We start from the raw sequence: 56,004 nt of genomic DNA on the forward strand, positions 1-56,004 counted from the left end.
GGCGTGGTCTCCTTCCAGCGCTCCAACGCTGGAATCAGCCGGGTTCAGCACCCCGGAGACTACGCCAACCCAATTCCAACCAATCCCGCGACGGCACCTCACGAAGGCGCTCCGCTCGTCATTCACGATGTGACGATTCCGGCGGCCGCCGACAAGGACGGCAAGACGAAGTCCGCCTATGTCACCGATGTGATGTATCTGCACACGCCGTTTCCGAATGTCGTCTATGCGCTCGATCTGCGAGATCCGGATCATAAGGTGCTGTGGAAATATGCGCCGCAGCAGGACGCCTCCGTCGTTCCGGTGATGTGCTGCGACACGGTCAATCGCGGCCTCGCCTATGGCGACGGCAAGATTTTCCTCGCGCAGGCCGACACGACTCTCGTCGCGCTCGACGCGGCGACGGGCGCGTCTTCCGGCGAGGGCAAGGACAGACCGATCTGGTCCGTCAAATTCGGCGATCCGTCGAAGGGCGAGACCTCCACGGCGGCGCCGCATGTGTTCAAGGACAAGGTGCTCATCGGCAACGCCGGCGGCGAATATGGCGTGCGCGGCCATATCAGCGCTTATGACGTCAAGACCGGCGCGCTGCTGTGGCGCGGCTATTCGACCGGGCCGGACGAGGAGACGTTGATCGATCCCGAGAAGACGACCCATCTCGGCAGGCCAGTTGGCAAGGATTCTGGAACCAACACTTGGCGAGGCGATCAGTGGAAGCTGGGCGGCGGCACGACATGGGGCTGGTACAGCTATGATCCAGAGCTCGATCTCGTCTATTACGGCTCCGGCAATCCTTCGACATGGAATCCGATTCAGCGTCCCGGCGATAATCGCTGGTCGATGACGCTCTGGGCGCGCGATCTCGACACGGGCAAGGCGAGATGGGTCTATCAGACGACGCCGCACGACCAATGGGATTATGACGCGGTCAATGAGATCGTGCTCGTCGATCAGGAGATCGGCGGCAAGAAGACGAAGACCGCCGTTCATTTCGATCGCAACGGCTTCGCCTACACGCTCGATCGCACCAATGGCGAATTGCTCGTCGCCGAGAAATTCGATCCGGCGGTCAATTGGGCCAAGAAGATCGACCTCGACAAGAAGTCGAAGACCTATGGCCGTCCGATCCTCGACGAGCGCTTCTCGACCGAGGCGCATGGCGAGGACGAGACGACGCGCGGCGCCTGTCCGACGACTCTCGGCTCGAAGGACGAGCAGCCGGCGAGCTATGATCCGAACTCCGGCCTCTTCCTCGTGCCGACGAACCATGTCTGCATGGATTTCGAGCCGTTCCGCGTCAGCTATTCCGCCGGCCAGCCCTATGTCGGCGCGACGGTGGAAATGTTCCCCGCCGATCGCGACAAGGGCGAGACGCATACGGGCAATTTCATCGCCTGGGACGCGAAGACCGGCAAGATCGTCTGGGCGAACAAGGAGCAATTCTCCGTGTGGTCGGGCGCCGTCTCGACCGATGGCGGCGTGACCTTCTACGGAACGCTGGAAGGCTATCTCAAGGCGGTCGACACAAAGACCGGCAAGGAGCTGTTCCGGCGCAAGACGCCCTCCGGCATCATCGGCAATGTCATCACCTATGAGGTCGGCGGCAAGCAATATGTCGCCGTGCTCTCGGGCGTCGGCGGCTGGGCCGGCATCGGCCTCGCGGCCGGCCTCACCAAAAGCAGCGACGGTCTCGGCGCAGTCGGCAATTATCGCAGCCTGTCGAATTACACCGCGCTCGGCGGCGTGCTCACCGTCTTCGCTCTGCCGGACTGACCGGCGTGCGCCCGGCGGCGCTCAGTCGCCGGGCGTCCCGCTCTGCTCTTCCTTCTTGCGCCGGCTCGCCTTCTTCGGCTCGCGCCGCGGGCCTTCCACCAGCCGCACCACTACGCCCCAGAGCGTGCGAACATCCTGCTCGGTCATGTTCATGCGGTGGAACATGTTGCGCAGATTGCGCGACATCACCGGCTTCTTCGTCTCGGGACGGAAGAATTGCCGCTCGTCGAGATGCTTCTCCAGATAGTCGAAGAAAGCGAGCGTCATTTCGCGGCTCGCCGGCGGCGAGCGCTCGACGACGTCGAAGGGCAGCGTCTCGCCATGAGCGAAGCGGAACCATTCATAGCCGGTGAGCAGCACAGCTTGCGCCAGATTGAGCGAAGCATAGGCGGGATTGACCGGAAAGGTCAGGATCGAATCGGCGAGCGCGACATCGTCATTGTCGAGCCCCGTGCGCTCCGGCCCGAACATCACGCCATGACGCTCGCCCGCGGCGAGACGCACGACTGTATCGGACATTGCGGTCGCGGGCGTCACCACGGGCTTCACCTGGCCGCGCCCGCGCGCCGTCGCCGCATAGACGAAGGTAAGATCGGCGATCGCCTCGCGCACAGTCTCATAGAGCTTGGCGGAATCGAGCAGATGCGCGGCGCCGGCGGCGGCGGCGTAGGAGGCCTCGCGATAGACGGGATCGCGCGTCGGCCAGCCCTCGCGTGGCGCGACGAGGCGCAGATCGGAGAGGCCGAAATTGGCCATGGCGCGCGCGCACATGCCGATATTGACGGCGAGCTGCGGCCGCACGAGCACGATGGTCGGCCCGCCTTCGAGCTTTGGCTTGGTGTGGTCGGTTCCGGCGCCGGTCATGGAGAACCGTCGCTCGAATCGAGGGTCGCTGCGAGATCGCGACGTGAATGAAGAATGTTCACGATTTCCAGACGCTCATCGGTGCAACGGAAGAAGATGATGTAGTCGCGGAACAAATAGCCGCGCAGTCCGGGCGAAAGCTCCTCGCGCGGACGCCCGAGAAGAATGGGCGACGCGGCCAGCTTTGCGCATTGCGCGCGAAATCGATCGGCGACGGCCAATCCTGCGTCGAGATCGCCGGAGGTCTCCCCGATGAAATCGGCTATGTCTTTCAGATCTCGATTGGCGGCGAGGCGATAGACCAGCTTGCGCATTCAGGCGCTTCGCGCCCTTCGCGCCTCGACATGGGCGCGCAACTCGGCGGCGACCTGCTCGTCGGTCAATTCGCCCGCTTCGGCGAGCGACGCCTCTATCGTCTCGCGCAGCGCCTTCAGCTTCGCCTCGCGCTCCTCCACGAGACGCAGGCCCTCGCGCATCACCTCGGTCGCCGAGGCGTAGCGGCCTTGCTTGACCAGGGAGTCGATGAACTCTTCCCAATGCTTGCCGACGGATACGTTCATGGCGAGCCTCCTCGGCGGATTATAGCACGATATGCGCATAACGTGCTATTGCGGGCGCCGTCGGCTTTTCTCTCGGCGCGAGCGCGCCGTAGGCGTCGGCGCCTGAACATGCGGCAGCAGTCGATCAAAATCGCCGTCACGAGAAGCGCAAACCGCTTCGCCTTGCAGATTTGCCCATGGCGCCTGCTTTGCCTCGCGCGTTACGCGCGCTATAAGGCCGGCGGCTCACGCGGGAGAGGCATTTTATGAGCAAGATCAAGGTCGCGAATCCAGTCGTCGAGCTCGACGGCGACGAGATGACCCGGATCATCTGGGCCTATATCAAAGACAAGCTCATCCATCCCTATCTCGATCTCGATCTGCTCTATTACGATCTCTCGATCCAGAACCGCGACGCCACCAATGATCAGGTGACGATCGACGCGGCCGAGGCGATCAAGACGCATGGCGTCGGCGTCAAATGCGCCACCATCACGCCGGACGAAGCCCGCGTGCAGGAATTCGGCCTGAAGGAAATGTGGAAGTCGCCCAATGGCACGATCCGCAATATTCTGGGCGGCGTCATCTTCCGCGAGCCGATCATCTGCAAGAACGTCCCTCGCCTCGTGCCCGGCTGGACGCAGCCGATCGTCATCGGCCGCCACGCCTTCGGCGATCAATATCGCGCCGTCGATTTCCGCACGCCCGGCAAGGGCCGCCTCACGATCAAATTCGAGGGCGACGACGGGACGGTGATCGAAAAGGAAGTGTTCCGCTTCCCCGGCGCCGGCGTCGCCATGGCGATGTACAATCTCGACGAGTCGATCCGCGAATTCGCGCGCGCCTCGATGAATTTTGCGCTGAACCGCAAATTCCCGCTCTATCTCTCGACCAAGAACACGATTTTGAAAGCCTATGACGGGCGCTTCAAGGATTTGTTCCAGGAAGTGTTCGACGCCGAGTTCAAAGCGCAATTCCAGGCGCAGGGTCTCACCTATGAGCATCGCCTCATCGACGATATGGTCGCCTCGGCGCTCAAATGGTCCGGCGGCTATGTGTGGGCCTGCAAGAATTACGACGGCGACGTGCAGTCGGACACGGTGGCGCAGGGCTTCGGCTCGCTCGGCCTGATGACCAGCGTGCTGATGACGCCGGATGGCAAGACCGTCGAGGCGGAGGCCGCGCATGGCACGGTGACGCGCCATTATCGCGAGCATCAGAAGGGCCATGCGACCTCGACCAATTCCATCGCCTCCATCTTCGCCTGGACGCGGGCGCTCGCGCATCGCGCCAAGCTCGACGGCAATGAGGCGCTGGCGCGCTTCGCTCTGACGCTGGAAGAGGTCTGCGTCTCCACAGTGGAGCAGGGCTTCATGACCAAGGATCTGGCGCTGCTCGTCGGCCATAATCAGAAATGGCTGTCGACCACCGGCTTCCTGGACAAGATCGATTCCAACCTCGCAGCCGCGCTTTCGCTCGGAAAATGAGGGATCGACGAAGTGATTGTGCTACCCGAGCGGCGCGGCTATATAGACGCCGCGTTCAGGCTTAGGGAGGATTCGCGGCAATGGCGGTGGATCTAGACGCGAGCTACAGACCGTCCGAGCAAGAAGATTTCATGAACGATCGGCAGCGCGAGTATTTTCGGCGCAAGCTGCTCGCGTGGAAGGACGAGATACTGCAGGAGAGCCGCGACACGCTCGCCACTCTGCAGAGCGAGAACGAGAACCATCCCGACCTCGCCGATCGCGCTTCGTCGGAGACCGATCGGGCGATCGAGTTGCGCGCCCGCGACCGGCAGCGCAAGCTCATTTCCAAGATCGACGCTGCTTTGTCGCGGCTCGAGGACGGCACCTATGGCTATTGCGAAGAGACCGGCGAGCCGATTTCGCTGAAGCGGCTCGACGCGAGGCCGATCGCCACTCTGTCGATCGAGGCGCAGGAGCGGCACGAGCGCCGCGAGCGCGTCTACCGGGACGATTGAACGGGCGTCTTCGATCTTTCGAAATATCCGAACAGGAATGAAAAAAACAGCGCCCGCGGAGAATTCCGCGGGCGCTGTTTTTGTCGGCTCAGGGTTTCGATTCCGGACGGCCGAGCAGTCGCGCCATTTCCGCCTCGAGCGAGTCGAGCGGATCGACGGGCGGAGCCGGCGGCGGCTCTTCCGGCGGCGGAGGAGGGGGCGGCGGCTCGACGACGACCTCCTGCGGCGGAAGCTCGGGAGCGGGCGGCGGCGGTTCCGGCGCGGGCGGCGGCGGCTCGACGGCCGGCGGCGGCGCCGGCGGCTTGGCGGCGCGCGACAGGAAGGGCGGCGGGGCCGGACGCGGCGGCCGCGGCGTGGGGGTGAAGGGCGGCCGCTGCGGCGTGAAGCGCGGCGTTCCCGCGCGCGCGGGCGCCTCGGGAGCGGCTGGCGGCGCCGGCGGCTTGGACGGCGGCGGGCCGAATAAATCCGGCGGCAGCGGCGCGAGGCCGGGCGCCTGAGGCGGCGCGGCCGGCTCAGGCTTCGGCGCCTCGCTCTCTATCGAAGGAGCGGAGGGGCCGAGCGGCGGCAGGACGGGCGCGGGCGCCTGAGGCGCGGCCGGGCCGAGCGGCCAGCCCGGGCCGGCGGCCTCTTTCTCGCGCGGGCGCGGCTCGCGCGCCTCGACGCGGCTGATCGAGGCCTCGACCAGAAGATCATTGGGCCCGCCGATGAGCAGAAGATGCTCGACATTGTCCCGCCGCACGATGACCAGCTGGCGGTCGCCGTCGACGTCGAAAGTATCGACGATATCGAGGCGGCGCGGCCGGTTGCGCGGCCCAGGAGCCTTGATGCGTCGTCCGAACAGGAGCCGGTAGATGTAGACGAGCAGCAGCGCCGCGAACAGGAACGCGACAATTGCGGCGAGTATCGGCAGGAGCTGCGACTGTGTGATGCTGGACGGCATGAATCGATTTTTCTTTCGTCGTGACGCGGCGCGAGAATGCAGTCTATCGGCGTTGGACGCAAGCGCGCCTCAAAGGTTAAACAATGGTTAATAGGGCAAGCTTCGTGATTCGCGCTTGCGGAAAATGCGCAAGGACATTGCCATCGGCTCCGGCCGGGGCCATTGTTCCGCGTGATTCTGCCTGCGCCGTGGCGCTTTGCCCGGCGCAGGAGCACAGCCGAGACGATACCCGTGACCGACAGGACGGCGCCGCCCGCTTACGACCGCACCGAACGCCCCGGAAACGTCGGCCTGGTTCTGGCTCTCGCCATCGCCCTCGTCGGCGCGATCGTCGTCGCCTCTCTGCTGCCGGCGCCGGCGGCGCCCAAATTCGCGGTCGGCCTCTTGGCGCTGCTCGCCGTCGCGGGGGTTTTCTGCGCCTTCGCCTATGCCGTTGGTTTTTTACGCTTTCCTGGCCGCTCCACGCATCTCGACATCGCCCGACGGATCGCCGATTCCTTCTCCGAGGGACTGCTCGTCACCGAGGGCGACACACAGATCGTCTACGCCAATGATGCCTATCTCGAGCTCTGCGGATCGCGCGATCCAGCCGGGCTGCTGACGGTCGAGCGACTGTTCTCGGGCCCGGCGGAAGTGTCCGAGGCGATCTATCGCCTCGCCCAGGCCTCGCGCGCCGGGCGCGCCCATGCCGAGGATGTGCGCCTCGTTCCGCCGCTCACGGGCGACGCCGAGGTCGGCTGGTATCGCATTCGTGTGCGTCCCCTCGGGCGCGACGGCGCGCGCCACACGAATCTGTGGACAGTCGTCGACGCCACCGCCGACCGCCAGCGCCAGGAGAATGTCTTTCAGGAGCTCCAGCACGCGATCGACTTTCTCGATCACGCGCCGGCGGGCTTTTTCTCGGCCGGCCCGGACGGGGCGATCTCCTATATGAACAAGACGCTGGCGGGCTGGCTCGGCTACGACCTCACCCAGGTCGGCTCGGGCGGCGTCTCGCTCGCCGATATCGTCGCCAATAATGGCTCGACTCTGCTCACCGCCATCACCGGCGGCTCGGGCGAGGTGCGCACCGCGCAGATCGACCTCGATCTGAAGCGCCGCAACGGCCGCTCTTTGCCGGTGCGGCTGCTGCATCGCGTCGCCTTCGGCCAGGACGGCGCGCCGGGCGCCTCGCGGACCTTGGTGCTCAATCGCACCGCCGGCGAGGAGCCGGAGGAGGATCTGCGCGCCGCCGAAGTGCGTTTCGCGCGTTTCTTCAATTCGACGCCCATGGCGATCGCCGCCGTCGATCCCGACGGCAAGGTCACGCGCTCCAACGCCGCCTTCGCCAAGCTGCTGCCGCAGGCGCTGAAGGGCGCAGCCGCCTGGCCCGTGTTGGCCAGCGTCGTCGAGCGCGACCGCGCCGCGCTGAAAGAGGCCATGGCCGCGGCTCTCGACAATCGCGGCGACGTGCCGCCCATCGACGCCGCCCTCGAGGAGGAGGACGGATTGCCGACGCGCTCGGCGCGCTTCTTCGTCGCCCCGTCCGAGGACGCCGGCAAGAAGGGCGCGACCATCTATGCGCTCGACACCACCGAGCATCGCAAGCTGCAGGAGGGCTTCGCCCAATCGCAGAAAATGCAGGCGGTCGGCCAGCTCGCCGGCGGCGTGGCGCATGATTTCAACAACATGCTCACCGCCATCATCGGCTATTCGGACCTGCTGCTCGCCAATCACCGGCCGACCGATCCGTCTTTCCAGGACATTATTCAGATCAAGCAGACGGCCAATCGCGCCGCCGGGCTCACGCGCCAGCTGCTCGCCTTCTCGCGCCGGCAGACATTGCGTCCGCAGGTGCTGCAGCTCGGCGACGTTCTCACGGAGCTGCAGCTGCTGCTGCGCCGGCTCGTCGGCGAGAAGGTCGAGGTCGATCTGAAGCACGGCCGCGACCTCTGGTTCGTGAAGGCCGACATCAATCAATTCGAGCAGGTCATCATCAATCTGGTGGTGAACGCCCGCGACGCGATGCCCGAATCGGGCGGGCGCATCCAGCTGCGCACGCGCAATATCGCTTCGGGCGAATGCGCCGGCTTCGGCGAAGCCTCGCTCACACCGGCCGAATATGTGCTGATCGAGGTCGAGGACAATGGCTCCGGCATTGCGCCGGATGTGATGGCCAAGATTTTCGAGCCCTTCTTCACCACTAAGGAGGTGGGCAAGGGCACGGGCCTCGGCCTTTCCATGGTGTTCGGCATCGTCAAGCAATCGGGCGGCTTTGTCTTCCCGGCCAGCGAGGTCGGGCGCGGCACGGTTTTCCGCATCTTCCTGCCTCGCCATGTGCCGGAGGTCGGCGAGGTTACGGCGAAGCCGGAGGCCGCCAAGCCGGCCGCCGATTACACGGGGCAGGGGACCATATTGCTGGTCGAGGACGAGGACGCCGTCCGCGCCTTCGCGGCGCAGGCGCTGGGCTCGCGCGGCTATAATGTGATGGAGGCCGCCTCAGGCCTCGAGGCGCTGGAAGTGGTGGAGCGCGAGGGCCAGCGCATCGACCTCATCGTCTCCGACGTGGTGATGCCGGAGATGGACGGCCCGGCCATGTTTGCCGAATTGCGTAAGCGCGGCGTCACGGCGAAGGTGGTGTTCGTCTCGGGCTATGCCGAGGAGGCTTTCGCCAAGAATCTGCCCGAAGGCGATTTCGGCTTTTTGCCCAAGCCTTTCAGCCTGAAGCAGCTGATCGAGACCGTGAAGGCGAGCTTAGAGTGAAGGCGCGACTGCGCGACGGATGGGCGGCCGCGGTTGCCAAAGAGCCCTCATCCGACCTCGCTTCGCGAGGCCACCTTCTCCCGCAAGCAGGAGAAGGAGCGCACAGAGGTTACGCGTAGCCGAAAATCGCCTATATCCGCGCTATGACCCGCACGGCGCTCTATACCGGTTCCTTCGATCCCATCACCATCGGCCATTTGGATGTGATCCGGGCCGGGGCGAGCCTTTGCGACCGCCTCGTCATCGCCATAGGCGCGCATCCGGGCAAGACGCCGCTGATCCCGCTCGCGCAGCGCGTCACGCTCATCGAGACGGTCTGCGCCGGGCTCGCGGAGGCCGTTTCCTGCCGTTTCGAGGTGGTCTCCTTCGCCGGCCTCGCCGTGGAGGCGGCGCGCGACCATGGCGCCGGGCTGATCCTGCGCGGATTGCGCGACGGCTCCGATTTCGACTATGAAATGCAGATGGCGGGGATGAATCTCGCCATGGCGCCGGAGATCCGAACCATTTTTCACCCTTCGTCTCCGGCCGTCCGGCACATCACCGCGACGCTCGTGCGGCAGATCGCCTCGCTCGGAGGCGATGTCTCGGCCTTCGTTCCGCCAGAGGCGGCGGAGGCGTTGCGCCGCGCGCTCTCCGGACGCTGACAAAACAACGCAAAGGGAGGCTCGATTGCCTATCGATCGCCGCAGCTTCACGCTCGCCGCTCTCGCCGCCGCCGCTTCCGCCAGCGCCGTCCGCGCCGAGGATGCGCCCGAGCATACGCTCTATCTCGACACCAAGGACGGCCGCATCGTCATCAAGCTGCGCGCCGACATAGCGCCCAAGCATACGGCGCAGATCGAGACATTGGCCAAGCGCCATTTCTACGATGGAATCGTGTTCCACCGCGTCATCGACGGCTTCATGGCGCAGACCGGCGATCCGACCGGCACGGGCATGGGCAAATCCGACCTGCCGAATATTCCGGCCGAATTCTCCAAGGAGAAATTCGTGCGCGGCACTCTGGGCATGGCGCGCAGCCAGAATCCGGACTCGGCCAATTCGCAATTCTTCATTTGCCTCGCGCCGGCGCGCTATCTCGAAGAGCAATATACGGTGATCGGCGAGGTCGTCTCCGGCATGGACGTCGTCGACAAGATCAAGAAGGGCGACAAGGCCGACAATGGCAAGGTAACGAACCCCGACAAGATCATCAAGCTGCGCCTCGCCGGCGACAATAGCTGATCGCGCCTTCTCGCGCTGCGATCCGAGCGCCGCGGCCCTCGGATCGCTTCGCCGGGCGAAATGTAAAACCGACAGGAGTGGACATGTCCGAAGCCGAAAATCTGAAGCTCGAGACGACGCAGGGCGACGTTTTGATCAAGCTCCGCCCCGATCTCGCGCCCAACCATGTGGCGCATATCAAGAAGCTCGTCTCCGAAGGCTTCTACGATGGAATCGTCTTCCATCGCGTCATCGACGGATTCATGGCGCAGACCGGCTGTCCGCACGGCACCGGCACCGGCGGCTCGAAATATCCGGACCTGAAGCAGGAGTTCAACGCCGAGCCGCATGTGCGCGGCACCTGCTCCATGGCGCGCGCGCAGAACCCCGATTCCGCCAATTCGCAATTCTTCATCTGCTTCGACGACGCCCGCTTCCTCGACAAGAAATATACCGTGTGGGGCCAGGTGATCTCCGGCATGGAGAATGTCGATAAGATCAAGCGCGGCGAGCCGGTCAAGGATCCGGACAAGATCGTCAAGGCCTCGCTGGTCTGATTTTCCGTCGCGTATGAAAGTTCGCGCTCCCTTCTCCCGCTCGCGGGAGAAGGTGGCCCGGCGAAGCCGGGTCGGATGAGGGCTCTCGCTATCGCCCTCGTCGAACAAATTTCGAGGCGGCGCCGATCGAGCGGCGTCGCCCTCATCCGACCCTCGCTGACGCGAGGGCCACCTTCTCCCACGAGTGGGAGAAGGAGTCGCGCACGCAGGCTTCGCAAAAAACACCCATGCGCGTCGATCTCTTCGATTTCGAGCTTCCGCGAGACCGGATCGCGCTGCGTCCCGCCGAGCCGCGCGATAGCGCGCGTCTGCTCGTCTCGCCGCCGGACGGCGACTTTCTCGACCGCTCCATTCGCGACCTGCCGGACTTCCTTGCGCCCGGCGATGCGCTCGTCGTCAATGACACGCGCGTCATTCACGCGCGCCTCTCCGGCTTTCGCGCGCGCGGCGAAACGCGCGCCCATATAGAGGCGACGCTCATAGAACGTGTCGCGGCCAATCGCTGGCGCGCGCTGGTCAAGCCGGCGAAGAAGCTCGCCATCGGCGAGACCGTGCGCTTCGGCGCGGATGGCGTGCTGGCGGCGACGGCGCTCGAGAAGGGCGAGAGTGGCGAGATATTGCTCGGCTTCTCGCTCGCGGGCGCCGCCTTGGACGAAGCCGTGGAGGCCGCCGGCGTCATGCCGCTTCCGCCCTATATCGCCGGCCAACGCGCCGCCGACGCGCGCGACGAGACCGACTATCAAACCCTGTTCGCCGCCAACGCCGGCGCCGTCGCCGCGCCGACGGCAGGGCTGCATTTCACGCCACGCCTCGTCGAAGAGCTGCAGGCGAAAGGCGTATCGCTGCATCGCGTGACGTTGCATGTCGGCGCCGGGACGTTTCTTCCGGTTAAGGTCGAGGACACTGCAGAGCACAAGATGCATTCTGAATGGGGCGCGCTCGACGCCGCGACGGCGCAAGCGCTGAACGAGACGCGCGCGCGGGGAGGGCGCGTCGTCGCCGTGGGCACCACTGCGCTGCGCGTGCTGGAGAGCGCGGCGCGCGAGGACGGAACGCTCGCGGAATTTGCGAGCGAGACGGCGATCTTCATCACGCCCGGCTATCGCTTCCGCGCTGTCGATGTGCTGCTCACCAATTTCCATCTGCCGCGCTCGACGCTTTTCATGCTCGTCTGCGCCTTCGCCGGGCTCGAGCGCATGAAGGCGGCCTATGCGCATGCGATCGCCTTCGGCTATCGCTTCTATTCCTACGGCGACGCTTGCCTGCTGTTGCGTAAATGAGTGAGCCGGCTTTTCTCGATGTGCGCGTGCTGGCGCTCTGGCGCGACGATCGCACCGAATGTCCGCTGACGCTCGATCTGCGCATAGACGCCCACAGCCGCCGCGTGATCTCGCATTGGGAGACCTTCGGCGCCTGCGATCTTTCCGGCGGCAAATGCCGGCCTTTCGTGCTGCGGCGCGACGGCGCTCTGGATTTCGGAATGTGCGCGGCGGAAGCGTGGCGCACCGATCTGCGCAGCGTCGCGATCAAGGTCGGCGAGCGCTTCACCGTGCATTGGAACGAGCACGATTTCGGTGTTTATGAGATCGTCAAAGTGGCGTCTCTCGGCGCCAAGAGCTGAGTGAGAGAGACGCATGACCGAGCAATTTTCTTTTCGGCTACTCGCGAAAGACGGCGCGGCGCGGCGCGGCCTCGTCTCGACGCCGCGCGGCGACATACGCACGCCGGCCTTCATGCCCGTGGGCACGGCGGCGACGGTCAAGGCGATGTTTCCTCAGGATGTGCGCGCGACCGGCGCCGATATCGTGCTCGGCAATGTCTATCATCTAATGCTGCGCCCCGGCGCGGAGCGCGTCGCCGCGCTCGGCGGGCTGCATAAATTCATGAATTGGCCGCATCCGATCCTCACCGATTCCGGCGGCTTTCAAGTGATGTCGCTGTCGAAGCTGCGCAAGCTGAACGAGGAGGGCGTCGCCTTCCAATCCCATATCGACGGTTCGCGCCATATGCTGACGCCCGAGCGCTCGATGGAGATTCAGCGTCTGCTCGATTCCGACATTCACATGCAATTCGACGAATGCGTGCGCCTGCCCTGCACAGATGCGGAGGCCGAGCGCGCCATGCGTCTGTCGCTGCGCTGGGCGGAGCGCTCGCGCAAGGCTTTCGGCGACGCCAAAGGCAAGGCGCTCTTCGGCATAGTGCAGGGCGGCGCCTCGGAGCCGCTGCGCATAGAGAGCGCGAAGGCGCTGGCTGGCATGGATTTCCACGGTCTCGCCATAGGCGGCCTCGCGGTCGGCGAGCCACAGGATGTGATGCTGGCGATGCTCGACATTGTTATCCCGCATCTGCCCGAGGAGAAGCCGCGTTATCTGATGGGCGTCGGCACGCCGGACGATATCGTGCAATCCGTGCTGCGCGGCGTCGATATGTTCGATTGCGTGATGCCGACGCGCGCCGGGCGCCATGGCCTCGCCTATACGCGCTTCGGCCGCGTGAATCTCCGTAATGCGCGTCATGCCGACGACGCCGCGCCGCTCGATGAAGGCGCCGCCTGCGCCTCTGCGCGCGATTATTCCCGCGCTTATCTGCATCATCTGGTGAAGGCGCAAGAAATCCTCGGCATGATGCTGCTGACGGAAATCAATGTCGCTTATTATCAGGAGCTGATGGCCGGGCTGCGCGAAGCGATAGAGCAGGGACGCCTCGCCGATTTCATCGCAGAGACGAAGGAAGGCTGGGCGCGCGGAGAAGCCAAGGCGCTATAGTCGGCATGAACAAGGGTGATTCATGCCCCAAGCGCTCGCTCGCAATCTCGCCTGCTCGGCCGATACTCTCGAAGCAGAGCTGCTCGCCTTCGACGCTTTCGGCGCGCCGACGCGGCGGATAGAGGAGGAGGGCCTCCTCTATCTCGTCAATGAATTCTGGACCTCGGCGCAAAGGCAGGCGCATTCGCTGCACGAGATCAGCTACCGCGCCTGCTTCAAGCCGCAGCTGCCGGGCTTTTTCATCTCGCGTCTCACCTCGCCGGGCGAGGCTGTGCTCGATCCCTTCATGGGCCGCGGCACCACGCCGCTCGAGGCCGCGCTGCAAGGGCGCCGACCTATGGGCGCGGATATCAATCCGCTCTCCATTCTGCTGACGCGCCCGCGCCTGTCGCCGCCGCCGCTCGCGGGCATAGAGAAACGCCTCGCCGAAATCCCTTGGGAGAAAGGCGAGATCGAGCGGGACGATCTGCTCGTCTTCTATCATCCCGAGACTTTGCGCCGCCTCTGCGCGCTGCGCCGGCATCTGCTCGAGCGCGACACGGATGGGGTCGACGATTGGATTCGCATGGTCGCGATCAATCGCTTGACCGGACACTCGCCTGGCTTTTTCTCGGTCTATTCGCTGCCGCCGAACCAGGCGGTTTCCATCGAGGCGCAGGCCAAGATCAACGCCAAGCGCAAGCAGACGCCGCCCTTGCGCGATGTGGCGGCGCTCATCCTGCGCAAATCGCGCGCGTTGCTCGCCGATGGCGCGCCGCCGCTGCATCCGCCCGCCGTGCTCGCCACCGGCGAAGCCTGGCGCGCGCCCTATGCCGGCGACGCGGAAGTGCGGCTCGTCGTCACCTCGCCGCCCTTTCTGGATGTCGTGCAATATGCGAGCGACAATTGGCTGCGCAATTGGTTCGCCGGCGTCGATGCGGATGCGGTGCGTATCTCCGCGCATCGCAGCGAGGCGGAATGGGAACGAATGGTGCGCGCCTGCCTCGCGGAATTCGCGCGCATCGTCGCGCCCGGCGGGCATGTCGCCTTCGAGGTCGGAGAGGTGCGCGGCGGCAAGGTGCTGCTCGAGCGGCTCGTCTGGCGCGCCGCCGAGGGGCTACCCTTCGAGCGGCTGTTCGTGCTGGTGAACAGCCAGAGTTTCACCAAGACCAGCAATTGCTGGGGGGTCGGCAACAACGCCAAAGGCACGAACACGAACCGCGTGGTGACGTTGCGACGGATTTAGCGCCTCAGCCGACCAGCGCGAATGCCGGATGATAATCGACAACGCCGGTCGGGATCGGCGACGCCAGGGGAAGCGCCGAGAACAGCTCCGGCGGCCCGCCGATGAAGCGAAGGCCGGCATGGATATCGAATCCGAAGCGGCCGTAATATTTCGGATCGCCGAAGACGACACAGCCCGCAGCATTCGCTGCGCGCAGGCGTGAGAGCGCAACGCCGATCAGAGCCGCGCCAATTCCTCGCCGTTGACGCTCGGGCAGGACGGCGATCGGACCGAGGCCGAACCAGCCGAGCGAGGCTCCGTCGATCGAGACAGGCGACACGGCGAGATGGCCGACAATGTCGTCATCTTCCGCCACGAGCGACAGCGTCAGGGCGTCGGCCGCGCGAAGCGCGTCGACGAGTTCGCCTTCCCGCCCATTGCTGAATGGATGACCTTCGAAGGCGGCGGCGACGACCTTTCGAATCGCGATGCGATCCGCTCCGCTCTCGTCCCGGATAAGCATGTCTCTATGCCTTTGATTGGGCCGATCTCTACGGTAAGACTGACGTCACGCCGCGCCACCGTCAACACTTGGGCCGCCCCATGACCTCCAAAGCCACCCGCGACATTGTCGCCGCCGCCGCCGCCGGCGCCTGCGTCGCTTGCGCCGCCGCTGCCGCATCGCTTCCGCCAGGATTCGTGCGGCTCGCCGATCTCGCGCCGCAGATCGTGCAGGATATGCGCTACGCCGGCTCGGACAATTTCACCGGCCGCCCCGTGCCCGGCTACAAGGCCGCGCAATGCTGGCTGCGCGAGGATGCGGCCAAGGCGCTCATCGCCGTGCAGGCGGAAGCCAAGGCGCAAGGTTTCGAGCTCATCCTCTATGATTGCTATCGTCCGCGCCGCGCCGTCGCCGCCTTCATCGATTGGGCGAAGAGCCCGGACGAAAGCATGAAGGCGCAATATTATCCGCATGAGACCAAGCGCGACCTGTTCGCGCGCGGCTATATCGCCGAGAAATCCTCGCATTCGACCGGGCTCGCCGTCGATCTCGGCGTGCTGGGCTGGGATTTCGGCACGCCTTTCGATTTCTTCGACGAGCGCTCGTGGACAGCCAATAGGGATGTGAGCGCCGAGGCGCAGGAGCATCGGCGCCGCCTCGAGACGCTGATGCGCCGCCACGGCTTCCACAATCTGCCGACCGAATGGTGGCATTTCGCTTTCGCCGGCGCGGGCGAGGCGCCGAGCTATGACGTCGAGATCGAATAGTCAGCCGTCCTTGTCGAGACGCCGGCGCAAATAGTCGAGCATACCGGCGGCGAGCTCGACTTCCGGCGTGAAGACGCGGCCGATCTGCTCGCTCTCGAGCAGATCGGCTTCCGCCGCGTCGCGGGCGCGCAGCGCGACGCTTACAGCGGGATTGACGCGTCGCGCCGCCGAGATCATCCGCTGGAGGTCGCAGCTGTCGGTGGTCGTCGCGACGATCAGCGCGCTCGCTTGCGCGATATGCGCCTGCGCCAGCGAAGCCGGCTCGGAGGCGTCGCCGCAGACGGCGGCGATATCTTGCGCGCGCAGCGACTCCACCAGCTCGCGATTTTGCTCGATCACCACGAAGGGCGTTCGCCATTCGAGCAGCTTCTCGCCGATCCGGCGGCCGACGCGCCCATAGCCGACCAGAACGATCTGGCCAGTCAGCCGCGCATCGTCGACGCTCGCCGGCAATTCCGCGAGCGGGTCCAATGAGCGCGCCTTTTGTCCGAGCCGCGCGCGGATCGGCTCGATCGCGACGAAAACCAGCGAATTGAGCGCGATGGAGACCAGCGCGCCGGCGAGGATCAGATTGCGGCCGTCCGGCGAGATGAGGCCGAGCGAGACGCCGAGCCCGGCCAGAATGAAGGAGAATTCGCCGATCTGCGCGAGGCTGGCGCCGACGGTCAGCGCCGTGTCCAGCGGATAGCGCAGCGCGAGGGTGAGGCCGACGGCGGCCAGCGTCTTGCCGATCATTACGATGCCGACGACGGCGAGCACGTGCCAGGGTTCCTCGACGAAGGCGCGTGGATCGAAGGCCATGCCGACCGAGACGAAGAACAGGACGGAGAAAGCGTCGCGCAGCGGCAGGGATTCGTCGGCGGCGCGATGGCTGAACTCGGATTCGCGCAACATCATGCCGGCGAAAAAGGCGCCCAGCGCGAAGGAGACGTCGAAGAGCTTGGCCGAGCCATAGGCGACGCCGATCGCCGTGGCGACGACACAGAGCGTGAACAACTCGCGCGAGCCGACGCCCGCCACCCAGAACAAGAGGCGCGGGAACAGCCAGCGCCCGACCACCAGCATGAGAATGACGAAGGCCGCCACTTTGGCGAGCGTCAGGCCGACGATCGGCCATAGATTCGTCTCGCCCGCCATGGCGTCGGGATCGCCGCCGCCGAGCAGGCCGGCGGCCGGCGGCAGCAGCACCAGCAGCAGCACGGTCGCCAAATCCTCGACGACGAGCCAGCCGATGGCGATGCGGCCATTGATCGTGTCCATCTCGCCGCGCTCCTCCAACGCGCGCAGCAGCACCACGGTGCTGGCGCAGGAGAGCGAAAGGCCGAAGATCAGCGCCGCGCCGAAATGCCAGCCCCAATAGGTGGCGACGCCGACGCCCAGCGCCGTGGCGATGGCCATCTGCACCACCGCTCCCGGCGCGGCGATGCGACGGACGGAAAGGAGATCGTCGATCGAAAGATGCAGGCCGACGCCGAACATCAGCAGAATAATGCCGATCTCGGCGAGCTGATCGGCAAGGGCGACATCGGCCACGAAGCCGGGCGTCGCGGGGCCGATCAATATTCCGGCGAAGAGATAGCCGACGAGCGGGGAGAGCCGCAGCTTTGCGGCGATGAGCCCCATGAAGAGCGCGAGGCCGAGCGCGGCGGCGAGAGTCGTGACGAGATCGACTCCGTGTTGCATCTTCCCTCCTGGAACACGAGACCCTCGAATAGAGCAATTCGAGCGCCGGAGCGATCGGAGGAGGGCGCGGCTCAGTCCGCGCTGGGCAGGCGTCGGATGGTGAATTCGATACGGCCGTCCTCGAGCTCTCGCCAGAACTCGATCTCGGTCATATAGGCGGCTTTGGGGTAGAGGTCGAACCATTCGCGCGCTTTGGCGCGGGCCTCGCCACGCTCGAGCGTGAAGGTCTCGCGTCGCCAGCCGTCGCTGCGCGCGCTTTTGACATAGCGGGCGCGATCGGCGAGCCGACGCGCGACGTCTCTCGGCTGTCTCGTCTCGACGCCCATACGCAACTCCTGCGGCCCCGACAGGAGGGATGATAGCGCGCTCGACGCCGAAAAGAAAAGCCGTACGCAAAGCGACGCCGAGTATTTTCCGCCTTCGGCGCGGCCTCGCGCGTCGCAGCGGGGAGGCTCTGGCCGCAGCGATGCTCCGCCCCAGATGTTCGGAAGGAGCCGCTCCAGCGGAGCAAGACGCGGAAATATGTCACAAAATCGCCAGCCGCATATTTTGAACGCGGCCTCCAGCCTGCTCGGCATCTGCTTCGTGCTGATCACCGGCCTCAAAATCAGCGGCGCGAGCGGCGGCACTCTGCTGGACGAGGTCGCCATGGTCTCGGCTGTCGGCTTCGTCGGCGCCTGCCTCTTTTCTTTCGCCTCCATGCTGCAACTGCCCGCGCCGATCAATTACGAGCTGATCGCCGATCTTCTCTTCGTCCTTTCCATGCTCTGCCTGTTCGCGGCGGTGCTGATGTTCGGGCGCAGCCTATTGTGATTTTGGGGGTAGAGCCTCGCGCGTCGCCTCTTCGACGAGCCGCGTCACCGTCGCCGGATCGCGCGGAAAGCCGGCGCGTATCCATTTCGCCTGCAATTCCTTCAGCACAGCGCCGAGCGCGCGGCCGGGCGAGAGACCGCGCGCCATCAGATCGGCGGCCTTGACCGGAAAATCCGGCGCCGACGCCTCGGCCAGGAAGCGCGCGGCGCGCAGCCAGAATTCCGCATTGGGCGCGGCGGAGCTTTCCGCATGGGCCAGCGTCAGAGCGTCGCGGGCGCTCTGACGGCCATGCTCGAAGAGAAGCCGCGTCAGCTCCAGTTCGGACGGCGGCGAGGCGGCGCCGTGCAGTCCCTCGAGCAGTCGCGTCGCATGAGCCAATCGGCGGTGCTCGGCGTTGGAGAGCCGCAGCCGCTCGCGCAGACGATCGGCGTCCTCGGGAATGAGCGCAGCCAGCGCGCCGAGGCGCAGCAGCGGATCGACCGCATGGGCGAGCGTCGCCTCGACCGCGGCCAGCCGTGCGAGCCGCGCTGGAAAAGTGGCGCCGACGACGACTTCCAGCACGCCGGCTTGCGAGATTTCGCGCGCCACCTCCACCGCGCGGCGCGCCGCGAGAAGCTTCAGCGTTTCGGCGCGAATGCGCTCGCCGGAGAGCTTGGCGAGGCTCGCCCGCGCGATTATCGCCGCATGAAGCCCGGCGGCGTCGAGCGCCCCCTCGCCGAAAGCCGCGTGAAAGCGAAAGAAGCGCAGGACGCGCAAATGATCCTCGGCGATGCGGACGGCAGGATCGCCGATGAAGCGCACGCGCCGCGCCTCGAGATCGGCGAGCCCGCCGGCGTAATCATGGAGCTTTCCATCCTGCGAGAGGGAAAGAGCGTTGATGGTGAAGTCGCGCCGCAGCGCATCGGTCTCGAAATCGTCGCCGAAGCGCACTTTGGCGTGACGGCCGTAGGTCTCGACATCCTCGCGCAGCGTCGTTACCTCGAAAGGCGTTCCTTCGACGACCACAGTGATCGTGCCATGCTCGACGCCGGTCGGCACGCTTTTGAGCCCGGCCGCCTCCGCCGCCTTCGTCACGGCCTCGGGCAGAGCCGTGGTGGCGAGGTCGATCTCGTGCGGCGCGCGGCCGAGCAGGGAGTCGCGCACGGCGCCGCCGACGATGCGCGTCTCGCCGCCGGTCGCGCGCAGCGCCTCGAGCAGGCGGATGATTTTCGGATTGTCGAGCAGGCGGATCGGCAAATCACTGAAAGCGGCCGGGCGCGAGCCGGCCGTCCTCTATATGCGCCGGGACATAGGTTCCCTCGTTGCGCGGCGACAGCAGAGCCAGAAAAACAAATCCGGCGATCGCGATGGCGAGGCCGGCGATGGCCAGCGACGAGACGACGCCGCGTGTCCACAGCGCCGCCACGAAGGGCCAGCGCCGACGCGCCAACAGATAGAGCGCATAGGCGACGAAGGGCGTGACGAAGAGCAACGCCGGCTGAACGATGACCCGCCACATGGGGACGCCTCTCGGTAGATCGGCGGCCGGAGCCGGCGAAGACGTTCGAAGGAATGACGATCTCCGGAATCGCTCGCCGGACTTCCTCGAAACTATAGCACAGGCCACCGCCGGCCTCCTCGGGAGCGGCAGCCGCGCAAAGGGCGCGCATATCGACCGCCGAGCTCCCGTCGCGCGAGCTTCAAAAAGCCACTTTTTGCCGCCGACCCCGTCTGTCCGGCCGAGCCGAGACCGGGGCCGAAATTAAACATTCTTTAACGTCGACAAGCGTCCTTTCCGGCTTATCCTAGGGGGAAACTGCGACGCGGCCGTCGTCGCCGATCGCAGGGCAGTCATCGAAGGACAGTCAATGACCGAGCAAGATCTGGCGAGCGCTCCCGCCGCCGCCGAGCGTGTCCTCGACGAGATCGGCCGCGCCCGCGCCGCCGTTTCCACCGTGATCTTCGGCCAGGAGGAGGCGGTCGAGCAGGCGCTCGTCACTCTGCTCGCCGGCGGCCATGGCCTGCTCGTCGGCGTGCCCGGACTCGCCAAGACCAAGCTCGTCGAGACATTGGGCCGCGTGCTCGGCCTCGACGAGCGGCGCGTGCAATTCACGCCGGACCTGCTGCCGGCCGATATTCTCGGCTCCGAGGTGCTCGAGGAGACCGCCGACAAAAAGCGCGTCTTCCGCTTCGTCAAAGGCCCGATCTTCGCGCAATTGCTGATGGCGGACGAGATCAACCGCGCCTCGCCGCGCACGCAATCGGCGCTGCTGCAGGCGATGCAGGAATATCATGTCAGCGTCGCCGGAGAGCGTCACGATCTGCCGCGGCCCTTCCATGTTCTGGCGACGCAAAATCCGTTGGAGCAGGAGGGAACCTATCCTCTGCCGGAGGCGCAGCTCGATCGCTTTCTTCTCCAGATCGACGTCGATTATCCCGACCGCGCCAGCGAGCGGCGCATATTGCTGGAGACCACCGGCGACCGCGTGACCGTGGCGCGCAAGACTCTTTCCGCCGACGAGCTGATCGCCGCCCAGAGGCTGGTGCGGCAATTGCCGGTCGGCGACAGGATCGTCGACGCGATTCTCGATCTGGTGCGCGCCGCGCGGCCGGGGGAGGGCGATCCGGAGATCGCGCCCCATGTCGCCTGGGGGCCGGGCCCACGCGCGGCGCAGGCCCTGATGCTCGCCACCCGCGCGCGCGCGCTGCTCTCCGGGCGGCTGTCGCCCTCGCTGGACGATGTCGCCGCGCTCGCCGCGCCGGCGCTGCGTCATCGCATGGCCTTGACCTTCGCTGCGCGCGCGCAGGGCAAGACCGTCGCCGGCCTCGTCGACAAGCTCGTCTCGAGGATCGGCTGAGGTGGCGGGACCGGCGGTTTCCACCGAGGCTTTCGATATTTCCGAACGGCTCGCGCGCGCCCGCGGCGTGGACGCCGCCGAGCTCGCCGGCCGGCTGCCGGATATCGTCATCCGCGCGCGGGAGGTGGCGGCGACGGTCGTTCATGGCGCGCATGGCCGCCGCCGCGCCGGGACCGGCGAGAATTTCTGGCAGTTCCGGCCCTTCGGCGCCGGCGAGGCCGCGCATCGCATCGACTGGCGCCGCTCGGCGCGCGATGATCGGCTCTTCGTGCGCGAACGGGAATGGGAGGCCGCCCATTCCTATTTTCTGTGGATGGATTGCTCGCCCTCCATGGGTTTCGTCTCTTTGCTGGCGTTGGAGCCCAAGCTCGACCGCGCGCTGACGCTCGGCCTCGCGCTCGCCGACGTGCTCATGCGCGGCGGCGAAAGGATCGGGCTTCTCGGCCTCACGCATCCCATGTCGACGCGCGACATTATCGAGCGCCTCGCTCAGGCGCTCGTCTCGGCCGGTGCGTCGGCGCGCGGCGAATTGCCGGAGGGCGCGGCGCTCCCCGGCGGCGCCAAGGCGCTGCTGATCTCCGATTTTCTCTGCGATCCGCAGGCGCTCGCCGAGCGTCTGGCGGCGCTCGCGGGAAATGGCGCTGCGGGCGCGCTGCTGATGATCGCCGATCCGGTGGAGGAGACGTTTCCCTTCGAAGGCGAGACGATCTTTCTCGACACGGACAGCCGCGCGCAGCTGCGCGCCGGCCGCGCCCAATCCTGGCGCGAAGCCTATGTCGAGCGTCTGGCCCGGCATAGGGACGAGATCGCCAAAGCCGCCGCCGATGTCGGCTTCTCGCTGCATATCCATCGCACCGACCGTCCTGCGGCGGAGGCGGCATTGTCCCTGAGCTTTGCGCTCGCCTCGGGATTGGAGCGCGTCTGATGGGACTCACCTTCGCCGCGCCGCTCGCGCTCCTCGGGCTGCTCGCTCTGCCCGCCATTTATTTTCTGCTGCGGGTGACGCCGCCGCGCCCGCGCGAGATCGTGTTCCCGCCGATCCGCCTGCTCTTCGATCTGTTGCGCCGCGAGGAGACGCCCTCGCGCACGCCCTGGTGGTTATTGGCGCTGCGCCTCGCGCTCGCCGGCCTCGCCGTTCTGGCCATGGCCGGCCCGGCGTTGACGCCGGCGGCGACCGCTTCTTTTTCCGGCGCGCCGCTGCTGATCGCGATCGACGATGGCTGGCCGGCGGCGCCGGATTTCGAGGCCCGCATCGAGACGGCGCGCGCGCTCGTCGCCGACGCCGCGCGTTCCGGCGCGACTATCGCTCTTTTGCCCATGTCGCAGGCCGAGACCGCGCCGACGCGAGAGGATGGCGGCAAGATCGACGAGCGCCTGCGCGCGCTCGCGCCGCAACCTTTCGTCCCGGATCGCGCCGCCGCCGCCGCGCGGCTCGGCGAATTCGCGGCCACAAATCCGCACGGGCGCATTATCTGGATCGCCGATGGATTGGAGCAGGGCGGCGCGAGCCAATTCGCCAAAGCGCTGAGTTCGGCGTCCGCCGCCGGCGCGAAAGTCGAGACATTGACCAGCGATCATGTGCCCCGCGCGCTTCTCGCGCCGCAGAACACGGCCGCCGGCCTCGAGGTGGAAATCATACGCGCCGCCGCGGGCGCGCCCGCGTCCGGGGCGGTCTCCGCCTTCGACCAGCAGGGACGCGCGCTGGCGCAAGCGCGTTTCGATTTTTCGGGAGACAAAGCGAAAGCGCGCTTCGATCTGCCGATCGAATTGCGCAATGAGGCGGCGCTGCTGCGTCTCGACGGCGAGGCTTCGGCCGGCGCCGTGGCGCTGCTCGACGGGCGCTCCAAGGTTCGCCGTGTCGCCGTGCTGAGCGGCGTGAGCGCCGATCTCGCGCAGCCTTTGCTGGAGCCGCAATTTTATCTGCAAAAAGCCTTCGCGCCTTTCGCCGAGGTGCGCGAGCCGCGGCCGGGCGCCGCCGATCCGCTGCCCCAGCTCATCGCCGAGCAGCCCAATATCGTCGCCCTCGCCGATATCGGCGCGCTGCCGCGCGACGCGCATGAGGCGCTGATCCATTTCGTCGAGGAGGGCGGTGTGCTGCTGCGCTTCGCCGGTGCGCGCCTCGCCAACGCCGGCGACGATCTCACGCCCGTGCGCTTGCGCCGCAACGGCCGCGTGCTCGGCGGCGCCATGTCCTGGGACACGCCGAAAAAGCTCGCGCCCTTCGATCCTTCGAGTCCCTTCTATGGGCTCGCGGTTCCCGACGAGGTGACGGTGACGCGTCAGGTTCTCGCCGAGCCGGAGCCGGGCCTGCCGGCCAAGACCTGGGCGGCGCTCACCGACGGCACGCCGCTCGTCACCGCCGAGCGGCGGGGTAAAGGGCTCATCGTACTGTTCCATGTGAGCGCCGACGCCGCCTGGTCCAATCTGCCGATCTCGGGTCTTTTCATCGACATGCTGCACCGAATCGCCGCCGAGAGCGGCGAGGCCGCCGCCCGCCGCGCCGAGGATGGCCCGCGCAGCGACGCGCCGGCTCTGGCGCCGCTCGCCATTCTGGACGGACGCGGCCGTCTCGGCGCGCCGCCGCCCACCGCCCGGCCGATCGGCGCCGATTATGACGGCGGCGCCAATCGCGAGCATCCGCCGGGCTTCTATGGCGTCGCCGATGCGCCCATCGCCGTGCAGCCGCTGCGCGCGGGCGATGATCTGCACGCTTTCGATTTTTCGGGGCAGGGGCTCGCCGTCTCCGCTCTGCGCGCCGGCGCGCCGATCGATCTGCGTCCTTGGCTGCTCTGCCTCGTCTTCCTCGCGCTGCTCGCCGATTGGCTGATCCTGCTCGCAATGTCCGGCGCATTGCGCCGCGCCGCGCCGATCGCTCTCGGCGCTTTTTGCGCGCTGGCCGTTCTGAGCGCCGCGCCGCAGGGCGCCCGCGCCAAGGATGCGCCCTCGGCCTCGGCCGCTTCGCCGCGCGACCGCGAGGCGGCGCTGACGACGCGGCTCGCCTATGTGGTCTCCGGCGACGCCCGCGTCGACGAGGCCAGCAAGCTCGGCCTCGGGGCTCTGTCGCGCGCGCTCAATCAGCGCACCTCCTTCGCGCCCGGAGCGCCGGTCGGCGTCGATCCGGCGCGCGACGAATTGGCCTTTTATCCGATGCTCTATTGGCCGATCGTCGCTTCCGCGCCGCTGCCTGCGGCGCAAGCGATCGCCAAGGTCGATCTCTATCTCAAGCAGGGCGGCACCATCGTCTTCGACACGCGCGACGCGCTCACCGCGCATGAGGGCGGGCCGCCGACGCCGGAGACGCAATGGCTGCGCGATCTGACGCGCAATCTCGACATTCCGCCGCTCGAAGTGACGCCGCGCGATCACGTCATCACCAAGACGTTTTATCTGCTCGACAATTTCTACGGCCGCACGATCAATGGCAAGACCTGGGTAGAGGCGCTGCCGCCCGAGAGCAAGGACGATCCGGCGCGCCCCGTGCGTGCGACCGACAGCGTCTCGTCCGTCGTCATCACCTCCAATGATCTCGCCGGCGCCTGGGCGGCGGATCGCAACGGCCAGCCGCTCTACACGTTGACGCCGGGCGGCGCGCGCCAGCGTGAGCTCGCCATACGCGGCGGCGTCAATCTCGTGATGTATACGCTGACCGGCAATTACAAATCCGATCAGGTCCATGTTCACGACCTATTGGAGCGGCTCGGCCAATGAGCGAGCTTTCCCTCGCCTTCACGCCGCTGCTGCCCTGGCCGGCGCTCGCCGCTCTGAGCGTCGCCGCGATTGTCGTCGCGCTCTTGTCGCTGCGCGCGGGCGGGCGCGGCGCGCCTCTGCGGCTCGCGACATTGGCGCTGGTGCTGCTCGCGCTCACCGATCCGTCGCTGCTGCGCGAGCAGCGCGAGCCTTTGAAGACGATCGTTCCCATCGTGCTCGACCGCAGCGAGAGCCAGAGCTTCGGCGAGCGCATGGCGCAAACCGAGGCGGCAAAGGCCGCGCTCGAGCCGGCGCTGCAGAAGCTCGGCGACATAGAGCCGCGCTTCATCGACGCCGCGCGTCCCGGCGCAGAGGCCGACGGCACAAGATTGTTCCAGGCTCTGGAAGAAGGGCTGAAGGACGTTCCGCGCGAGCGCATCGGCGCCGCCATCATGGTGACGGACGGAATCGTTCACGACATACCGGCGAGCGCCGCCGCGCTCGGCTTCAAGGCTCCGCTGCATGTGCTCGTCACCGGCCATGAGGGCGAGCGCGACCGTAGGCTCGAACTCATCGAGGCGCCGCGCTTCGGCATTGTCGGCAAGGATCAGACGATCCGCGCGCGCGTCGTCGACAGCAATCTCGGCGGCAAGGAGCCGGTCGTCATCGCGACGCGCCGCGACGGCGAGGCGCTGGAGCCGATCGTCGCCCGCGCTGGCGAGATCGTCGATATTCCGGTGCGCGTGGCGCATGGCGGCGCCAATGTCGTCGAGCTGGAGGCGCCGACGCTGCCGGGCGAGTTGACCGCGGTCAACAACAAGGCCGTCGTCACGATCGAGGGCGTGCGCGACAAGCTGAAAGTTCTGCTCGTCTCCGGCGAGCCCAATCCCGGCGAGCGCAGCTGGCGCAATCTCTTGCGCTCGGACGCCAATGTCGATCTCGTGCATTTCACCATTCTGCGGCCGCCGGAGAAGCTCGACGGCACGCCGCCGCACGAGCTCTCGCTGATCGCCTTTCCGACAGCCGATCTCTTCGGCCGCAAGATCAACGAATTCGATCTCATCATCTTCGATCGCTATTCGAACCAGACGATCCTTCCCTCGGTCTATTTCGACAATATCCTGCGCTATGTCGACAATGGCGGCGCCTTTCTGGTCGCGACCGGGCCGGATTTCGCGACCGTGCAAGGGCTCTATTACTCGCCGCTGGAGAGCATTATTCCGGCGCGGCCGGACGGCTCGCTCTATGAGCGCGCCTTTCGCGCAAAGGTGAGCAAGGAGGGCGAGAAGCACCCGGTCACGCGCGGGCTCGCGGGCGCGAAGAATCCGCCGTCCTGGGGCGAGTGGTTCCGCCAGGTCGATACGGAAGTGGTGAAGGGCAATCCGATCCTCACCGGCGCCAATGACAAGCCGCTGCTCGTGCTCTCGCGCGAGGGCAAGGGGCGCGTCGCCGCGCTGCTCACCGATCAATTGTGGCTGTGGGCGCGCGGCTATCAGACCGGCGGCCCGCATATCGATCTGATGCGCCGCCTCGCCCATTGGCTGATGAAGGAGCCCGACCTCGAGGAGGAGGCGCTGCGCGCCAGCGCCCATGGCCACGATATAGAGATCGAGCGCCAGAGCCTCGAGGAGAATGTCGCGCCGGTGACGATGACGACGCCCTCGGGCGCGATCTCGCAGATCACGCTCGCGCCCGGCGAGCCCGGCCTGTCGCGCGCGCATCATCTGGCGAAGGAGATGGGGCTCTATCGTTTTCAGAGCGGCGAGCTGACGGCGCTCGTCAATGTCGGCCCGGAGAATCCGCGCGAGCTTCGCGAGGTGGTTTCCACTCCCGAGAAGCTGCGGCCTCTCGCCGAGGCGAGCGGCGGCACAGTGCGACGTCTGTCGAAAGACAGGGGCGGCGGCGCGGTCATTCTCCCCCGCATCGTCGAGATGCGGGAAGCCTCGGTCTTCGGCGGCGCGGATTACATCGGAGTCAAGCGCACAGGCGCGAGCGCGCTGATCGGCGTCGAGACGGCGCCGCTGGCGATCGGCCTATGGGGTCTCGTGGCGCTGCTCGGCGTGATCGTGCTGGCCTGGGCCTGGGAAGGCCGCCGCTGACGGGGAGCATGGGAGCGGACGCAAAAACGCCCCGCCTGTTCATCCGATGTCGGGGCGTCGATTGCGGCCGGCCGAGACTTCGGTCGATCGGTCTGCTCGAGGAAATAGGCGCTGATTTTGCCGATGCAAGAGAGGCGGATTCTTCTGCGTCCCCTCAGCAATCGCCGAAGCGTCGCGTCTCCGGGAACCTCGCCAGAAACGCCCGCAGCACCACGAGCTGATCGGCCGCGCGGTGCTTCAGTCCGAGGTCCAGAAAACCGTCGAGATCGGCGACGATGAGATTGCGCACGGCGGACGGACCACGTCCGAGGCCGAGCAGATAGGAGGCGAGCAGCGCGTCATGCTGGGCCGAAGGCCGCACGCCGGACATCACCTCGTTGGACGTCGGCGCGGCATCGAAAGCTCTGCGTTGCGCATACATGAAACCGTTCCCCTCGAGCTCGCCGCTCCGCGACATTCCGTCGCGTCTCTCCCCGTCAGTAAGCGCTTTCGCCGATAGGGGAAATCGGGGGGAATTACGTATTTCGGCCGTTCGAATTCATGGGGTTTGCGCCGCCGCGCGCAACCGCGCGAAACCAAGGCTCAGATCTTCTTTCAGATCGTCCAAATCCTCGAGCCCGATCGAGAGCCGTATCGCCGGGCCGCCGGGCGTCCACTGCGTCGCCGTGCGATAGGAGGCGCAGTCGAAGGGCAGAGCGAGACTCTCGAAGCCGCCCCAGGAATAGCCGAGGCCGAACAGCTCCAGCCCATCCAGCATGGCGGCGACGGCCTCCGGCGGAACCGGCTTCAAAATGAAGGAGAACAGGCCTGTCGAGCCGAGAAAATCGCGCTTCCACAATGCATGATCGGGATGGCTCTCGAGCGCTGGGTGAATGACATGCGCGACCTCTTCGCGCGCCTCCAGCCAGCGCGCCATTTCGAGCCCGGCGCGTTCGGCCTCGCGCAGGCGCAATTCCATCGTCCGCATCCCGCGCAGAGCGAGAAAGACATCTTCCGGGCCGGGGCAGATGGCGAAGGCGTCGTAAGCGGCGCGCAGGCGCCGCGCCCATTTGTCATTGGCCGAGACGAGGCCGAGCAGAAGATCGGAATGGCCGCCGAGATATTTGGTGCCGGCCTCGATCGAAAGATCGACGCCGCGTTCATGCGGCGGAAAAAAGAGCGGCGTCGCCCATGTGTTGTCGAGGATGACGCAGGCGCCTTTCGCATGGGCGATCTCGGCGAGGGCGGGGATATCCTGCACCTCCAGCGTCTGCGAGCCCGGGGATTCGGTCAATATGGCCGTCGTGTTCGGCCGCATCAGAGCGGCGATATCGGCGCCGATGCGCGGATCGTAATAGCTCGTCTCGACGCCGAGGCGCTTCAGCACGCTGTCGCAGAACATGCGCGCCGGCAGATAGCAGGAGTCGGTGACGAGCAGATGGTCGCCGGACTTCAGCGCCGTCAGCAGAGCGATGGCGATCGCCGCGAGGCCGGAGGGGACGGCGACAGCCTCCGCCGCGCCGGCGATATCGATCCAAGCCTCCTCCAGCGCGCGAATCGTCGGCGTGCCCTTGGTGGCGTAAGTATAGGCGCCGCGATTGGCGAGGAGCGACGCCGTGTCGGGAAACAGCACGGTGGAGCCGCGATAGATCGGCGTGTTGACGAAGCCGAATTGTTCGGAGGGCGCGCGCCCCGCATGGGCGAGGCGGGTGCGGCTTTTCTTTTTTCGCCCAGATTGTCCTCTAGTCTCGCTCATGTCTCGCCCATCGGTTCGTCGAACGGATTTGCGGCGGCCGACCGCGCGCCGCAGTATAGGCTGCTCGCGCAGGACATGGGCGATAGAGAAGGATTTGTCCAATGATCGTCCGCCGCACACGCCGCGACCCGAGGAGCCGATGATCTTTCCGTTCCGCTTCCTCGTCATCGCCTCATCTCTGCTTCTCGCCGCCGCTGCGCAGGCCTCGACGCTCGAGCAGGCGCAAAAGCGCGGCTTTCTGATCTGCGGCGCGAGCAATGGCCTGCCGGGCTTCGCGCATCAGGACGAGGCCGGCCGCTGGAGCGGCTTCGACGTCGATTTCTGCCGCGCGCTCGCCGCCGCCATTTTCGACGATCCGGAAAAAATGCGCTTCGTGACGCTCTCCGCCAAGGATCGCGTGAAGGCGCTGCAATCGGGCGTCGTCGATCTCCTGGCGCGCGGCGCCGCTTGGACGCTGGCGCGCGACGCCGGGCAGGGGCTCTCTTATGCGGCGATCAGCTTTTTCGACGGACAGGGATTTCTCGCGCGCAAAAAATCCGTCGCCGCGCTGCGCGATCTCGGCGGCCTCTCCGTCTGCGTGCAGCAGGGCACGCCCTTCGAGCTCGATCTCGTCGATTTTCATCGCGAGGGCGTGAAGCCGATCGAGCCCAAGCTCTTTCCGACATTCGAGGAGGCGGCCAAGGCCTATTCCGAGGCCAAATGCGAGGCGCTGACCGCCGATCTCTCGACGCTCGCCGCCAAGCGGCAAGAGCTGGCCGCGCCGGCCGAACATGCGATTCTGCCCGAGCTCATCGACAAGGAGCCGCTCGGCCCCATCGTGCGGCAGAGCGACGACCAATGGTTCGACATCGTGCGCTGGACGCATTTCGCCATGGTCGATGCGGAAGAGCTGGGCGTGACCTCCGCCAACGCCGACGAGCAGCTGAAATCGGCCGATCCGCGCGTGCGGCGCCTGCTCGGCGTCGACGGCGGCCGCGTGGATGGGCTGGGGCTCGAGGCCGATTGGGTCTATCGCATCGTCAAGCACGTCGGCAATTACGGCGAGGCCTTCGAGCGCAATCTCGGCGCCGGCTCGCCCATCGGCCTGGAGCGAAGGCTCAATGCGCTGTGGACCAAGGGCGGGCTGATGTATGCGCCGCCGGTGCGGTGAGCGGGGATATGGAGCCGGGATTCTTCGATCCTCGCGCGAGCGCGGCGGCGCAATGGGCGTCATTGGCGCGCTTCGCCATCGCCGAGGCGCGCCTCGCGCGCTGGGCGTCGCAGCGGCCATTGCGGCGCCTGACGTACGAGTTTTTACGCTTCGGCGTGAAGCAGGCATGGTCGTGCCTGTTCGGTTTTCTGATGGTTGGGCTGCTGATCGCGACGCATTTCTTCTATCCGCGCGAATTTTTCCTCGCGCGCTATGATTTTCTCTTCCTCGCCGCGCTCGCCATCCAGGCGCTGCTGCTCGCGACTCGTTTCGAGAGCCTGCAGGAAGCCAAGGTGATTCTGCTGTTTCATCTCGTCGGCACGGCGATGGAGGTCTTCAAAACCGCGGTCGGCTCCTGGATCTACCCCGATCCGGCCTTTTTCCGCATCGGCGGCGTTCCGCTCTTCACCGGCTTCATGTATGCGGCGATCGGCAGCTATATGATGCGCGCCTGGGTGGCGTTCGATTTCCGCTTCATCCGCCATCCGCCGATTTGGATGGTCGCCGCGCTCGCCGCGGCGATCTACGCCAATTTCTTCCTGCACCATTACCTGTGGGATTTGCGGATCGCGCTGTTCGCGGCGACGGCGGCGCTGTTCGCACGCACCTGGATCTATTACCGCGTGCATCATAGCTGGCGGTCGATGCCGCTGCTGCTGGCGGCGTTGCTCGCCGCGAGCTTCATCTTTCTCGCCGAGAATGTCGGAACCTTTACCCGTACCTGGCTCTATCCGAGCCAGCTCGCGGTCTGGGCGCCGGTCGGCGCGGCCAAGCTCGGCTCATGGTTCTTGTTGCAGATCGTGAGCTATGCGCTGGTCATCGCGGTCAAGCAGCCGCGCGAGCCGGACGCCGAGCCGCTGGAGCTTTCACGCGAGCGTCATCGCCGCCGCTTGGCGGATCATTCCGCGCCGGTGAGCTGAGCCTTTTGCGCGCGCTCCCACCAGGCGAAGAGCGCATCGAGATCGTGCGCGAGGAATTCCGCCAGCGGGCCGGCGAATTGGCGCCACTCTTCGACGTAATGCGGCGACACTGCCGTCACCACCGGAACCTTCGCCATCATGGACGCGCGGAAAGCGTCGGCGAGGCCGCCGCGCGAGGCCTCCTGCTTACTGAATTTGCTGATGACGACGAGATCGACGCCCTCGGCGACGCGCCGCTCTATCGATGCGCAGGCGAGCGCCAATTCGCTCGAGTCGAGATTGCAGGCGACCGAGCCGGCCCCCAAATCCTGCGAGATCGCATAGAGCGCGCCATCGGCGACGTCACGCAGCACGATGCGGCTGCGGCCGGTCGCTTCGTCGAGGATGCGCGCCTGAGTGACGCCGGCGACGCGCGCTCCGCTCTCGGCGAGACGCTGCGCGAAATCGGCGATCAGCGCCTGCGCCTGAGCGCTCGGCTCGCCGGGAAGGGCGGCGATCGGCGCCGTTGCAGGCAAGGAAGCGTAAAGGGTCATCTCATGTCTCTCACGTCGCGATTTCGGTCGAAAGACGTGGCGGACTCGCCTATCCTCGCATGGTCGATAGGCGGCCGGCCTTGCTCGGCGAGGCTCGCGCCTCTTGTCATTCCGGGGCGGCGACCGATCTGATATAAACGGTCAGGGACGCGACGTGAACAGCCGTGAGCGATGAACGAGGCAATGCGCCGCTTTCTCCCTCTGCGCGGGCGCAGGCGGTGGAAGCGTTCATTCGGGAGGCGCGGCGCGTCGGCGCAGCGGCCGAGCGGGGCCGGCTGATCTTCGCGCTCGACGCCACCATGAGCCGTCAGCCGACATGGGATCTCGCGCAATCGCTGCAGGGCCGCATGTTCGAGGAGACGGCGGCGCTCGGCGGGCTCGATGTGCAGCTCGTGTATTTTCGTGGCTTCGGCGAATGCCGCGCGTCGAACTTCGTCGGCGGCGGGCAGGGGCTCGCGGCGCTGATGGCGAAAATCTCCTGTCGCGGCGGCCGCACGCAGATCGCCAAAGTGTTTCGTCATACGCTCGAGGAAACGAGCGCGCGCCGCATCGGCGCTCTCGTTTTCGTCGGCGATGCGATGGAGGAGAATGTCGACGAACTCTGCGAGCTCGCCGGCCGGCTCGGCCTTCTCGGCGTCAATGCCTTCATGTTCCATGAGGGCGTCGATGCGCAGGCCGGGGACGCTTTTCGCGAGATCGCGCGGCTGAGCGGCGGCGCCTATGCCGCTTTCGACGCCTCGGCGCCGCGCCGCCTCGCCGAACTTTTGTCGGCCGCCGCGGCTTATGCGGCCGGCGGACTGGCCGAGCTCGAACGGCGCGCTACAAAAGGCGAGGACGCTGCGCGTCTTCTTCTGTCACAGATGGGGTGAGGAGCCCGCTTCATGCCGGTTCTGATCGGATTTCTCGCATTGATCCTCGCGCTCTACGGCTTGCGCATGTTCACGCGCGCTTCGCCCGCGGCCATGGCCCGCACGATACGCAAGGGCGGCGGCGCGGCGACGATCGCGCTCGGCCTGTTCTTCATTTTGCGCGGGCGCATAGACATCGGCCTGCTGCTGGCCTCGGCCGGCATGTGGCTCTTCGGCGCCTTCTCGCGCGGGGTCAAGCGCTTCGGCCACGCGAGCGCCGGCGGCGGCGTGTCGCGCGTGCGCTCCGCCATGATCGAGATGGAGCTCGACCATGCGAGCGGCTCCATCCGCGGCACGATCCTCGCCGGCAAGGACGAGGGCAAAAGGCTCGACGCGCTGACGCGATCGGCGGTGATGGAGCTCTACCGCCATTGCCGCAACGTCGACCCGGAAGGCGCGCGTCTCCTAGAGGTGTATATGGACCGCCGGTTTGCCGGCTGGCGTCAGACAGGAGACGGTCGACGCGACGCGGGGGGCGCCGATGCGGGCGGCGTCGGACCAGGCCGCCGCGGCGGCACGATTTCGGAAGATGAGGCCTATGAAATTCTGGGCCTCAAAAAGGGAGCGGCGCGCCAGGACATTGCGCGGGCGCACCGCGATCTGATGAAGAAGCTTCATCCGGACCATGGCGGGACGACCGATCTCGCGGCCCGGGTCAACGAAGCCAAAGATGTCCTCATGCGTCGTCATCATCATTGAAGCTCGACCTTGTTCGCTCGACGCTCGTCGCTCTTTTTGAAAAATAGGTCGGTGAATCAATTTTTCGTCGTGAAACAGGAGAAACCGGAGCGCTTCAGCGCGCGACAGGCGGTCTCCGCGCTCTTCTCCTCGAGCCCGGCGAAACGGGCGCGATAGAGCGTTTCCCGGCCCTTCTGCACTTTTTCGGTGAAGGCCTTGGCGGTGGCCGGCACGCCTTTGGCGCGGGCGCGGGAGAGCAGCTGCTGGGCCTTTTCCGCATCGTCGGTGGCGCCGATCTGAATCATCCAGCCGGAATGATTCGGCCGCGCCTGCTCGGCCTTGGACGGCTCGCCGCGATCGCTACGGGCGACGAGCGTGCGATCCGTATCCGTCATGCGGGCGGGCAGCGCATTCGGCGTCGTAACGGCGGCCAGCTTGGTCGCATGTCCGGCTTTGGCGGCGGTGGAGCCGTCCGTCGTCGCGCGGGCTCCGTCGCGACGCGCGGGCTCCGGCTGGCGGCGGCCGGCGTGCACGGGAGCGGGTTCTGCGGCCTTATGTCCGCCGGCGACGAAGGCCGGACGAATTTTGTCGGCGCGCTCGGGCGTCGGAACCGCGAGAAGCGGCGGCGCCGAGGCGAGCGCCATAACGCGCGGCGCAAGAGCAGGAGCAGCAGCAGGAGCCGGCGCAGCGGGGGCCGTAACGGCTGCGGCGACGATGGGCGTCTCTTCTTTCTCCTCTTCGGCTCTGGCGATCGGAGCCGGAGCGGGCTCGCCTTCCGAGATGGCGCGCGCGGTGCGGACCGCGGCGCCGTCGCCGATATGCTCGGCGATGAGCCCGGCCATGACGCGGTCGCGGGCGGCGGCGGTGCGGCCGCCCATGACGACGGCGACGATATGATGGCCGTCGCGCCGCACCGAGGTCAAGAGATTGAAGCCGGAGGCGTGGGTATAGCCGGTCTTGATGCCGTCGACGCCGCGAATCTGCCCGAGCAGATGATTGTGATTGCGATGCGACTGGCCGCGCCAGACGAAGGCGTGGGTGGAGAAATAGCGATAATAGCGGGGGAAGCGGTCCTGGATCGCGCGGCCGAGCACGGAGAGATCATGCGCCGTGGTGATCTGCTCGTCATTGGGCAGGCCCGAGGCGTTGGCGTAATGGGTGCGGCTCATGCCGAGCTGATGCGCCTTTCGGGTCATCATATCGGCGAAGGTCTCTTCGTCGCCGGCGATGTTCTCGGCGATGGCTGCGGCGATATCGTTCGCCGATTTGGTGACGACGGCCTTGATGGCGCTGTCGACGTCGATGGTCTGGCCGGGCGCGAGGCCGAGCTTGGTCGGCGCCTGCGCCGCTGCGTGGGAAGAGATGACGAGCGGCGAATCGAGCCGCAGCCGGCCCTTCTCGAGTTGCTCGAACAAAAGATAGAGCGTCATCACCTTGGTGACGGAGGCGGGGTGGCGCAGCTCGTGCTCGTTGCGCGCATAGAGCGTGCGGCCGCTATTGGCGTCGACGACGATCGCCGCGAAGGCCGGACCGCCGCCGCTTGCGGTCGAAGCGCCGCGCCGCGCCGCATGGGACAGATGGGCGCCGCCGCGCCGATGATGCGCGGCATGGTGAATGAAGCTGTGACGCGCGTGATAGGCCCGGCCGGAATGGTGATGGCGCCTCGCCTCGGCGGGGGCGGCGAATAGCGCTGACAAGGCCGCGATCGCCGCGACCAACGCCACCACCCATTTCCAACGCTCGAGCCCATCGGCGACGCCACGCTTCGTCATCTATCCAGATCCCGTTCACTTGCCCCGTCATGCGCTCACGGCGGTCCGGTCCACACGGGCGTTGCCGAAAAGCCACATGATTACAATCTTACCGATGCGAGGTTACCCCCTGGTTAAGGCGAAAGCCGTTCGGGATTGTGGTTTTGCATCGCAACATTGTTATTGACTTCGATTGTGCAATGCATATAAGTTGATCTTGTCAACTGAGCGCAAGGAGTCCGCCAAGGGGCGAAGGCCGGAAAGCGCTCGATACGAGGACGAAACCGATGGTTGCCACTTTCGAAAGCGTTCAGCAGCTGGGCAAGGAGCAATTCGAAGCGGCGTCCGCGGCCGCGGCAGCCCTCACCAAGGGCTGGCAGACCATTGCGGCGGAGACGACCGATTATTCGAAGAAATCCTTCGAAAAGAGCCGCCTCCTCGCGGAAAAGCTGATCGGCGTCAAGAAGATCGACGAAGCCCTCCAGTTGCAGTCGGATTACGCCAAGGGCGCGTACGAGGACTTCATCGCCGAGGCGACCAAGCTCGGCGAGCTCTATTCCAGCCTCGCCAAGGAAGCGTTCAAGCCGGTCGAAGCGGCGGCGACGAAAGTCTATTCCGCGGGCGAGTGATCGCCGGCGAGACACGTCCTCGACAAGAGTCTCGGAAAAGCCGGGCGGAGCTTCCTCCGCCCGGCTTTTCGTTTATCGCCTCTGCGGCGCCGCAGTAAAATCACCTAGCCTGTGCGTAAAATCCAGGAGACGCGACGCGTGCGTTGCGAATCCCCGCGCTGCGGCGCGATAAGATCGCCGGAGGCGCATGAGGCGTCGCAGGAGGCGGTCCAATGAGCGCGATCGACGATGTCGGCTTCGTTCATCTACATGTTCACACCGCTTTCTCGCTGCGCGAAGGCGCGCTGACCCTCACCCGCGTCATCGATCTGGCCCAGAAGGACCAGATGCCGGCGCTCGCCGTCACCGATACGGATAATCTCTTCGGCGCGCTGGAGTTTTCCGAAAAGGCCGCCAAGGTCGGCGTGCAGCCGATTCCAGCCGTTCAGCTCACTGTCGATTTCGGCGACGGGACGCAGAGCGCCCTCGGCGCCGCCGATGGGCGCGGCCATATCGTCTTGATCGCGCAATCGGAGCAGGGCTATTCCAATCTGATGCGGCTCGCCTCGCGCGCCTATCTCGAGCCGGCGCAGGGGGAGGCCTCCCATGTCTCGCTGACGAGCCTCGCCGAAAGCTGCGAGGGGCTGATCGCCCTCACCGGCGGCTCGGAGGGCGGGATCGACACGCTCTTCGCCAAGGGCCGGGCGGAGCAGGCGCTGGCGCGTCTCGAGGCGCTGCTGCCGCTCTTCGACGGCCGGCTCTATGTCGAGATTCAGCGCCACGGCCTCGATCAGCAGCGGCGCGTCGAGCCGCAATTGCTCGATCTCGCCTATCGGCGCGGCCTGCCTCTGGTCGCCACCAACGAGCCCTTTTTCGCCACGGCGGCAGATTTCGAGGCGCATGACGCGCTGCTCTGCATCGCCGAGGGCACTGTGACCAGCGTCGCTGAGCGACGGCGGCTCTCGCCGCAGCATTATTTCAAGACGCGCAAGGAGATGCGCGAACTCTTCGCCGATCTCCGCGAGGCGACGGATTCGACGGTCGAGATCGCGCGGCGGGTCGCCTTTCGTCCGCTGACGCGCAAGCCCATCATGCCGCGCTTCATGCTGGACGGGGAAGGGGGCGGGGAATCCCTCGAGGATATAGAAGCGCGCGAATTGCGCCGGCAGGCGAAGGAAGGCCTCGAGGCGCGCCTCCTCGTGCAGCCGCCCGCGCCGGGGCAGACGCGCGAGACCTATGACGCGCGCCTCGAATTCGAGCTCGACACGATCGAGAAAATGCGTTTTCCGGGCTACTTCCTGATCGTCTCGGATTTCATCAAATATGCGAAATCACAAGGGATTCCGGTCGGGCCGGGGCGCGGCTCGGGCGCGGGATCGCTGGTCGCCTATGCGCTGACCATCACCGATCTCGATCCTCTGCGCTTCGGCCTCTTCTTCGAGCGCTTCCTCAATCCCGAACGCATGTCGATGCCGGATTTCGACATCGACTTCTGCCAGACGCGACGCGGCGAGGTCATCGATTATGTCCGCGAGCGCTATGGCGCCGAGAAAGTGGCGCAGATCATCACCTTCGGCTCGTTTTTGGCCCGAGGCGTGCTGCGCAGCGTCGGCCGCGTGCTGGAAATGCCGCTGGGGCAGGTCGACAAGCTCGCCAAGCTGGTGCCGCAGAACCCCGCCAAGCCGGTGACTTTGGCCGAGGCCGTCGCCGGCGAGCAGAAATTGCGCGAGGCGATCGACGAGGACGGAAAAGTCGCCCGCCTGTTCAAAATAGCGGCGTCGCTCGAAGGGCTCTATTCCAACGCCTCTACTCACGCCGCCGGCGTCGTCATCGGCGACAGGCCGCTGGATGCGCTGGTGCCGCTCTATCGCGATCCGAAATCCGATATGCCGGCCACCCAGTTCAATATGAAATGGGTGGAGCCGGCCGGCCTCATCAAATTCGACTTCCTCGGCCTCAAGACACTGACCGTGCTGGCGACCGCCGTCGATCTGGTGCGCCGGCGCGCGCCGGATTTCGATCTCGCAGGCATCCCGCTCGACGACGCCGAGACTTACGAAATGCTCGGCCGCGGCGAGACGGTGGGCGTGTTCCAGCTGGAAAGCGCGGGCATGCGCAAGGCGCTGGTCGAGATGCACGCCGACCATTTCGAGGACATCATCGCTCTCGTCGCCCTCTACCGGCCGGGTCCTATGGCCAATATCCCGACCTATTGCGCGGTAAAGCTCGGCGATGAGGAGCCGGATTACATCCACCCCAAGATCGAGCACATCTTAAAGGAGACGTTCGGCGTCATCATCTACCAAGAGCAGGTGATGCAGATCGCTCAGGTCCTCTCCGGCTATTCGCTGGGCGAGGCCGATCTGCTCCGCCGCGCCATGGGCAAGAAGATCAAGGCCGAAATGGACGCCCAGCGCGAGCGCTTCGTCACCGGCGCGGTGGAGCGCGGCCTCACGGCGCAAAAGGCCAGCGATATCTTCGACCTGCTGGCGAAATTCGCCGATTACGGCTTCAACAAGAGCCATGCGGCGGCTTATGCGCTGATCGCCTATCAGACCGCCTGGTTCAAGGCGCATTATCCGGTGGAGTTTTTGGCCGCCTCCATGACGTTGGACAAGGGCAACACCGACAAGCTCGCCGAATTCCGCAATGAGGCGCGACGGCTCGGCATTGCGGTGGAGCCGCCTTCCATCCGCCGCTCGGGCGTCGATTTCGACGTCGCGCCGGGCGTCGACGGCAATCTCGCCATTCGCTACGCGCTCTCCGCCGTGAAGGGCGTCGGCGAGGGGCAGGCGGCGTCCATTGTGCGCACGCGCGGCGCCGCGCCTTTCCGCAATCTCTCGGAGTTCGCGCGACGGATCAATCCGCGTGAGGTCAATAAGAAGGTGCTGGAGAATCTCGCCTGCTGCGGCGCCTTCGACGAACTGGACGCCGACCGCGCCCGCGTCGTCGGCGCGATCGAGACTGTACTCGCCTGCGCCAATCGCTGCGCCGAAGATCGGCAGGCCGGGCAGAATGCGCTGTTCGGCGGCGCGGAGGCGGAGGAGGAGCTGGTCCTGCCCAAGAGCCAGCCCTGGACGGCGTCGGAAAAGCTGAAGCGCGAATTCGACGCCGCCGGTTTCTTCCTCTCCGGCCATCCGCTCGACGCCTATGCGAGCGTGCTCGGCCGGCTGCGGCTGACGCGCTGGGCGGAGTTCATCATCGCGGTGAAGCGCGGCGCCAGCGCCGGTCGGCTCGCGGCGGTGGTTCTCGACCGCGCCGAGCGGCGCACCAAATCGGGCTCCAAAATGGGCGTGGTCCAGCTCTCGGACGACAGCGGGCAGTATGAGGCGATCCTGTTTCAGGAAGGGCTCAACCAGTATCGCGACCTTTTGGAAAAGGGCGCGACCGTGCTGGTGACGCTCTCCGCCGCGCTCGAGGGCGAGGATGTGCGGGCGCGCATCACCGAGGTTCAGCCGCTCGCGGCCGCCGCCGCCAAGGCGCAAAAAGGGCTGCGCATCTTCCTTCAGGACGCCGCGCCGCTCGATGCGCTGAAGTCGCGGCTGGCGACGCGCGGCGAGGGTGAAGTGTCGATCGTCGTGGCGCTGGAGCGCATGGCGAGCGAGGTGGAGATCAAGCTGCCGGGGGGCTATTCCGTCTCGGCCGATGTCGCCGGCGCGCTGAAGACGATCCCCGGCGTGCTCGCCGTGGAGCATGTGTGAGGCGCAGGGTTGATAGCTCATCTATGACATTAGATATTAATGCTTATTTATTGAGATAACTAAGCAATATTGCTGATACGAAACTTCGCCTCGGCGATCTCGCCGACGGCCTGCGACGCTGCGCCTCTTCTTGTCGGCGCAGGAGGCTCCTATCTTGAAGCAGGGCTCGTGTGAGGCGACGCCCGCTCGATCGGGGTGGCGGAAATGGACGCTGCGATCGCTTTTCTCGGAAGGCTCGACGCGGGCTTTCTGCCCCTCGTCGTCATCGGCGCGCTCGGCGGCTGGCTCGTCGGCGCCCTGCTACGCGGCTCCGATCAGCTCTTCGCAGATATGGCGATCGGCGTCGTCGGCGCGTGGCTCGGAGCGCAATTCGCCGAGTTCTGCGGGCTTGCTCTCGATGCCTCGCTCGGCCATTTCCTCGCTGGCCTGCTCGGGTCCATAATCAGCGTCTCGCTCTGGGCGCGAGTCGACGGCGGAGCTCCCCTCCGGCCGGACCAAAGGCCGAGACATTAGGCAAAGCCATGACCGTCCTGCTCGATCTTCTCAACGACGACCCGCGCAAGCGTGAAGCGGCCGCCGTCCGCCACCCCGAAAAAGCGCATCGGCCGGACACGCCGCTGGCGCGCAAGCCGGAGTGGATCAGAGTCAAGGCGCCGGGCTCGGCGGCTTGGCGCGAGACCGGGGCGATCCTGCGCGGCGGCGGACTCTCCACCGTCTGCCAGGAGGCCTCCTGCCCGAATATCGGCGAGTGCTGGGAGAAAAAGCACGCGACCTTCCTCGTCATGGGGTCGGTCTGCACGCGCGCCTGCGCTTTCTGTAATGTCGCGACCGGCCTGCCGTCGGCGCTCGATTCCACCGAGCCGGAGCGGGTGGCGGAGGCCACAGCCAAGCTCGGCCTCTCCCATGTCGTGATCACCTCGGTCGACCGCGACGATCTCGAGGACGGCGGGGCAGACCATATCGCGCAGACGATCCGCGCCATACGCGCCGCCTGTTCGACGACGACGATCGAGGTGCTGACCCCGGATTTTCTCCGCAAAGAGGGCGCGCTCGAGAAGGTCGTCGCCGCGCGGCCGGACGTGTTCAACCATAATCTCGAGACTGTGCCGTCGCTCTATGTGACGGTGCGGCCGGGCGCCCGCTATTTCCATTCGCTGCGGCTGCTGCAGCGGGTCAAGGAGCTCGATCCCGCCATCTTCACCAAATCCGGCCTGATGGTCGGGCTCGGCGAGGCGCGAAACGAGATTCTCCAGGTGATGGACGATCTGCGCGTCGCCAATGTGGATTTCCTCACCATCGGCCAATATCTGCAGCCGACCCGCAAGCATCACGAGGTCGTCCGCTTCGTGACGCCGCAGGAATTCGAGGCGCTTTCAACCATCGCCTACGCCAAGGGCTTCTCCATGGTCTCCGCCTCGCCGCTCACCCGCTCCTCGCACCATGCGGGCGCGGATTTCGAGCGGCTGCGGGAGAAGAGGCTCGGCGCGTCTCGATAATCTCCTTCAGCGCGGCGGCGTTGTTCATCTCCGGCGCGCGGGAGGCGAAGAGCAGCGTCACGACGCGGCCGCGGCCGAGCGCGCGCAGACGTTTCAGCTCCTGCGGGCAAGTCTCGCGCAGCTCGCGGGCGTAGCGGGTCTTGAACTCCCGCCAGCGTTGCGGCGAATGGGCGTACCATCGGCGCAGAGCGTCGCTCGGCGCGACGAGGCGATCCCATTCGTCGAGCGCGGCCTTCGTTTTGGAGAGTCCGCGCGGCCACAGGCGGTCGACGAGGATGCGCTTACCGTCCTCGGCGCTCGCCGGCTCATAGGCGCGCTTGATCTTGAACATGATTTTCCCCCGGCCGAGCCGCTGGGGACGCAGATAGGGCGAAGAGCGGCGCGGTCTCACGCTCGAAATCGCCGTTTTCGCGCCTTCCGCAATAGTGGTAATAGCTTCGCCCATGAAGAGCTTCCGCAACCGCCGCCGCGTGAACTTCCGCGCCGACGACATGTTCGCCCTGGTCAAGGATGTCGAATCCTACCCCAAATTCGTGCCGCTCTGCGAGGCGCTGCGCGTGCGCCGCCGCAGCACGACGGAGGAGGGGGTGGAGGTCATTCTCGCGGAGATGCAGGTGGGCTTCAAAGCGGTCTGCGAGCGCTTCACCAGCCGCGTGACCTGCGATCCCAACAAGCGCGAGATACTCGTCGAATATGTCGATGGCCCGTTCAAAAAGCTCGAAAATCGCTGGACCTTCGCCGACGAGCCGGCCGGGCCGGATGGCGGCGCGCGCTCGGTCGTCGATTTCTATATCAATTACGAGTTCCGCAGCCGCACGCTCGGGCTGGTGATGGGGGCGATGTTCGACTCCGCCTTCCACAAATATTCGGACGCTTTCGTCAAGCGCGCCGGCGAGGTCTATGGCCGGCGCTGAGCCGCCGCGATCATCAGCTCCAGTGCTTGGGCGACCGAGCCTTCCCTTATCGCCTCGCGCGTTTCCGGGCCGAAGCGGCGCTCGATATGCTCCATTCCAAAGCCTTTACGAAGGCAGGCGAAATGGACGAGGCCCACGGGCTTCTCCGCGCTGCCGCCGCCCGGGCCGGCTATGCCGGTGATAGAGACGACGATATCGGCGAAGGAGCGCTCCACGGCGCCGCTCGCCATGGCCCGCGCCGTCTCGGCGCTGACGGCGCCGTGGCGCTCGAGAATTTCGTGCGGGACGCCGAGCATCTCCTCTTTGGCGGCGTTGGAATAGGTCACGAAGCCGCAGTCGAAGGCGTCCGAGGAGCCGGCGATATCGGTGATCGCCCCGGCGACGAGCCCGCCGGTGCAGGATTCGGCCGTCGCGAGGCGCAGGCTCTGCGTGCGGCAGAGGTCGAGCAGATGTCGGGCGAGGCGAAGGAGATCAGGGGAGGGCATGAAGGCGATCGTGTCTCGAGCGGCTTGGAAGGCGACCATATTCCCGCCCGCCGCGCCTTCAAAGCGTCGCCGTTCGGCGGGGGCGGCAGTAGACGGTCCGCCAGCTCGATTCTGCGCAACAGACGCGCATTCCCAGCGCCCATGGTACCGCCGTCACGGGATGATGAGATAGGGCTGCCCCTTCTCGACCATATAGACGATAAGATATTTGAGCGGCGAGGTGCGATCAGGGTTGCGGAAGATCGTATGCTGGGTTTCGGCCCTGTCCTGGTAACTCTCGCCGGCGGTAAAGCGCTGAAGCTCTTCGCCCAGGTACTGAGACTCGGCCACGCCTTCCAAGATGTAGTTGTGTGCGATAGAAGGGTGATGGTGCGTCGGGAGACCTACGCCCGCCGGATAGGTGGTCAGAACCATCCGGAACTCTTCCCCGGCGGAATTGATATGATTCTGAAGCGTCGTACGGATGACGCCGTCCGGCGAAACGGCGGTATTGTCCGCCGTGTTTATTCGGGCCAGCAGCGGGACATCGGAAAAAGCGAAGGCGGCGCTGGCCATGGCGCCGAGAAACAGGCGTCTTTTGATGTCCGCCTCGATCTTCGGCGCCGCCATTTCTGCGGCGTGCGAGAGCTTGGATTGCGGCATTTGGGGTTTCCGTTGTTGCGCGTGAATTGCGACCGCCGGCTCTCGATGTCGGCGGGCGGTCGAACGCCCCCGGCGCCCCGAAAGCATGTCGAAATCGATACGCCGTTGCTCGCGTGCGTCATGGGGGCCGCCCGTCCGTCGCCGGCGTTTTGGCCGGGACGGACGGAACTATCTCGGTCGCGAATGCGATGGCGGCGAGTGTTGCTTGCCGATGTGCGAATGCGGTCGCCGCAGCGTCAACCTTCGGCGATGGAGGCGCCGAGCTCCGCGTTGGTCATCGCGGCGCCGTTCAGCGTCCAGGCGCCGTCGACGGCATGTACGGCGTTTGCCCAGATGCGGTTCATGGGCAGACGGCCCCCGGACAGATCATGGACAATCTGGGTTGCTTCGGCGAAAAACGCTTTCTGGACTTCGCGATCGGCCAGCGCGAATGAGGGGAGCTTCCACTCGATCCAGGCTCCTTCCACCGGCTCGCCTCCTGCGAAGGTCAGCCCCCGCGGCACGATATGAACATGAGCTGTCACGTTCGGCGTCAACGCCTTGTTGCCGGCGAGGCCCTGGGTTTTGAGGAAGGCATGGGTGATCTGCGCGATCGCCGTCTTTTCGGCGCCCAGGGGCAGGACGCCTTCTGTGAGGGTGAGTGTCAGCGGCATGGAAACTCCTTCGCGTGAGCTCGCGGCATGAGGCTCGTGAGCGGGTGGCGGAGTTGTGCCGTGCTGACAGGGGCAAAAAAAGCGCGTAATTCTGCAGGCTATCCTCGAGGAAAGCTGTGGTTTCGATGCGCAATCTCGAAACGGCGTGGCTTCGCACGCTGGTGGCCGTGGCCGACTGCGGCAGCTTCGCCAAGGCCGCACAGGCGGTCAACCGCTCCGAATCCGCAGTCAGCCTGCATGTCGGCAACCTCGAAAGGGAAACGGGCGCCAGTCTCTTCCGCCGGGAGGGGCGCCGCATGGTCCTCACCGATGAGGGGCTGACCCTGCTCGATTACGCCCGGAAGGCTCTCGAGCTCCATGACGGCGTGCTGAAGCAATTCGCCCGGAGCCCGCACGACGCCACGGTCCGGATCGGCCTGCCGCGAGACTTCGCCGATACTTGGCTCCCCGCGGTTCTCGCCAGCCTCGCCCAGAAGCATCCTCGCATTCACCTGCAGACGATCGCGGCCCGTTCGCCCGATCTGGTGCGCAGCCTCGGCAGGCGGGAAATCGACATCGCCATGATCTACGGAGAAACACAGGAAGCGCCGTGTCTCTGGTCCGGATCGCTGTCGATGGTCTGGATCGGAGCGCAGGATCTGAGCTTGAGCCGCTTCCATCCGCTGCCTCTAGCCGTTTTCGATCCGCCTTGCGCCTTCCGTGGCGCCGCGATGGACGCGCTCGAGCGGGCTGGAATGCCGTGGACCGTGGCGTTCGCCAGCCCCACGCTCGCGAGCCTCTGGGGCGCAGTAGGCTCCGGGATCGGCGTGACGGTTCGCACGCCGCTGGGCATTCCTCCTCGACTTAGAATCATGGGACGAGAAGATGGACTGCCTGGCCTGCCGAGCGTCGAGCTCGGCCTCTATGCTGCGGTGGATATTGCCGCTTCGCCCGCGGCTTCGGCCGTGGCCGACATCATGACGGGGGTGGTCGGCCAAAGTCTTCGCGCCGCGATTTGAGTGGCCGCCTCACGCTGCGCACGCGTCCCGCGTCGCCGCCACCCGCAAGCGGGCGACCAGATCGATCAATTCGCGCGTGCGCGCCGTGAGATCGGCGCTGGCGCCCGATGAACGCGTCGCGATCGCGGCGTTCTCGCGCGTCGCCCGATCGATCTCGCCGATCGCGAGGCAGACGCCGCCGAGGCTCGCGGCCTGCTCCTTCGCCGCAGCGGCGACCTCCGCCACCAGAGCGTCGGAAGCCGCGGTCAGCTCGGCGACTTCCGTCAAGGCGCGGCTCGTCTCGTTCACGAGGCCGACGCCGCGCTTCACTTGCGCCTGAGCGGTGGAGACGAGCTGGCCGATCTCCTTCGCCGCCTGCAAGGAGCGCTGTGCGAGCGAGCGCACTTCCGAGGCGACCACGGCGAAGCCGCGGCCGGCCTCGCCGCTGCGCGCCGCCTCGACGCCGGCGTTGAGCGCGAGAAGATTGGTTTGAAAAGCGATCTCGTCGATGATGTCGACGATTTGGCCGATCTGCCGGGACGATGTCTCTATCGCGCTCATCGCGCCGATCGACTCGCGCAGGACGTCGCCGCCGCGCCGCGCGCTGCCGCTGGCGCGCAGCACGAGATCGCGAACCTCGGCGGTCGTTTCGGCGGTGTGGCCGATCGCGACCGTCGAGCGGTCGAGATCGGCGGTCGCTTTCTCGAGATCGACGGCTTGCCTTTCGCTGCGATCGGCGAGGCGGCCGGCGACCTCGGCGGCCTCCGCGGTCCCGTCGAGAACCGAGCGCGAATTGGCCGCCACCGCCGCTATGGCGCGGCGCAGCTTTTCCACCGCTATGTTGAAATTCTGGCGCAGCGCCTCGTATTCGGCGGCGAAAGCCTCGTCGATCCGATAGGTCAGCTCGCCATGGGAGAGATTTTCCAGCCCGCGGGCGAGAGCGGCGACGACCGCGGCCTGGCTCTCCGCCGCGCGGCGACGCTCCGCCTCCGCCATTTCCCGCAGCTCGGCCGCCGCTCGGCGCTGCGCCTCGGCCTCCTGCTCTAGCCGGCGCTTGTCCCGCGCCGCGGCCTCGAAGGCGAGCAGCGCCCGCGCCATGTCGCCGATCTCGTCCCGCCGCTCGACATGAGGCACGGTCGCGTCGAAATCTCCGTCGGCGGCGCGCTTCATGGCGCGCGCGATCGTCGCCAGCGGGCGGCGGATCTGCGTCGCGACGATCCATATGGCGGCGATGAGAGCGATGCTCGTCACCGCGGCGGGCACGGCGAGCGTCAGCGCCTCGTCGCGGCCGCGAACGCTTTCGCGCGCGCGGCGCTCGGCGGCGAGACCGTCGAGGGTTCCGCGCACGAAGGCTTCCATCTCCGCGACCATTTTCTCGCGATTGGCGATGGTCGCCTCGTCATTGGCCTGCAGAAGCGCCGCCTTGGGAGAAATGGAGAGGCCGAGCTCCACAGTGTCGTTCTGATAGGAGACGAATTCCTGCACGGCGAGCGCGATGCGCGTCTTGCGCTCGTTCGGGATGCGGCCGCCGGCCCGAGCGAGCAGCGCCTCGCTCGCCGCGCGCACATCGTCGAGCGTTCGCCGCAGCGTTCCGAGTTTTCCTTCGATCTCGGCCTTGCTGTCGGATGCGAAGACGGAGTTGGCGACGATCGCCGAATGCTGGACGGATTGCGCGAGCCCGCGCGCCTGCAGGGCGAATGCGTAGCTCGCCTCGAGCGCATCCATCCGGCCGGCGTCGTGGCGCGATTGCCAGAAGGCGAAAAGGGAGAGGCCGAGGGCGAGAGCGCCGAGCAGCGCGATGACCGCGCCGAGCTTGCCTGCGATGCTCGATTTCATTTTCATTGGACGCCGCGCGCGAGCGTTTCCAGCCGCCGGCTCGGCGTTGGAAACGCGTTGAGACAATGCCGAGAGTGACGGCATCATCCGCTGCGCAAGTTTCGAAAAAGCTAAGATGAATTCGTTCAAGCCATTATTTTGAATGACATTTTTATGACATCTCCCGCTCGGGATGGTTTTGTCGCGACGCCGCGATCGTTCGGCCGAGGGCGCGAAACTCGTCGCCGCGGCGCGAAGATTTGCGCCAGACGAGTCCGATGGTCCGGCGCGGTTCCGGCGACTCGATGCGAAGCACGCGGATGGAGCCGCGCGCCGTCTCGATCGGCAGGCTCATTTCGGGCAGCAACGTGCAACCCATGCCCGCCGAAACCATTTGGACCAGCGTCGTCAGATTGGTCATGCCGAAAGTGTCGATGTTCAGCACATTGCGGCTCTCGCAAAAGCTGAGCGCCTGATCGCGCAGGCAATGGCCGTCCTCGAGCAGCAGTAGTCTTTGCGCCTTCAGCATCTCCGCGCTGACGGAGCCGGTTTCCTCCGGCGGTCCGCTCGGAGGAGCGACGAGATAGAAGCGATCCTCGAAGAGCGGCATGGATTCGAGCTCGGGATCGACGGGCGTCGCCAGCATGACGAGGTCCAGAAGTCCGTCGTCCAGCTCGGCCAGCAATGTGGCCGTCTGCGCCTCGCGAATATGCAGAGGTCGAAGAGCGGCCGCGCCGCCGCCGAACGCATCGAACAAGGTCGGCAGAATATAGGGCGCGACGGTCGGGATGATGCCGAGGCGGAGCGGACAGAAATTCTGATCCGCCATCGTCTCCAGCTCCGAAATATCGGCGAGGATTCGGCGCGCGACCTTGGCGATCTCCGCGCCCGCGGCGGTCACTATGACCAGCTTGCCCCGCCGCTCGACCAATTGCGCGCCGAGCTCGGCCTCCAGCTCCTTGATCTGCATGGAGAGCGCCGGCTGCGTCACGGCGCAGAGATCGGCCGCTTTGCCGAAATGCTCGGTGCGGGCGAGGGCCTCGAAATAGCGGAGTTGCTTGGTCGTGATCATCAGTTTTCCTGATCGATAACGAAAAATTTCGAATTTTACCTAATCGATTTCGCGTCCTATAGCAAGCTCAGCGGGGGCGCGACGAGGAGGAAAGCAATGTCGATTGCAATGGAAAAGATGATGGCGAGCGCCGAAAAGTCACGCTCGCGCGCGGGCTTGCTGCGATTTCTGCGGACGACGGCCGCGGCGATGGCGATCGTCGTCGGCGCGACGCTGGCCGCCTCGGCCGAGGGCGCGCCGCATTCCAATCAATTCTGGGGGCCGGACCAGCTCGATCTCTCGCCCTTGCGCCGCAACGCCGCGGAGTCGAACCCGCTCGGCAAGGATTTCGACTATGCGAAGGCGTTCCAGACGCTCGATCTCGCCGCGGTCAAGAAGGATATCGCCGCCGTCCTGACCACCTCGCAGGATTGGTGGCCGGCCGACTATGGCAATTACGGCCCATTCTTCATCCGCATGGCCTGGCACGGCGCCGGAACCTATCGCATCCATGACGGCCGCGGCGGCGCGAGCAGGGCGCAGCAGCGCTTCGAGCCGCTCAACAGCTGGCCGGACAACGCCAATCTCGACAAGGCGCGTCGGCTGCTGTGGCCGGTGAAGAAGAAATACGGCCAGAAGCTCTCCTGGGGCGATCTCATGGTGCTGACCGGCAATGTCGCCATGGAGAAAATGGGCTTTGCGACCTTCGGCTTCGGCGGCGGACGCAGCGATGATTGGGAGCCCGATCTCGTCTATTGGGGCGCGCCCAAATTCATGGGCAATAATCGCGACAAGAGCGGCGCGCTGGAGAAGCCCTTGGGCGCGGTCCAAATGGGCCTGATTTATGTCAATCCCGAGGGGCCCAATGGCGTGCCGGACCCGCTCGCCGCGGCGAAGGACATAAGAGAAGCCTTCGGCCGCATGGCGATGAACGACGAGGAGACTGTCGCGCTGATCGCCGGCGGCCACACTTTTGGCAAGGCGCATGGCGCCAAATCGCCGGCCAAATGCGTCGGCCCGGCGCCGGCGGGAGAGAAGATCGAGGCGCAAGGCCTCGGCTGGGCCAATCGCTGCGGCTCCGGCAAGGGCGCGGATACGATCACCAGCGGGCTGGAAGGCGCCTGGTCGGTCGATCCGGTCTCCTTCACCACGCAATATTTGGACAATCTCTTCGGCCATGAGTGGGTCAAGACCAAGAGCCCGGCCGGCGCGACGCAGTGGAAGCCCAAGGATGCCGAGGACATCGTCCCCGATGCGCATGTGCCCGGCAAGGCGCATCCTCTGATGATGTTCACCACCGATCTGGCGCTGAAATTCGACCCCGAATACGCCAAGATCGCCAAGCGCTTCCATGATGATCCGAATGCGTTCAAGCTGGCTTTCGCCAAGGCTTGGTTCAAGCTGACGCACAGGGATATGGGGCCGCGCTCGCGCTATCTCGGCGCGTTGGTTCCGAAGGAAGAGCTGATCTGGCAGGATCCCGTTCCCGCGATCGACTACAGGCCGATCGAGGCGGCGGATATCGCTGGATTGAAGTCGAAAATCCTCGCTTCGGGCCTCACCGACGCCGAGTTGATCCGCACGGCTTGGGCCTCGGCGGCCTCGTTCCGCGGCACGGATAAGCGCGGCGGCGCCAATGGCGCGCGCATTCGCCTCGCCCCGGAAAAGGATTGGGCGGTCAACGACCCCGCCGAGCTGGCGAAGGTCGTGAAGGCGCTGGAGGAGGTGAAGGCCGGCTTCGACAAGGGCCGTGTCGACGGCAAGCGCGTATCGATCGCCGATCTCATCGTGCTCGGCGGCTCCGCCGCGATCGAGGACGGCGCCAAAAAAGCCGGCGTCACGATCGAGGTTCCGGTCTCGACAGGGCGCGCGGACGCGACGCAGGCGCAGACCGATGTCGAATCCTTCGCGGTTCTCGAGCCGACGGCCGACGGCTTCCGCAACTACTTCGCCAAAGGCGGCGAGAAATCGCCGACCGAGGCGCTGGTCGATCGCGCGAGCATGTTGGACCTCACCGTCCCCGAGACCACCGTTCTCGTCGGCGGAATGCGGGTCCTCGGCGCGAATGAGGGGAATTCGCGGCTCGGCGTCTTCACCGCGCGGCCGGGCGTGCTGAGCAACGATTTTTTCGTCAATCTGCTCGACATGTCCACGCAATGGAAAAAGTCGGCCGAGACCGAAGGCGTCTATGAAGGCCGCGACCGCAAGAGCGGCGCGCTCAAATGGACGGGGAGCGCCGTCGATCTGATCTTCGGCTCCAATTCCGAGCTGAGGGCGGTGGCGGAAGTCTACGCCTCGGACGATGCGAAAGAGAAGTTCGTGCGCGACTTCGTCGCCGCATGGGTCAAGGTGATGAATTTGGACCGTTTCGACGCGCGCAAGTCCTAATAGAAGCGCCGGCCGGACTCTGACCCTTCGGAGAGTCCGGCCGGCGAAATTCGTTCACGCGGCGGACATTGGCAGCCGCACCGTCGCCAGCGCCAGCGCCGCCATGCCTTCCTGACGGCCGGTGAAGCCGAGGCGCTCGGAGGTCGTGGCCTTCACGGCCACGCGGCCGATGTCGACCTCCATGATTTTCGCGAGGCTCTCGCGAATGGCGTCACGATGCGGGCCGATCTTCGGCGCCTCGCAGACGATGGTCGCGTCGACATGGGAGATGATCCCGCCGCGCTCGCGCACGCGCTTCGCCGCAAAGGCGAGGAAGATGGAGGAGGGCGCGCCCCTCCATTGCTGGTCCGAGGGCGGGAAATGCTTGCCGATGTCGCCATCGGCCAGGGCGCCGAGCAGAGCGTCGGTGATGGCGTGGGCGAGCACATCGGCGTCGGAATGGCCGGCGAGGCCGTGGCTGTGCGGCACGGCGACGCCGCCGAGCCAGACCTTGTCGCCCTCGCCGAAAGCGTGGACGTCATAGCCCTGGCCGGTGCGAATGTCGGAGAGGTCGCCCAGCAGAGCGTTTTGCGCGCGCAAGAAATCCTCCGGCGTGGTGAGCTTGAAATTGGCGGCGTCGCCCGGGAACACATGGACCTTGTGGCCGGCGGCCTCGGCGACCATGCCGTCATCGGTGAGCTCGGCGCAGCCGCTCGCGACCTTGCGATGCGCGGCGAGGATCAGCGGAAAGGCGAAAGACTGCGGCGTCTGCACGAAGCGCAGGCTCGCACGGTCGGGAGTGGCGATCACGACGCTCTCGGCGTCGATCTGCTTCACCGTATCGGCGAGCGGCAGGCCCGGCACGGCCGCGCCATGGACGCGCGCCGCCTCTATGGACCTGGCGACGAGAGCCCGGTCGGCGAAGGGCCGCGCGGCGTCCTGGATCAGCACGATCTCCGGGGCGGGAGAGAGTGTCGCCAGCGCCTCGAGCCCATTGCGCACGCTCTGCTGGCGCGTCGCGCCGCCGATCGCCGGCTCCAGTAGATGCGCGCGCGCACCGTCCGAGAGCTCGGCGACGCTGCCGCGATAGAGCTCCGCATCGTCGGCATGGATGGCGACGATCAGCCGCGCCTGCGGCGCCGCCCGATGCATCGCTTCGAGCGTGCGCGCCAGAAGAGACTTGCCGAGAAGCGAACGATATTGTTTCGGAAGGCCGTCGCCCGCCCGCACGCCGCGGCCGCCGGCGACGGTGAGGATCGCAATGGTCGAGGATGAGCTCATGGGGGCACCTCTCCCGCTTTTTCGGCCTCGCGTCAATTTTCACTATTCTCGGGGATGTACGCATTGCGTACGTATGACCATCTGCATATAGTGTAGGCACGATGACAACTGATGAATTTATAGGCGAGACCATAGGAGCCACGCCTTTGCGCATCGGTTCGCTTCATCTAGAAGGGCGCGCCTTTCTGGCGCCTATGGCCGGCGTGACCGATCTCGCCATGCGGCGGATCGCATTGCGTTTCGGCGCCTCCGCGGCGGTCGGCGAAATGGTCGGGGCGAGCGCGCTGGCGCGTGGCGACGTCGAGGCCCGCCAGCGCCTGGACGGTTCCGGCATAGACGCCCATATCGTGCAGATCGCGGCGCGCGATCCGGCGGGCGTCGCCGAGACGGCGCGGCAGGCCGAGGCCGCGGGAGCGAGGCTGATCGACATCAACATGGGCTGTCCCTGCAAACGCGTGACCGGCGGCCTCGCCGGCGCGGCGCTGATGCGCGAGCCGGCGCTCGCCGCCGAACTGGTCCGCGCCGCCGTGGAGGCGGTCTCGGTTCCGGTGAGCGTCAAAATGCGGCTCGGCTGGGATGAGTCCTCCCGCAACGCCGCCGAGCTGGCGCGGCTGGTCGAGGCCGAGGGCGCCGTCATGGTGACGGTGCATGGCCGCACCCGCGCGCAATTCTACGAGGGCAAAGCGGATTGGCGGGCGATCGCCGCGGTCAAGTCCGCCGTGAAAATTCCGGTCGTCGCCAATGGCGATTGCGCCTCGCCGCAGGACGCCGCCGCAATGCTCGCGGCCTCCGGCGCCGATGCGGTGATGGTGGGCCGCGCGGCGCAGGGGCGGCCCTGGCTCGTCGGCGACATCGCGCATTTTCTGGCGACCGGCCACCGCCGCGCCGAGCCCTCCGCCATGGCGCGGCTGGAGGCCGCGCTCGAGCATTTGGACGGTCTGCTGATCGCCATGGGGGCGAATATGGGCCTGCGCCACGCGCGCAAACACCTCTCCGCCTATGCCGAGCAGGCGGAGGGGGAGGCGGAGGAGCGCGCACGTCTCAGACGGGCGCTGGTCGCCGCCGACTCGGCGGCGGAAGCGCGCGGACTTCTTCGCCGCTTGTTCTCGCTCGAGCCGGCGCATGGGGAGCCGGCTTCGGCCTATTGTTGACGCGTTCAAGTCCGATAGAGGATCGGCGCGCGCCGCGCCGGAAAACGAGTTCGAGGTATCGAGATGTCCGCCGAATCCAACCCGCACCGGCGCAAGAGCGCGCTCGCCACGCCCGTCGGTGCGAGGCTGCGCGTCATCGCCGACGATAATCGCGCCTGCATTCTCGAAGCATTGCCCAATGTGATCCTGGCGATCCGGCCGGACGGCGTCATCGTCGACGCCAACGCCGCGGCGGAATCCTTTTTCGAGATCGGCAAGCCGATCCTCATCGGCCAGGAGCTGAGCCGTCTCGTGCCCTTCGGCTCGCCCATTCTGGCGCTGATCGAGCAGGTGCGCGAGCGTGGCTCGGCGATCAATGAATATCGCATCGACCTCGGCCGCCCCGGGGCGGAGGGCGAGCGGCGCGTCGATGTGCACTGCGCGCCGCTGCCGGACAGCGAAGGCGGCGTTCTGGTCGTGCTGCAGGAGCGCACAATTGCCGATAAAATAGACAGGCAGCTGACCCATAGGGGGGCGGCGCGCACGGTTTCTGGGCTCGCAGCGATGCTCGCCCATGAGATCAAGAACCCGCTGTCGGGCATTCGCGGCGCCGCGCAATTGCTGGAAAGCTCGGTCGGAGACGCCGATCGGGCGCTGACTCGGCTGATCTGCGAGGAGACCGACCGCATCGTCCGCCTCGTCGACCGCATGGAAGTATTTTCCGACTCGCGGCCGCTGGAGCGCGAGAAGGTCAATATTCATGTGGTGCTGGACCATGTGAAGCGCGTCGCCCGCAGCGGCTTCGCCCGCCACATTCGCTTCATCGAAAATTACGACCCCTCGCTGCCGCCGGTCGCCGCCAATCGCGATCAGCTGGTGCAGGTCTTCCTCAATCTGGTCAAGAACGCCGCCGAGGCGATCGGCGACTCCATCGACGGCGAGATCGAACTCTCCACGGCCTTCCGGCCGGGGGTCAGCCTGCGCACCGCCGGCGACAAGCGCCCGGTGGGGCTGCCGCTGGAATTCTGTGTGCGCGACAATGGCCGCGGCGTGCCCGAGGACATAGCCGCGCATTTGTTCGATCCCTTCGTCACCACGAAGACTTCCGGAACTGGCCTCGGACTTGCACTGGTGGCCAAGATCGTCAATGACCACGGCGGCATCGTCGAATGCGAATCTCACCCGAGGCGTACCACTTTCCGTATTTTGATGCCGATGTATCGCAACAAGGACGAGGAGAAGCGAGCAGACGAGCGACGAGCCAGACGACACCATTCCGCCGCCGAGGAAACAGAGCCTGCGCCGACAGAGCGCCGCTCGTGAGCACGATCTGCTGGAGAGAATTCCGATGACCCACGGCGAGATTCTGGTCGCCGACGACGACGCCGCGATCAGGACTGTGGTGGCGCAAGCGCTGTCGCGCGCCGGCTATGAGGTGCGCACCACCGGAACCGCCGCGACCTTATGGCGCTGGGTGCAATCGGGCGAGGGCGATCTCGTCGTCACCGATGTGGTGATGCCGGACGAGAACGCTTTCGAGCTGCTGCCGCGCATCAAGAAATTGCGCCCCGACCTGCCCATCATCGTGATGAGCGCGCAGAACACTTTCATGACCGCGATCCGCGCCTCCGAGCGCGGGGCCTATGACTATCTGCCCAAGCCCTTCGATCTGAAGGAGCTGGTCGGCATCGTCGGCCGCGCCATGGCCGAGCCGCGCAAGAAGAACGAGATCGACGGTCCCGACGATATGGAGGGAATGCCCCTCGTCGGCCGCTCGCAGGCGATGCAGGAGATTTATCGCTCGCTGGCGCGTCTGATGCAGACCGATCTGACCGTGATGATCAATGGCGAGTCCGGCACCGGCAAGGAGCTGGTCGCCCGCGCGCTGCACGATTATGGCAAGCGCAAGAAAGGCCCCTTCGTCGCCATCAATATGGCGGCCATACCGCGCGATCTCATCGAGAGCGAGCTGTTCGGCCATGAGAAGGGCTCCTTCACCGGCGCCAATCAGCGCTCTATCGGCCGTTTCGAGCAGGCCGAAGGCGGCACGCTGTTCCTGGACGAGATCGGCGATATGCCGATGGAGGCGCAGACGCGGCTGTTGCGCGTGCTGCAGCAGGGCGAATATACGACCGTCGGCGGCCGCACGCCGATCAAGACCAATGTCCGCATCATCGCCGCGACCAATAAGGATCTGCGCGCGCTGATCCAGCAAGGCCTCTTCCGCGAGGACCTCTATTTCCGCCTCAACGTCGTGCCGCTGCGCCTGCCGCCTTTGCGCGAGCGCTCGGAGGATATCGCCGACCTCGTGCATCACTTCTTCAAAGTGGCGGCGAGCGAGGGCCTGCCACAGAAATACATCGAGCAGGCGGCGCTCGACCGCATGAAGCGCTATCGCTGGCCGGGCAATATTCGCGAGCTGGAGAATCTCATTCGTCGCCTCGCGGCCCTGCATCCGCAGGAGGTCATCACCGAGGCGGTGGTCGAGCTCGAGCTCGAGCACGAGATGCGTCAAGCGTCGCCCGGCGATCGGCTGCAATCGGCGACGGCGAGTTTGGCGGATACGGCCTCCGACAAGGAGGTGGCGCTCTCGACCACGGTCGAGCAATATCTCGCCAAGCTGTTTCGTGACCATGGCGAGCGGCTGCCGCCGCCCGGCCTCTATCATCGCGTCATCCGCGAGATAGAAGTGCCGCTGATCTCCGCCGCTCTCGCGGCGACGCGGGGCAATCAGATCAAAGCGGCGGAGCTTCTGGGCCTCAACCGCAACACGCTGCGCAAGAAGGTCAACGACCTCGACATCCGCCTGATGCGCTCGCCGCGGTAGGGGAGCGCGGCCACTTTCTCCCGTAAAAGGAGAAGGAAGCGCGCGAGATTGCCTCTACCGGCGCCACGACCTATACAGGCGCATGTCCATGGCGGGAGAGATTCCGGCGCCAGCGCCGCCGGCCGCGCCCAGGAAGCGGTCCTGGCGCCTTTGGTTCGGGCCGATCGCGGTGGTCGCCGCCGTCGCCTGCGCGCTCGCCACTTTTTTCGTCATGGCCGAGCTCGCGCCGGTCGCGCCGACCAGCGACGTCGTCTATCCGCTGTTCTTCGCCGACGCCGTCGCGCTGGTTCTTCTGGTCGCCTTGGTGCTCGTCAAGGCGGGCACGCTCATCGGCTCCTGGCGGCGCGGCGCCGCGGCGGCCGGGCTGCATATTCGCATTCTCGCTTTCTTTTCCGCCTTGGCGCTGACGCCGGCGATCATCCTCGCCATTGTCGGCTCGGTGACGCTGGAGCGGGCGCTCAATCCGCAATTCCTCGCCATGGTGAAGACCTCCGTCCACAGCACGGCGGAGGCCGCGCGCGTGTTCCGCGAGACGCAATGCCGCTCGCTGCTGCAGGAGGCGCAGCTCTCGGCCTCGGACCTCGATCGCGCGCGCGCCATGTTCAACGCCGATCGCGGCCTGTTCCACGAATTCTTCGTCTCGCGGGCGCGCTTCCTCGGCTTTTCGGTGGCGGCGATCGTCAAGACCGACGGGCAGATATTGGAGCGCGTCGATGTGACGGCCGACGGCTCGGCCATCGTCATCGCGCCGCCGGCCGCCGATTTCGAGGATGCGCGCAAGGGCGAGCCGCTCTGCCTCGTCATAGACGACGGGCGCACCTTCGTCGCGCTGCGGCCGCTGTCGACTTTCCCGGACACATTCCTCTATGTGACGCGTCCGGTCGATCCTTTCGGCGTGCAATTTCCCGAGCAGGCGGCGAATCTCATCGCCACCTATGACAGTTTCGAGGCCTATCGCGGCGCGGTGAAGAAGGCCTTCACCGTGATGTATGCGCTGCTCGCCACCATAATGCTGCTGTCGGCCGTATGGGTCGGGCTCGATTTCGTCGATCGGCTGGTGGCGCCGATCCGCGCCCTCATCGCCGCCACCGATCAGGTTTCGGCCGGCAATCTCGACGTGCGCGTCGATGTCGAGCGTTCGCATGGCGATCTCGCGCGGCTCGGCGCCGTGTTCAACAATATGACCAGCGAGATCGAGCAGCAGCAGAGCCGGCTGCTCGCCGCCAATCGCCAAAACGAGGAGCGCCGCCTCTTCACCGAGGCGGTGCTCTCCGGCGTGCCGGCCGCCGTGATCGGCGTCGACGCCGAGGGGCGAATCAATGTGCTCAACCGTTCGGCCGAGGAGCTTCTCGTCGGCCGAACGGTTGAGCACATTGATTCGCCC

General features: G+C 66.2%; 52 protein-coding genes. 32 read left to right on the forward strand and 20 right to left on the reverse strand.

Annotated elements, in window-relative coordinates:
* Positions 1 to 1,773: PQQ-dependent dehydrogenase, methanol/ethanol family (locus C5689_RS13980; protein ID WP_342210427.1), on the forward strand; the 1,773-nt coding region annotated here is incomplete at its 5' end.
* Positions 1,774 to 1,794: 21 nt separating this feature from the next.
* Here C5689_RS13980 and C5689_RS13985 read toward each other — a convergent pair.
* The 3 genes from C5689_RS13985 to C5689_RS13995 are packed head-to-tail and all read right to left on the reverse strand — an operon-like array spanning position 1,795 to position 3,197.
* Positions 1,795 to 2,637: an RNA methyltransferase gene (locus C5689_RS13985; protein WP_108917886.1), complete on the reverse strand. Its 843-nt coding sequence runs from the start codon at positions 2,635 to 2,637 to the stop codon at positions 1,795 to 1,797.
* Complete coding sequence (locus C5689_RS13990; protein ID WP_108917887.1) at positions 2,634 to 2,951, reverse strand: type II toxin-antitoxin system RelE/ParE family toxin; 318 nt, start codon at positions 2,949 to 2,951, stop codon at positions 2,634 to 2,636. The genes C5689_RS13985 and C5689_RS13990 overlap by 4 nt, the downstream gene beginning before the upstream one ends.
* Positions 2,952 to 3,197 carry a type II toxin-antitoxin system ParD family antitoxin gene (locus tag C5689_RS13995; RefSeq protein WP_108917888.1) on the reverse strand — a complete coding sequence of 82 codons (246 nt, stop codon included), beginning with the start codon at positions 3,195 to 3,197 and terminating at the stop codon, positions 2,952 to 2,954.
* Between the two features lie 245 nt (positions 3,198 to 3,442).
* Between C5689_RS13995 and C5689_RS14000 the strand changes: the two genes are divergently transcribed.
* Together C5689_RS14000 and dksA are read left to right on the forward strand one after the other, a co-directional pair.
* Complete coding sequence (locus C5689_RS14000; protein WP_108917889.1) at positions 3,443 to 4,663, forward strand: NADP-dependent isocitrate dehydrogenase; 1,221 nt, start codon at positions 3,443 to 3,445, stop codon at positions 4,661 to 4,663.
* A gap of 80 nt (positions 4,664 to 4,743) precedes the next feature.
* Positions 4,744 to 5,160, forward strand: coding sequence for an RNA polymerase-binding protein DksA (gene dksA / locus C5689_RS14005; protein WP_108917890.1), 417 nt, complete (start codon positions 4,744 to 4,746; stop codon positions 5,158 to 5,160).
* 88 nt (positions 5,161 to 5,248) lie between these two features.
* Here the strand turns inward: dksA and C5689_RS14010 are convergent, their stop codons facing one another.
* Positions 5,249 to 6,100: a flagellar biosynthetic protein FliO gene (locus tag C5689_RS14010; RefSeq protein ID WP_108917891.1), complete on the reverse strand. Its 852-nt coding sequence runs from the start codon at positions 6,098 to 6,100 to the stop codon at positions 5,249 to 5,251.
* A 231-nt stretch (positions 6,101 to 6,331) separates the two neighbouring features.
* On the opposite strand from C5689_RS14010, the gene cckA reads away from it, so the two are divergent.
* The 8 genes from cckA (at position 6,332) to C5689_RS14050 (ending at position 14,592) form a co-directional block, all read left to right on the forward strand.
* Positions 6,332 to 8,842: a cell cycle histidine kinase CckA gene (cckA, locus tag C5689_RS14015; RefSeq protein WP_108917892.1), complete on the forward strand. Its 2,511-nt coding sequence runs from the start codon at positions 6,332 to 6,334 to the stop codon at positions 8,840 to 8,842.
* Positions 8,843 to 8,985: 143 nt separating this feature from the next.
* Positions 8,986 to 9,486, forward strand: coding sequence for a pantetheine-phosphate adenylyltransferase (gene coaD, locus C5689_RS14020; RefSeq protein ID WP_108917893.1), 501 nt, complete (start codon positions 8,986 to 8,988; stop codon positions 9,484 to 9,486).
* A 25-nt stretch (positions 9,487 to 9,511) separates the two neighbouring features.
* Positions 9,512 to 10,066, forward strand: a complete 555-nt coding sequence (locus C5689_RS14025; RefSeq protein WP_108917894.1) for a peptidylprolyl isomerase — start codon at positions 9,512 to 9,514, stop codon at positions 10,064 to 10,066.
* Between the two features lie 83 nt (positions 10,067 to 10,149).
* Positions 10,150 to 10,602, forward strand: coding sequence for a peptidylprolyl isomerase (locus C5689_RS14030; RefSeq protein WP_108917895.1), 453 nt, complete (start codon positions 10,150 to 10,152; stop codon positions 10,600 to 10,602).
* 227 nt (positions 10,603 to 10,829) lie between these two features.
* Positions 10,830 to 11,882 (forward strand): tRNA preQ1(34) S-adenosylmethionine ribosyltransferase-isomerase QueA, encoded by a 1,053-nt coding sequence (gene queA, locus C5689_RS14035; RefSeq protein WP_108917896.1) that lies wholly within the window; start codon positions 10,830 to 10,832, stop codon positions 11,880 to 11,882.
* Complete coding sequence (locus C5689_RS14040) at positions 11,879 to 12,223, forward strand: hypothetical protein (RefSeq protein WP_108917897.1); 345 nt, start codon at positions 11,879 to 11,881, stop codon at positions 12,221 to 12,223. The genes queA and C5689_RS14040 overlap by 4 nt, the downstream gene beginning before the upstream one ends.
* Before the next feature lie 13 nt (positions 12,224 to 12,236).
* Positions 12,237 to 13,367, forward strand: a complete 1,131-nt coding sequence (tgt, locus tag C5689_RS14045; protein ID WP_108917898.1) for a tRNA guanosine(34) transglycosylase Tgt — start codon at positions 12,237 to 12,239, stop codon at positions 13,365 to 13,367.
* A gap of 22 nt (positions 13,368 to 13,389) precedes the next feature.
* Positions 13,390 to 14,592 carry a DNA methyltransferase gene (locus C5689_RS14050; protein ID WP_108917899.1) on the forward strand — a complete coding sequence of 401 codons (1,203 nt, stop codon included), beginning with the start codon at positions 13,390 to 13,392 and terminating at the stop codon, positions 14,590 to 14,592.
* Between the two features lie 4 nt (positions 14,593 to 14,596).
* On the opposite strand, the gene C5689_RS14055 is transcribed toward C5689_RS14050, so the two are convergent.
* Positions 14,597 to 15,094 (reverse strand): GNAT family N-acetyltransferase, encoded by a 498-nt coding sequence (locus C5689_RS14055; protein WP_108917900.1) that lies wholly within the window; start codon positions 15,092 to 15,094, stop codon positions 14,597 to 14,599.
* 80 nt (positions 15,095 to 15,174) lie between these two features.
* On the opposite strand from C5689_RS14055, the gene C5689_RS14060 reads away from it, so the two are divergent.
* Positions 15,175 to 15,840 carry a M15 family metallopeptidase gene (locus C5689_RS14060; RefSeq protein ID WP_108917901.1) on the forward strand — a complete coding sequence of 222 codons (666 nt, stop codon included), beginning with the start codon at positions 15,175 to 15,177 and terminating at the stop codon, positions 15,838 to 15,840.
* Here C5689_RS14060 and C5689_RS14065 read toward each other — a convergent pair whose 3' ends face one another.
* Positions 15,841 to 17,523, reverse strand: coding sequence for a cation:proton antiporter domain-containing protein (locus tag C5689_RS14065; protein ID WP_108917902.1), 1,683 nt, complete (start codon positions 17,521 to 17,523; stop codon positions 15,841 to 15,843).
* A 71-nt stretch (positions 17,524 to 17,594) separates the two neighbouring features.
* Positions 17,595 to 17,849, reverse strand: a complete 255-nt coding sequence (locus C5689_RS14070; RefSeq protein WP_108917903.1) for a hypothetical protein — start codon at positions 17,847 to 17,849, stop codon at positions 17,595 to 17,597.
* Positions 17,850 to 18,045: 196 nt separating this feature from the next.
* On the opposite strand from C5689_RS14070, the gene C5689_RS14075 reads away from it, so the two are divergent.
* The gene (locus C5689_RS14075; protein ID WP_108917904.1) at positions 18,046 to 18,336 is read left to right on the forward strand and encodes a hypothetical protein; all 291 of its coding nucleotides are present in this window, start codon (positions 18,046 to 18,048) and stop codon (positions 18,334 to 18,336) included.
* On the opposite strand, the gene C5689_RS14080 is transcribed toward C5689_RS14075, so the two are convergent.
* On the reverse strand, positions 18,328 to 19,572 hold the full coding sequence (locus C5689_RS14080; RefSeq protein ID WP_108917905.1) for a CCA tRNA nucleotidyltransferase: 1,245 nt from the start codon (positions 19,570 to 19,572) through the stop codon (positions 18,328 to 18,330). The genes C5689_RS14075 and C5689_RS14080 overlap by 9 nt on opposite strands.
* Before the next feature lies 1 nt (position 19,573).
* A complete protein-coding gene (locus C5689_RS14085) occupies positions 19,574 to 19,834 on the reverse strand; it encodes a DUF6111 family protein (protein ID WP_108917906.1) in 261 nt (86 codons plus the stop codon).
* A gap of 349 nt (positions 19,835 to 20,183) precedes the next feature.
* Here C5689_RS14085 and C5689_RS14090 point away from each other — a divergent pair, with 349 nt between their 5' ends.
* Genes C5689_RS14090 through C5689_RS14105 form a run of 4 tightly spaced genes read left to right on the forward strand, consistent with a single transcriptional unit; the run spans position 20,184 to position 26,959 of the window.
* A complete protein-coding gene (locus C5689_RS14090; RefSeq protein WP_108917907.1) occupies positions 20,184 to 21,173 on the forward strand; it encodes an AAA family ATPase in 990 nt (329 codons plus the stop codon).
* A gap of 1 nt (position 21,174) precedes the next feature.
* Positions 21,175 to 22,098 carry a DUF58 domain-containing protein gene (locus C5689_RS14095; protein WP_108917908.1) on the forward strand — a complete coding sequence of 308 codons (924 nt, stop codon included), beginning with the start codon at positions 21,175 to 21,177 and terminating at the stop codon, positions 22,096 to 22,098.
* The gene (locus C5689_RS14100; protein ID WP_108917909.1) at positions 22,098 to 24,881 is read left to right on the forward strand and encodes a DUF4159 domain-containing protein; all 2,784 of its coding nucleotides are present in this window, start codon (positions 22,098 to 22,100) and stop codon (positions 24,879 to 24,881) included. The genes C5689_RS14095 and C5689_RS14100 overlap by 1 nt, the downstream gene beginning before the upstream one ends.
* Entirely contained in the window at positions 24,878 to 26,959 is a 2,082-nt protein-coding gene (locus C5689_RS14105; RefSeq protein WP_108917910.1) for a hypothetical protein, read from the forward strand. Before C5689_RS14100 ends, C5689_RS14105 begins: the two co-directional genes overlap by 4 nt.
* Before the next feature lie 154 nt (positions 26,960 to 27,113).
* On the opposite strand, the gene C5689_RS14110 is transcribed toward C5689_RS14105, so the two are convergent.
* Together C5689_RS14110 and metC are read right to left on the reverse strand one after the other, a co-directional pair.
* On the reverse strand, positions 27,114 to 27,416 hold the full coding sequence (locus tag C5689_RS14110) for a hypothetical protein (protein ID WP_244594708.1): 303 nt from the start codon (positions 27,414 to 27,416) through the stop codon (positions 27,114 to 27,116).
* 81 nt (positions 27,417 to 27,497) lie between these two features.
* Positions 27,498 to 28,694, reverse strand: a complete 1,197-nt coding sequence (gene metC / locus C5689_RS14115; RefSeq protein ID WP_108917912.1) for a cystathionine beta-lyase — start codon at positions 28,692 to 28,694, stop codon at positions 27,498 to 27,500.
* A 139-nt stretch (positions 28,695 to 28,833) separates the two neighbouring features.
* Between metC and C5689_RS14120 the strand changes: the two genes are divergently transcribed.
* Positions 28,834 to 29,844 carry an amino acid ABC transporter substrate-binding protein gene (locus C5689_RS14120; protein WP_108917928.1) on the forward strand — a complete coding sequence of 337 codons (1,011 nt, stop codon included), beginning with the start codon at positions 28,834 to 28,836 and terminating at the stop codon, positions 29,842 to 29,844.
* 8 nt (positions 29,845 to 29,852) lie between these two features.
* Positions 29,853 to 30,803 carry a DUF817 domain-containing protein gene (locus C5689_RS14125; protein WP_108917913.1) on the forward strand — a complete coding sequence of 317 codons (951 nt, stop codon included), beginning with the start codon at positions 29,853 to 29,855 and terminating at the stop codon, positions 30,801 to 30,803.
* Here C5689_RS14125 and C5689_RS14130 read toward each other — a convergent pair.
* Positions 30,782 to 31,336, reverse strand: a complete 555-nt coding sequence (locus tag C5689_RS14130) for a DUF2478 domain-containing protein (protein WP_108917914.1) — start codon at positions 31,334 to 31,336, stop codon at positions 30,782 to 30,784. The two genes, C5689_RS14125 and C5689_RS14130, sit on opposite strands and share 22 nt — an antisense overlap.
* 164 nt (positions 31,337 to 31,500) lie before the next feature.
* Here C5689_RS14130 and C5689_RS14135 point away from each other — a divergent pair, with 164 nt between their 5' ends.
* A complete protein-coding gene (locus C5689_RS14135; RefSeq protein WP_108917915.1) occupies positions 31,501 to 32,205 on the forward strand; it encodes a hypothetical protein in 705 nt (234 codons plus the stop codon).
* 12 nt (positions 32,206 to 32,217) lie between these two features.
* On the forward strand, positions 32,218 to 32,943 hold the full coding sequence (locus C5689_RS14140) for a DnaJ domain-containing protein (protein WP_108917916.1): 726 nt from the start codon (positions 32,218 to 32,220) through the stop codon (positions 32,941 to 32,943).
* Between the two features lie 56 nt (positions 32,944 to 32,999).
* On the opposite strand, the gene C5689_RS14145 is transcribed toward C5689_RS14140, so the two are convergent.
* The gene (locus C5689_RS14145; protein WP_108917917.1) at positions 33,000 to 34,694 is read right to left on the reverse strand and encodes an SPOR domain-containing protein; all 1,695 of its coding nucleotides are present in this window, start codon (positions 34,692 to 34,694) and stop codon (positions 33,000 to 33,002) included.
* A gap of 266 nt (positions 34,695 to 34,960) precedes the next feature.
* On the opposite strand from C5689_RS14145, the gene C5689_RS14150 reads away from it, so the two are divergent.
* From C5689_RS14150 to lipA, 4 genes are all read left to right on the forward strand, one after another.
* The gene (locus C5689_RS14150; protein ID WP_018265355.1) at positions 34,961 to 35,302 is read left to right on the forward strand and encodes a phasin family protein; all 342 of its coding nucleotides are present in this window, start codon (positions 34,961 to 34,963) and stop codon (positions 35,300 to 35,302) included.
* A 212-nt stretch (positions 35,303 to 35,514) separates the two neighbouring features.
* A complete protein-coding gene (gene dnaE, locus C5689_RS14155) occupies positions 35,515 to 38,982 on the forward strand; it encodes a DNA polymerase III subunit alpha (RefSeq protein ID WP_108917918.1) in 3,468 nt (1,155 codons plus the stop codon).
* Between the two features lie 204 nt (positions 38,983 to 39,186).
* Positions 39,187 to 39,495, forward strand: coding sequence for a GlsB/YeaQ/YmgE family stress response membrane protein (locus C5689_RS14160; RefSeq protein WP_108917919.1), 309 nt, complete (start codon positions 39,187 to 39,189; stop codon positions 39,493 to 39,495).
* A gap of 8 nt (positions 39,496 to 39,503) precedes the next feature.
* Positions 39,504 to 40,478: a lipoyl synthase gene (gene lipA / locus C5689_RS14165; RefSeq protein WP_108917920.1), complete on the forward strand. Its 975-nt coding sequence runs from the start codon at positions 39,504 to 39,506 to the stop codon at positions 40,476 to 40,478.
* Here lipA and C5689_RS14170 read toward each other — a convergent pair.
* Complete coding sequence (locus C5689_RS14170; RefSeq protein WP_244594709.1) at positions 40,405 to 40,923, reverse strand: DUF488 domain-containing protein; 519 nt, start codon at positions 40,921 to 40,923, stop codon at positions 40,405 to 40,407. The two genes, lipA and C5689_RS14170, sit on opposite strands and share 74 nt — an antisense overlap.
* Between C5689_RS14170 and C5689_RS14175 the strand changes: the two genes are divergently transcribed.
* Positions 40,922 to 41,392 carry a type II toxin-antitoxin system RatA family toxin gene (locus C5689_RS14175; RefSeq protein WP_018265360.1) on the forward strand — a complete coding sequence of 157 codons (471 nt, stop codon included), beginning with the start codon at positions 40,922 to 40,924 and terminating at the stop codon, positions 41,390 to 41,392. The two genes, C5689_RS14170 and C5689_RS14175, sit on opposite strands and share 2 nt — an antisense overlap.
* Here C5689_RS14175 and C5689_RS14180 read toward each other — a convergent pair.
* The 3 genes from C5689_RS14180 to C5689_RS14190 form a co-directional block, all read right to left on the reverse strand.
* The gene (locus C5689_RS14180; RefSeq protein ID WP_108917930.1) at positions 41,377 to 41,877 is read right to left on the reverse strand and encodes a CinA family protein; all 501 of its coding nucleotides are present in this window, start codon (positions 41,875 to 41,877) and stop codon (positions 41,377 to 41,379) included. The two genes, C5689_RS14175 and C5689_RS14180, sit on opposite strands and share 16 nt — an antisense overlap.
* Before the next feature lie 153 nt (positions 41,878 to 42,030).
* Positions 42,031 to 42,519, reverse strand: a complete 489-nt coding sequence (locus C5689_RS14185; RefSeq protein WP_158271812.1) for a cupin domain-containing protein — start codon at positions 42,517 to 42,519, stop codon at positions 42,031 to 42,033.
* Positions 42,520 to 42,755: 236 nt separating this feature from the next.
* Positions 42,756 to 43,172 (reverse strand): 4-oxalocrotonate tautomerase, encoded by a 417-nt coding sequence (locus C5689_RS14190; RefSeq protein WP_108917922.1) that lies wholly within the window; start codon positions 43,170 to 43,172, stop codon positions 42,756 to 42,758.
* A 125-nt stretch (positions 43,173 to 43,297) separates the two neighbouring features.
* On the opposite strand from C5689_RS14190, the gene C5689_RS14195 reads away from it, so the two are divergent.
* The gene (locus C5689_RS14195; protein WP_108917923.1) at positions 43,298 to 44,170 is read left to right on the forward strand and encodes a LysR substrate-binding domain-containing protein; all 873 of its coding nucleotides are present in this window, start codon (positions 43,298 to 43,300) and stop codon (positions 44,168 to 44,170) included.
* Positions 44,171 to 44,179: 9 nt separating this feature from the next.
* Here C5689_RS14195 and C5689_RS14200 read toward each other — a convergent pair whose 3' ends face one another.
* Positions 44,180 to 45,985 (reverse strand): methyl-accepting chemotaxis protein, encoded by a 1,806-nt coding sequence (locus tag C5689_RS14200; protein WP_244594710.1) that lies wholly within the window; start codon positions 45,983 to 45,985, stop codon positions 44,180 to 44,182.
* Between the two features lie 151 nt (positions 45,986 to 46,136).
* Positions 46,137 to 47,036 carry a hydrogen peroxide-inducible genes activator gene (locus C5689_RS14205; protein WP_108917925.1) on the reverse strand — a complete coding sequence of 300 codons (900 nt, stop codon included), beginning with the start codon at positions 47,034 to 47,036 and terminating at the stop codon, positions 46,137 to 46,139.
* A 189-nt stretch (positions 47,037 to 47,225) separates the two neighbouring features.
* On the opposite strand from C5689_RS14205, the gene katG reads away from it, so the two are divergent.
* Positions 47,226 to 49,403 (forward strand): catalase/peroxidase HPI, encoded by a 2,178-nt coding sequence (gene katG, locus C5689_RS14210; protein WP_162301197.1) that lies wholly within the window; start codon positions 47,226 to 47,228, stop codon positions 49,401 to 49,403.
* A gap of 54 nt (positions 49,404 to 49,457) precedes the next feature.
* Here the strand turns inward: katG and C5689_RS14215 are convergent, their stop codons facing one another.
* The gene (locus C5689_RS14215; protein WP_108917926.1) at positions 49,458 to 50,663 is read right to left on the reverse strand and encodes a bifunctional 2-C-methyl-D-erythritol 4-phosphate cytidylyltransferase/2-C-methyl-D-erythritol 2,4-cyclodiphosphate synthase; all 1,206 of its coding nucleotides are present in this window, start codon (positions 50,661 to 50,663) and stop codon (positions 49,458 to 49,460) included.
* 146 nt (positions 50,664 to 50,809) lie between these two features.
* Between C5689_RS14215 and dusB the strand changes: the two genes are divergently transcribed.
* The 4 genes from dusB to C5689_RS14235 all read left to right on the forward strand — a co-directional run.
* Entirely contained in the window at positions 50,810 to 51,814 is a 1,005-nt protein-coding gene (dusB, locus tag C5689_RS14220) for a tRNA dihydrouridine synthase DusB (protein WP_108917932.1), read from the forward strand.
* A gap of 63 nt (positions 51,815 to 51,877) precedes the next feature.
* Positions 51,878 to 53,116, forward strand: a complete 1,239-nt coding sequence (locus C5689_RS14225; protein WP_174800247.1) for a two-component system sensor histidine kinase NtrB — start codon at positions 51,878 to 51,880, stop codon at positions 53,114 to 53,116.
* 25 nt (positions 53,117 to 53,141) lie between these two features.
* Positions 53,142 to 54,620 carry a nitrogen regulation protein NR(I) gene (ntrC, locus tag C5689_RS14230; protein WP_108917927.1) on the forward strand — a complete coding sequence of 493 codons (1,479 nt, stop codon included), beginning with the start codon at positions 53,142 to 53,144 and terminating at the stop codon, positions 54,618 to 54,620.
* A gap of 88 nt (positions 54,621 to 54,708) precedes the next feature.
* A partial coding sequence (locus C5689_RS14235) for a HAMP domain-containing protein (RefSeq protein WP_244594711.1) occupies positions 54,709 to 56,004 on the forward strand: 1,296 nt, incomplete at its 3' end.

Origin of the sequence: Methylosinus sporium, assembly GCF_003113265.1 — a bacterium.
GTDB lineage: Bacteria > Pseudomonadota > Alphaproteobacteria > Rhizobiales > Beijerinckiaceae > Methylosinus > Methylosinus sporium.

Bases quoted from the DNA above. Each gene is read 5' to 3' on its own strand.
- C5689_RS14175 (WP_018265360.1), top strand. From the start codon at position 40,922: ATGAAGAGCTTCCGCAACCGCCGCCGCGTGAACTTCCGCGCCGACGAC.
- C5689_RS14125 (WP_108917913.1), top strand. From the start codon at position 29,853: ATGGAGCCGGGATTCTTCGATCCTCGCGCGAGCGCGGCGGCGCAATGG.
- C5689_RS14215 (WP_108917926.1), bottom strand. From the start codon at position 50,663: ATGAGCTCATCCTCGACCATTGCGATCCTCACCGTCGCCGGCGGCCGC.
- C5689_RS14075 (WP_108917904.1), top strand. From the start codon at position 18,046: ATGTCACAAAATCGCCAGCCGCATATTTTGAACGCGGCCTCCAGCCTG.
- C5689_RS14065 (WP_108917902.1), bottom strand. From the start codon at position 17,523: ATGCAACACGGAGTCGATCTCGTCACGACTCTCGCCGCCGCGCTCGGC.
- C5689_RS14130 (WP_108917914.1), bottom strand. From the start codon at position 31,336: ATGACCCTTTACGCTTCCTTGCCTGCAACGGCGCCGATCGCCGCCCTT.
- C5689_RS14225 (WP_174800247.1), top strand. From the start codon at position 51,878: ATGTCCGCCGAATCCAACCCGCACCGGCGCAAGAGCGCGCTCGCCACG.
- C5689_RS14170 (WP_244594709.1), bottom strand. From the start codon at position 40,923: ATGGGCGAAGCTATTACCACTATTGCGGAAGGCGCGAAAACGGCGATT.
- C5689_RS14030 (WP_108917895.1), top strand. From the start codon at position 10,150: ATGTCCGAAGCCGAAAATCTGAAGCTCGAGACGACGCAGGGCGACGTT.
- coaD (WP_108917893.1), top strand. From the start codon at position 8,986: ATGACCCGCACGGCGCTCTATACCGGTTCCTTCGATCCCATCACCATC.
- C5689_RS14200 (WP_244594710.1), bottom strand. From the start codon at position 45,985: ATGAAATCGAGCATCGCAGGCAAGCTCGGCGCGGTCATCGCGCTGCTC.
- C5689_RS14050 (WP_108917899.1), top strand. From the start codon at position 13,390: ATGCCCCAAGCGCTCGCTCGCAATCTCGCCTGCTCGGCCGATACTCTC.
- C5689_RS14195 (WP_108917923.1), top strand. From the start codon at position 43,298: ATGCGCAATCTCGAAACGGCGTGGCTTCGCACGCTGGTGGCCGTGGCC.
- C5689_RS14090 (WP_108917907.1), top strand. From the start codon at position 20,184: ATGACCGAGCAAGATCTGGCGAGCGCTCCCGCCGCCGCCGAGCGTGTC.
- C5689_RS14205 (WP_108917925.1), bottom strand. From the start codon at position 47,036: ATGATCACGACCAAGCAACTCCGCTATTTCGAGGCCCTCGCCCGCACC.
- C5689_RS14110 (WP_244594708.1), bottom strand. From the start codon at position 27,416: ATGTCGCGGAGCGGCGAGCTCGAGGGGAACGGTTTCATGTATGCGCAA.
- dnaE (WP_108917918.1), top strand. From the start codon at position 35,515: ATGAGCGCGATCGACGATGTCGGCTTCGTTCATCTACATGTTCACACC.
- dksA (WP_108917890.1), top strand. From the start codon at position 4,744: ATGGCGGTGGATCTAGACGCGAGCTACAGACCGTCCGAGCAAGAAGAT.
- C5689_RS14060 (WP_108917901.1), top strand. From the start codon at position 15,175: ATGACCTCCAAAGCCACCCGCGACATTGTCGCCGCCGCCGCCGCCGGC.
- C5689_RS14010 (WP_108917891.1), bottom strand. From the start codon at position 6,100: ATGCCGTCCAGCATCACACAGTCGCAGCTCCTGCCGATACTCGCCGCA.
- C5689_RS14145 (WP_108917917.1), bottom strand. From the start codon at position 34,694: ATGACGAAGCGTGGCGTCGCCGATGGGCTCGAGCGTTGGAAATGGGTG.
- queA (WP_108917896.1), top strand. From the start codon at position 10,830: ATGCGCGTCGATCTCTTCGATTTCGAGCTTCCGCGAGACCGGATCGCG.
- C5689_RS14055 (WP_108917900.1), bottom strand. From the start codon at position 15,094: ATGCTTATCCGGGACGAGAGCGGAGCGGATCGCATCGCGATTCGAAAG.
- C5689_RS14185 (WP_158271812.1), bottom strand. From the start codon at position 42,519: ATGCCGCAATCCAAGCTCTCGCACGCCGCAGAAATGGCGGCGCCGAAG.
- katG (WP_162301197.1), top strand. From the start codon at position 47,226: ATGGCGATCGTCGTCGGCGCGACGCTGGCCGCCTCGGCCGAGGGCGCG.
- C5689_RS14105 (WP_108917910.1), top strand. From the start codon at position 24,878: ATGAGCGAGCTTTCCCTCGCCTTCACGCCGCTGCTGCCCTGGCCGGCG.
- C5689_RS14000 (WP_108917889.1), top strand. From the start codon at position 3,443: ATGAGCAAGATCAAGGTCGCGAATCCAGTCGTCGAGCTCGACGGCGAC.
- C5689_RS14085 (WP_108917906.1), bottom strand. From the start codon at position 19,834: ATGTGGCGGGTCATCGTTCAGCCGGCGTTGCTCTTCGTCACGCCCTTC.
- C5689_RS14140 (WP_108917916.1), top strand. From the start codon at position 32,218: ATGCCGGTTCTGATCGGATTTCTCGCATTGATCCTCGCGCTCTACGGC.
- lipA (WP_108917920.1), top strand. From the start codon at position 39,504: ATGACCGTCCTGCTCGATCTTCTCAACGACGACCCGCGCAAGCGTGAA.
- C5689_RS13995 (WP_108917888.1), bottom strand. From the start codon at position 3,197: ATGAACGTATCCGTCGGCAAGCATTGGGAAGAGTTCATCGACTCCCTG.
- ntrC (WP_108917927.1), top strand. From the start codon at position 53,142: ATGACCCACGGCGAGATTCTGGTCGCCGACGACGACGCCGCGATCAGG.
- C5689_RS14190 (WP_108917922.1), bottom strand. From the start codon at position 43,172: ATGCCGCTGACACTCACCCTCACAGAAGGCGTCCTGCCCCTGGGCGCC.
- C5689_RS14070 (WP_108917903.1), bottom strand. From the start codon at position 17,849: ATGGGCGTCGAGACGAGACAGCCGAGAGACGTCGCGCGTCGGCTCGCC.
- C5689_RS14120 (WP_108917928.1), top strand. From the start codon at position 28,834: ATGATCTTTCCGTTCCGCTTCCTCGTCATCGCCTCATCTCTGCTTCTC.
- C5689_RS14150 (WP_018265355.1), top strand. From the start codon at position 34,961: ATGGTTGCCACTTTCGAAAGCGTTCAGCAGCTGGGCAAGGAGCAATTC.
- C5689_RS14040 (WP_108917897.1), top strand. From the start codon at position 11,879: ATGAGTGAGCCGGCTTTTCTCGATGTGCGCGTGCTGGCGCTCTGGCGC.
- C5689_RS13985 (WP_108917886.1), bottom strand. From the start codon at position 2,637: ATGACCGGCGCCGGAACCGACCACACCAAGCCAAAGCTCGAAGGCGGG.
- C5689_RS14180 (WP_108917930.1), bottom strand. From the start codon at position 41,877: ATGCCCTCCCCTGATCTCCTTCGCCTCGCCCGACATCTGCTCGACCTC.
- C5689_RS14160 (WP_108917919.1), top strand. From the start codon at position 39,187: ATGGACGCTGCGATCGCTTTTCTCGGAAGGCTCGACGCGGGCTTTCTG.
- metC (WP_108917912.1), bottom strand. From the start codon at position 28,694: ATGAGCGAGACTAGAGGACAATCTGGGCGAAAAAAGAAAAGCCGCACC.
- C5689_RS13990 (WP_108917887.1), bottom strand. From the start codon at position 2,951: ATGCGCAAGCTGGTCTATCGCCTCGCCGCCAATCGAGATCTGAAAGAC.
- C5689_RS14100 (WP_108917909.1), top strand. From the start codon at position 22,098: ATGGGACTCACCTTCGCCGCGCCGCTCGCGCTCCTCGGGCTGCTCGCT.
- tgt (WP_108917898.1), top strand. From the start codon at position 12,237: ATGACCGAGCAATTTTCTTTTCGGCTACTCGCGAAAGACGGCGCGGCG.